The sequence below is a fragment of the Rheinheimera oceanensis genome (genome assembly GCF_018831085.1).
In the GTDB taxonomy this organism is placed as follows: Bacteria; Pseudomonadota; Gammaproteobacteria; order Enterobacterales; family Alteromonadaceae; genus Alishewanella; species Alishewanella oceanensis.
The window spans coordinates 1-57,671 of record NZ_JAGPNM010000001.1; the positions used below are offsets into that span (position 1 = coordinate 1).

47 protein-coding genes and 3 tRNA genes (1 of these 50 running past the window's edge) are annotated in these 57,671 nt (G+C 48.6%); 17 read left to right on the forward strand and 33 right to left on the reverse strand.

The features are described 5' to 3' along the window. The first annotated feature begins 452 nt into the window (after positions 1 to 452). On the forward strand, positions 453 to 1,157 hold the full coding sequence (locus J3B89_RS00005) for an alpha/beta fold hydrolase (RefSeq protein ID WP_215395483.1): 705 nt from the start codon (positions 453 to 455) through the stop codon (positions 1,155 to 1,157). A gap of 72 nt (positions 1,158 to 1,229) precedes the next feature. Here J3B89_RS00005 and yjjG read toward each other — a convergent pair whose 3' ends face one another. The 3 genes from yjjG to J3B89_RS00020 form a co-directional block, all read right to left on the reverse strand. After that, positions 1,230 to 1,904, reverse strand: a complete 675-nt coding sequence (gene yjjG / locus J3B89_RS00010) for a pyrimidine 5'-nucleotidase (protein WP_215395484.1) — start codon at positions 1,902 to 1,904, stop codon at positions 1,230 to 1,232. 268 nt (positions 1,905 to 2,172) lie between these two features. Next, the gene (locus tag J3B89_RS00015) at positions 2,173 to 3,096 is read right to left on the reverse strand and encodes a Gfo/Idh/MocA family protein (protein WP_215395485.1); all 924 of its coding nucleotides are present in this window, start codon (positions 3,094 to 3,096) and stop codon (positions 2,173 to 2,175) included. A 92-nt stretch (positions 3,097 to 3,188) separates the two neighbouring features. After that, the gene (locus J3B89_RS00020) at positions 3,189 to 4,058 is read right to left on the reverse strand and encodes an MBL fold metallo-hydrolase (RefSeq protein WP_251372128.1); all 870 of its coding nucleotides are present in this window, start codon (positions 4,056 to 4,058) and stop codon (positions 3,189 to 3,191) included. A gap of 114 nt (positions 4,059 to 4,172) precedes the next feature. Here J3B89_RS00020 and J3B89_RS00025 point away from each other — a divergent pair, with 114 nt between their 5' ends. The 7 genes from J3B89_RS00025 (at position 4,173) to J3B89_RS00055 (ending at position 11,819) form a co-directional block, all read left to right on the forward strand. Next, positions 4,173 to 4,922: a sulfite exporter TauE/SafE family protein gene (locus J3B89_RS00025; protein ID WP_215395486.1), complete on the forward strand. Its 750-nt coding sequence runs from the start codon at positions 4,173 to 4,175 to the stop codon at positions 4,920 to 4,922. A gap of 22 nt (positions 4,923 to 4,944) precedes the next feature. Continuing rightward, on the forward strand, positions 4,945 to 5,346 hold the full coding sequence (locus J3B89_RS00030; RefSeq protein WP_215395487.1) for a rhodanese-like domain-containing protein: 402 nt from the start codon (positions 4,945 to 4,947) through the stop codon (positions 5,344 to 5,346). 12 nt (positions 5,347 to 5,358) lie between these two features. After that, positions 5,359 to 5,763: a YeeE/YedE family protein gene (locus tag J3B89_RS00035; RefSeq protein WP_215395488.1), complete on the forward strand. Its 405-nt coding sequence runs from the start codon at positions 5,359 to 5,361 to the stop codon at positions 5,761 to 5,763. A 10-nt stretch (positions 5,764 to 5,773) separates the two neighbouring features. Beyond that, the gene (locus J3B89_RS00040; RefSeq protein WP_215395489.1) at positions 5,774 to 6,181 is read left to right on the forward strand and encodes a DUF6691 family protein; all 408 of its coding nucleotides are present in this window, start codon (positions 5,774 to 5,776) and stop codon (positions 6,179 to 6,181) included. A 108-nt stretch (positions 6,182 to 6,289) separates the two neighbouring features. After that, complete coding sequence (locus tag J3B89_RS00045; protein WP_215395490.1) at positions 6,290 to 7,507, forward strand: methyl-accepting chemotaxis protein; 1,218 nt, start codon at positions 6,290 to 6,292, stop codon at positions 7,505 to 7,507. Positions 7,508 to 7,626: 119 nt separating this feature from the next. Next, positions 7,627 to 8,703, forward strand: coding sequence for an efflux RND transporter periplasmic adaptor subunit (locus J3B89_RS00050; RefSeq protein WP_215395491.1), 1,077 nt, complete (start codon positions 7,627 to 7,629; stop codon positions 8,701 to 8,703). Then, on the forward strand, positions 8,700 to 11,819 hold the full coding sequence (locus tag J3B89_RS00055) for an efflux RND transporter permease subunit (RefSeq protein WP_215395492.1): 3,120 nt from the start codon (positions 8,700 to 8,702) through the stop codon (positions 11,817 to 11,819). The genes J3B89_RS00050 and J3B89_RS00055 overlap by 4 nt, the downstream gene beginning before the upstream one ends. 47 nt (positions 11,820 to 11,866) lie before the next feature. Here J3B89_RS00055 and J3B89_RS00060 read toward each other — a convergent pair whose 3' ends face one another. The 3 genes from J3B89_RS00060 to tyrS form a co-directional block, all read right to left on the reverse strand. After that, entirely contained in the window at positions 11,867 to 14,299 is a 2,433-nt protein-coding gene (locus J3B89_RS00060) for a sensor domain-containing protein (protein WP_215395493.1), read from the reverse strand. A gap of 248 nt (positions 14,300 to 14,547) precedes the next feature. Then, the gene (locus J3B89_RS00065) at positions 14,548 to 16,707 is read right to left on the reverse strand and encodes a TonB-dependent siderophore receptor (RefSeq protein ID WP_215395494.1); all 2,160 of its coding nucleotides are present in this window, start codon (positions 16,705 to 16,707) and stop codon (positions 14,548 to 14,550) included. 148 nt (positions 16,708 to 16,855) lie between these two features. Then, entirely contained in the window at positions 16,856 to 18,058 is a 1,203-nt protein-coding gene (gene tyrS, locus J3B89_RS00070) for a tyrosine--tRNA ligase (RefSeq protein WP_215395495.1), read from the reverse strand. Between the two features lie 148 nt (positions 18,059 to 18,206). On the opposite strand from tyrS, the gene J3B89_RS00075 reads away from it, so the two are divergent. After that, a complete protein-coding gene (locus tag J3B89_RS00075; RefSeq protein WP_215395496.1) occupies positions 18,207 to 19,553 on the forward strand; it encodes a peptidoglycan DD-metalloendopeptidase family protein in 1,347 nt (448 codons plus the stop codon). A gap of 62 nt (positions 19,554 to 19,615) precedes the next feature. Here the strand turns inward: J3B89_RS00075 and J3B89_RS00080 are convergent, their stop codons facing one another. From J3B89_RS00080 to J3B89_RS00145, 14 genes are all read right to left on the reverse strand, one after another. Next, positions 19,616 to 20,746 (reverse strand): sodium ion-translocating decarboxylase subunit beta, encoded by a 1,131-nt coding sequence (locus tag J3B89_RS00080; RefSeq protein ID WP_215395497.1) that lies wholly within the window; start codon positions 20,744 to 20,746, stop codon positions 19,616 to 19,618. 19 nt (positions 20,747 to 20,765) lie between these two features. Beyond that, the gene (gene oadA, locus J3B89_RS00085) at positions 20,766 to 22,547 is read right to left on the reverse strand and encodes a sodium-extruding oxaloacetate decarboxylase subunit alpha (RefSeq protein ID WP_215395498.1); all 1,782 of its coding nucleotides are present in this window, start codon (positions 22,545 to 22,547) and stop codon (positions 20,766 to 20,768) included. Positions 22,548 to 22,559: 12 nt separating this feature from the next. Then, positions 22,560 to 22,799 carry an oxaloacetate decarboxylase subunit gamma gene (locus tag J3B89_RS00090; RefSeq protein WP_215395499.1) on the reverse strand — a complete coding sequence of 80 codons (240 nt, stop codon included), beginning with the start codon at positions 22,797 to 22,799 and terminating at the stop codon, positions 22,560 to 22,562. 273 nt (positions 22,800 to 23,072) lie between these two features. Then, positions 23,073 to 23,618, reverse strand: a complete 546-nt coding sequence (locus J3B89_RS00095) for a PqiC family protein (RefSeq protein ID WP_215395500.1) — start codon at positions 23,616 to 23,618, stop codon at positions 23,073 to 23,075. Then, the gene (pqiB, locus tag J3B89_RS00100; protein ID WP_215395501.1) at positions 23,615 to 25,282 is read right to left on the reverse strand and encodes an intermembrane transport protein PqiB; all 1,668 of its coding nucleotides are present in this window, start codon (positions 25,280 to 25,282) and stop codon (positions 23,615 to 23,617) included. The genes J3B89_RS00095 and pqiB overlap by 4 nt, the downstream gene beginning before the upstream one ends. Continuing rightward, positions 25,266 to 26,570, reverse strand: a complete 1,305-nt coding sequence (locus J3B89_RS00105) for a PqiA/YebS family transporter subunit (protein ID WP_215396306.1) — start codon at positions 26,568 to 26,570, stop codon at positions 25,266 to 25,268. Before J3B89_RS00105 ends, pqiB begins: the two co-directional genes overlap by 17 nt. Positions 26,571 to 27,160: 590 nt before the next feature. After that, a tRNA-Arg gene (locus tag J3B89_RS00110) sits at positions 27,161 to 27,237 on the reverse strand. Positions 27,238 to 27,299: 62 nt separating this feature from the next. After that, positions 27,300 to 27,376 (reverse strand) — tRNA-Arg (locus J3B89_RS00115). 11 nt (positions 27,377 to 27,387) lie between these two features. Beyond that, a tRNA-Ser gene (locus tag J3B89_RS00120) sits at positions 27,388 to 27,477 on the reverse strand. A 165-nt stretch (positions 27,478 to 27,642) separates the two neighbouring features. Then, entirely contained in the window at positions 27,643 to 27,843 is a 201-nt protein-coding gene (csrA, locus tag J3B89_RS00125; protein WP_068229500.1) for a carbon storage regulator CsrA, read from the reverse strand. A gap of 302 nt (positions 27,844 to 28,145) precedes the next feature. Then, the gene (gene alaS, locus J3B89_RS00130; protein WP_433915362.1) at positions 28,146 to 30,764 is read right to left on the reverse strand and encodes an alanine--tRNA ligase; all 2,619 of its coding nucleotides are present in this window, start codon (positions 30,762 to 30,764) and stop codon (positions 28,146 to 28,148) included. Between the two features lie 30 nt (positions 30,765 to 30,794). Further along, the gene (locus J3B89_RS00135; RefSeq protein WP_251372130.1) at positions 30,795 to 31,241 is read right to left on the reverse strand and encodes a regulatory protein RecX; all 447 of its coding nucleotides are present in this window, start codon (positions 31,239 to 31,241) and stop codon (positions 30,795 to 30,797) included. Positions 31,242 to 31,243: 2 nt separating this feature from the next. Beyond that, entirely contained in the window at positions 31,244 to 31,966 is a 723-nt protein-coding gene (locus J3B89_RS00140; RefSeq protein ID WP_285895580.1) for a DUF2189 domain-containing protein, read from the reverse strand. A 126-nt stretch (positions 31,967 to 32,092) separates the two neighbouring features. Beyond that, complete coding sequence (locus tag J3B89_RS00145) at positions 32,093 to 34,153, reverse strand: S46 family peptidase (protein ID WP_215395503.1); 2,061 nt, start codon at positions 34,151 to 34,153, stop codon at positions 32,093 to 32,095. Positions 34,154 to 34,342: 189 nt separating this feature from the next. Here J3B89_RS00145 and J3B89_RS00150 point away from each other — a divergent pair, with 189 nt between their 5' ends. After that, complete coding sequence (locus J3B89_RS00150) at positions 34,343 to 34,831, forward strand: TIGR00645 family protein (protein WP_215395504.1); 489 nt, start codon at positions 34,343 to 34,345, stop codon at positions 34,829 to 34,831. Between the two features lie 85 nt (positions 34,832 to 34,916). Next, positions 34,917 to 38,471 carry a hybrid sensor histidine kinase/response regulator gene (locus J3B89_RS00155; RefSeq protein ID WP_349814170.1) on the forward strand — a complete coding sequence of 1,185 codons (3,555 nt, stop codon included), beginning with the start codon at positions 34,917 to 34,919 and terminating at the stop codon, positions 38,469 to 38,471. An 11-nt stretch (positions 38,472 to 38,482) separates the two neighbouring features. Here J3B89_RS00155 and J3B89_RS00160 read toward each other — a convergent pair whose 3' ends face one another. The 4 genes from J3B89_RS00160 to J3B89_RS00170 form a co-directional block, all read right to left on the reverse strand. After that, positions 38,483 to 39,256, reverse strand: coding sequence for a substrate-binding periplasmic protein (locus J3B89_RS00160; RefSeq protein ID WP_215395505.1), 774 nt, complete (start codon positions 39,254 to 39,256; stop codon positions 38,483 to 38,485). Between the two features lie 140 nt (positions 39,257 to 39,396). Next, entirely contained in the window at positions 39,397 to 42,018 is a 2,622-nt protein-coding gene (metH, locus tag J3B89_RS00165; protein ID WP_349814171.1) for a methionine synthase, read from the reverse strand. Further along, the gene (locus tag J3B89_RS21460) at positions 42,018 to 43,082 is read right to left on the reverse strand and encodes a homocysteine S-methyltransferase family protein (RefSeq protein ID WP_349814172.1); all 1,065 of its coding nucleotides are present in this window, start codon (positions 43,080 to 43,082) and stop codon (positions 42,018 to 42,020) included. Before J3B89_RS21460 ends, metH begins: the two co-directional genes overlap by 1 nt. A gap of 27 nt (positions 43,083 to 43,109) precedes the next feature. Beyond that, entirely contained in the window at positions 43,110 to 44,036 is a 927-nt protein-coding gene (locus J3B89_RS00170) for a homoserine O-succinyltransferase (RefSeq protein ID WP_215395506.1), read from the reverse strand. 213 nt (positions 44,037 to 44,249) lie between these two features. Here J3B89_RS00170 and J3B89_RS00175 point away from each other — a divergent pair, with 213 nt between their 5' ends. Then, complete coding sequence (locus tag J3B89_RS00175; RefSeq protein WP_215395507.1) at positions 44,250 to 44,582, forward strand: hypothetical protein; 333 nt, start codon at positions 44,250 to 44,252, stop codon at positions 44,580 to 44,582. Between the two features lie 32 nt (positions 44,583 to 44,614). Here the strand turns inward: J3B89_RS00175 and J3B89_RS00180 are convergent, their stop codons facing one another. The 6 genes from J3B89_RS00180 to J3B89_RS00205 all read right to left on the reverse strand — a co-directional run bounded on the left by J3B89_RS00180 (position 44,615) and on the right by J3B89_RS00205 (position 48,527). Next, entirely contained in the window at positions 44,615 to 45,367 is a 753-nt protein-coding gene (locus J3B89_RS00180) for an acyl-CoA desaturase (RefSeq protein ID WP_215395508.1), read from the reverse strand. A gap of 275 nt (positions 45,368 to 45,642) precedes the next feature. Further along, positions 45,643 to 46,056, reverse strand: coding sequence for a hypothetical protein (locus tag J3B89_RS00185; RefSeq protein WP_215395509.1), 414 nt, complete (start codon positions 46,054 to 46,056; stop codon positions 45,643 to 45,645). Positions 46,057 to 46,135: 79 nt separating this feature from the next. Then, positions 46,136 to 46,561, reverse strand: a complete 426-nt coding sequence (locus tag J3B89_RS00190) for a hypothetical protein (protein ID WP_215395510.1) — start codon at positions 46,559 to 46,561, stop codon at positions 46,136 to 46,138. Between the two features lie 96 nt (positions 46,562 to 46,657). Beyond that, on the reverse strand, positions 46,658 to 47,752 hold the full coding sequence (locus J3B89_RS00195) for a serine hydrolase domain-containing protein (RefSeq protein ID WP_215395511.1): 1,095 nt from the start codon (positions 47,750 to 47,752) through the stop codon (positions 46,658 to 46,660). 158 nt (positions 47,753 to 47,910) lie between these two features. After that, positions 47,911 to 48,096 (reverse strand): hypothetical protein, encoded by a 186-nt coding sequence (locus tag J3B89_RS00200; RefSeq protein ID WP_215395512.1) that lies wholly within the window; start codon positions 48,094 to 48,096, stop codon positions 47,911 to 47,913. A 2-nt stretch (positions 48,097 to 48,098) separates the two neighbouring features. Beyond that, entirely contained in the window at positions 48,099 to 48,527 is a 429-nt protein-coding gene (locus J3B89_RS00205) for a Tse2 family ADP-ribosyltransferase toxin (RefSeq protein ID WP_215395513.1), read from the reverse strand. A 483-nt stretch (positions 48,528 to 49,010) separates the two neighbouring features. On the opposite strand from J3B89_RS00205, the gene J3B89_RS00210 reads away from it, so the two are divergent. Together J3B89_RS00210 and J3B89_RS00215 are read left to right on the forward strand one after the other, a co-directional pair. Beyond that, on the forward strand, positions 49,011 to 49,448 hold the full coding sequence (locus tag J3B89_RS00210) for an OsmC family protein (protein ID WP_215395514.1): 438 nt from the start codon (positions 49,011 to 49,013) through the stop codon (positions 49,446 to 49,448). An 86-nt stretch (positions 49,449 to 49,534) separates the two neighbouring features. Next, the gene (locus J3B89_RS00215) at positions 49,535 to 49,756 is read left to right on the forward strand and encodes a hypothetical protein (protein ID WP_215395515.1); all 222 of its coding nucleotides are present in this window, start codon (positions 49,535 to 49,537) and stop codon (positions 49,754 to 49,756) included. 86 nt (positions 49,757 to 49,842) lie between these two features. On the opposite strand, the gene J3B89_RS00220 is transcribed toward J3B89_RS00215, so the two are convergent. Next, positions 49,843 to 50,274: a MarR family winged helix-turn-helix transcriptional regulator gene (locus J3B89_RS00220; RefSeq protein WP_215395516.1), complete on the reverse strand. Its 432-nt coding sequence runs from the start codon at positions 50,272 to 50,274 to the stop codon at positions 49,843 to 49,845. A gap of 105 nt (positions 50,275 to 50,379) precedes the next feature. Here J3B89_RS00220 and J3B89_RS00225 point away from each other — a divergent pair, with 105 nt between their 5' ends. Beyond that, positions 50,380 to 50,574 (forward strand): hypothetical protein, encoded by a 195-nt coding sequence (locus tag J3B89_RS00225; RefSeq protein ID WP_215395517.1) that lies wholly within the window; start codon positions 50,380 to 50,382, stop codon positions 50,572 to 50,574. Positions 50,575 to 50,634: 60 nt separating this feature from the next. Here J3B89_RS00225 and J3B89_RS00230 read toward each other — a convergent pair whose 3' ends face one another. Further along, complete coding sequence (locus J3B89_RS00230) at positions 50,635 to 50,907, reverse strand: hypothetical protein (protein ID WP_215395518.1); 273 nt, start codon at positions 50,905 to 50,907, stop codon at positions 50,635 to 50,637. A gap of 228 nt (positions 50,908 to 51,135) precedes the next feature. Between J3B89_RS00230 and J3B89_RS00235 the strand changes: the two genes are divergently transcribed. Next, the gene (locus tag J3B89_RS00235) at positions 51,136 to 52,188 is read left to right on the forward strand and encodes an RDD family protein (protein WP_215395519.1); all 1,053 of its coding nucleotides are present in this window, start codon (positions 51,136 to 51,138) and stop codon (positions 52,186 to 52,188) included. 218 nt (positions 52,189 to 52,406) lie between these two features. Next, on the forward strand, positions 52,407 to 56,225 hold the full coding sequence (gene putA / locus J3B89_RS00240) for a bifunctional proline dehydrogenase/L-glutamate gamma-semialdehyde dehydrogenase PutA (protein WP_251372132.1): 3,819 nt from the start codon (positions 52,407 to 52,409) through the stop codon (positions 56,223 to 56,225). Between the two features lie 61 nt (positions 56,226 to 56,286). Here putA and J3B89_RS00245 read toward each other — a convergent pair whose 3' ends face one another. Continuing rightward, on the reverse strand, positions 56,287 to 57,671 hold the 3' portion of the coding sequence (locus tag J3B89_RS00245) for a spermidine synthase (RefSeq protein ID WP_349814173.1). It continues 640 nt past the right edge of the window; only the last 1,385 of its 2,025 coding nucleotides appear in the window; its start codon lies off the right edge, out of view; the stop codon is at positions 56,287 to 56,289.

A 57,671-nucleotide genomic window follows, 5' to 3' on the forward strand; every position in this document is an offset into this window, starting at 1 on the left:
TTGGGAACATTCCCGGAGTAAGTGTGGCTCAATAACAGGTAGTGGCTGAGAGCTCCGCGCAGCGGCTTAGTTCAACATTTTATTTTTGAGCATGCTCGTTTTCTAAATTCCTATAGAGGAAACACACCATAATAGCCAATTGAAAAATAACTATAAATACTTGACCTTGGTTATCGCGTTCCCAGAAAAACGAGCATGCGTTATATTTCGGAGGCTGTGCGTTATATTTCTATGCCTCACTTTCATAAGTACCTAATTTATAGCATGTAAATAAAAACAGCAATTAGCTTATGCGCAATGTTAACAGGATATTTAACCGCCAATCGCTGGGAAAGCCAATAACACTGTATGCATTGACAAGTTTTGTACTCCTATCCTGCTGCACTAAAGTGCTATGGTGCATTTTTCACCAACTGCTTAGCTTAGGTTGCAACCCAACAGGAGCTAATACCATGTATAACTATAAAAAATATCTGCTTACCAGCCTTTTTACCGTTTTTACCAGTTGCAGCCTGATGCTGCAGGCGGCTTGTGTTGATGCCGTGGTGCTGGTGCACGGCAATACTGCCACACCGGCAAGCTGGGATAACACCTATAACTACTTACTGACTAAAGGCTACAGCAGCAGCGATATTTACCGGCCGGACTGGGGTTCAAAAAGTTGCGCCGCCTGCAATGACCACAGCGGCAGTGAAGAAACACCGGTACGTAATGCATTGCAACAAGCTTTAGCCAACTCCTGCACCGGCAAGATAGATGTTATCGGCCATTCGATGGGCGCTACACTGGCTGCACAGCAAATAGACAAACTGGCGATAGCGTCACAGGTAAACAGTTTTGTTGGTATTGCCGGTGCGTTTCGCGGCTTATTAAGTTGTGGTGTTTATCCGTACAATGTGTGGAACTCAACCTGCGGCAGTGCGGGTTTGTCGGTGTCGAGCCCGTTTCTGGATGGCTTGTACGGCACACGCTTTGGCCAGAAAGTGTATTCGATCAAAAGCTACAGCGATCAGGTGGTATGTGCCACCGGCAGTTGCCTGATATACGGTATTCACAGCAGCAGTATCTGGGGTGAAAATGCCAGCTATAACTACCTGCTGGGCCATTTTGCTCTGCAAACCGACACCGCTGCACAGCAATATCAGCTGATTAAATAAGCCAAACCGCTAAGGCTGCACCGTTGCAGCCTTAGCGGATAAACAACGGTTTTGTGTTTGCCGTTACCGGCTTTAGCCCAGCAGCCATTGCTGCAACTGCGCCAACGAGCTTACTTCTTTATGCGGCGTTACTCCTTCGGGCCGCTCGGCGCTATGGCGGTTTAACCAGCAGGTGTCGATACCGGCATTAATACCGCCTTGTATATCTGCATGCGGGTTATCACCTACCATTAAAATATGCTGCTTTGGTGGGTGGCCCATTAAAGCAAAAGCATGGTTAAAAATATCAATATGGGGTTTGGCTACACCAACCTGCTCGGAAATAACCAGCGGTGAAAACACATCAGCAAAACTGGTGCGCTCAAGCCTTACCTGCTGTAACTCAGTAAAGCCATTGGTAATAATACCCATGTTTACCCGGCCTTTAAGCGAAGTAATAAGCTCTGCCGCACCTGGCAGCGGCGTGCAAATATCTGCCATCGCCTGCATAAAGGCCGTGTTTAATGCAGCGGCAGTTTGACCGAGCTTTTCAGCCCAGGGCGTAAAACGGTTTACCTGCAGTTCACGCGCGCTAATTTCGCCCTGCTGGTATTGCTGCCACAGCGGCAGGTTAATGGATTGGTAATACTGGTATTCGTCTGCGTTAAACTGATACTGCTGGCGGGAAAACATTAACTGCAACCCTTTGAAGGCATCAAAATGAAACAAGGTTTCATCGGCATCAAATAAAATCCACTGGTAACGCACTGGTGCCCCCTTAGCAAAAAAATAACGCCATAGTTTACCAGCTTTAGCGCTGGCTATACATGCTTTGGCTAATGGCGCGGCAGTTGTTACACCGGTTATAAACACTTACATTTTGTCGCTGGGCAGGCCGTGCTAACAAGGTTATTCTTGCGCTGTATCAAAGTACGCAACGCAGCAGTCAGATAGTATGCCGGTTGCATGGTACCTTTAGTTGTATTCGACCGGCCGGAACTCCCAACCTTCCGGCTGGTCTTTTTTGCTTTTATACTTAGCCAGCCAGTTGCTGCACAACGTATTCACAAAGCTGGTGGCTGCTAAATACCCGCCGGTTTTCTGTACTGTTAGTGCCGCCTTTTTGCAGTTGCTGCATAAATGCCTCCAACATACTGACAAAGCCACGCTTATATAAAGTACTGTGCCAGTCGTGCTGCACCAGTTGCTGTAACTGATTTGCGCCAGCACTGTGCCCCTGCGCCAGGTTGTCAATTTGCCAGTGCTGGTTGTGGCTGTAGTATTCCAGCCGTTCCATATTAATACCGGCCAGCCGGTTCATCGACACCGCTACGGTAGTTTTACCCAGTTGCCAGTTTACCTGTACGGCACCAAGCAGTTTGCTGTCAGCCTGTTGGCTATCAAACTGTCCGTACACTACAGGGGTAAAGTTACCTTTGTTATGTAACACCGTGGCATAGTGGGCAAAATCGAGCAGATGAATAAAATCATCATAAACAAAAGTACGTACATCTGCCGGTAAATTGTAGCGGTGTTTCTGGTAATGCAGCTGTACAGGTACGGCAGCCAAAGGTGCCTGATACAAGGGCACATAACGGCGGTTAAAACCGACAAACAATAACAGCTTACGCCGCTCGGCCAGCGCCAGCAATTGCTCACATTCGGCCAGGTTGTAACTGAGCGGTTTATCAATAAATACCGCAATACCGGCGTTAAGCAGGGTTGTTGCAATGTTAAAATGGCTGTCGGTGCTGCTGTGGATCATAACAGCGTCAGGTTTGGCAGCAATTAACTGCGTAAGCTCTGTGTAGCCTTCTTTAATACGGTACTGCTGCATAAGCTGTTGCAACACTGCCGCCTGCCGGGTGCACAGCAGTGGTGTAATGCCCGGCATAGCCGCTATTAAGGGTAAATAGGCTTTTTGCGCGATATCGCCAAGCCCCAGCAACGCTATTCTCATACCGTAACCTTGTGTGTTTTGTCTGGCGCAAGGTTACGCTAAAGCAGTAAGCCGGAGCAAGTAAAGTACAAGCCCCGGCCACTATTGTGTTATCACTGCTTTAGTGGAATTTTTATATAGCTCACACCGTTGTGTTCCGCTTTAGGCAACTGGCCACCACGGATATTTACCTGTACAGCAGGATAAATCAGCCTTGGCACAGCAAGCGTTTTATCGCGAGCTTCGCGCTTTTGCACAAACTCGTGCTCTGGCGTACCGGCTTTAATATGAATATTCTGCGCTTTTTGCTCAGCCACACTGGTTTGGTATTGTAGCTCGCGGCCATTGGGCTGATAGTCGTGGCACATAAAAATATTGGTATCGTCAGGCAGCTGATAAATGCGCTGGATAGAACGATATAAAATATGCGCGTCCCCTCCCGGGAAATCACAACGGGCAGTACCCGAATCCGGCATAAACAACGAATCACCCACAAATAAATTACCGGCAATCAAATAACTAACGCTGTCGTTGGTATGGCCAGGGGTATTAATAACCTGTGCGGTTACACTGCCAATGTTAAAGCACTCATTATCAGCAAATAATTTGTCAAAATAGTCTCCTTTAGCCAGCAATTCGTCATCATTAAGGTTAAATACCAGTTTAAAGGTTTGCTGTACTTTACGAATACCCTCGCCTATTGCTACCGGTGCACCGGTTTTAACCTGCAGATAATGCGCTGCCGACAGATGATCGGCATGGGCGTGCGTTTCTAAAATCCACTCCACCTTCAGGTTCTTGGCAGTAATATAGGCCAGCATATTGTCAGCATCTGTCGTGCTGACAGCGCCGGCTGCGGCATCGTAGTTCAGCACCGGGTCAATAATGGCAGCAGCCTTAGTGCTGTTATCTGTAACTACATAGCTAAAGGTTGAACTGTCTTTATCAAAAAACATTTCAATATGCACGTTATTAGCAGCCATACACACCTCGTAAATTAGAAAACTCTAAATTTAATTGCAGCGTAGCGAAAACCGTTCTAGAATGCAATTCATGTTATAAGCATATTCCAATATGTTATATAGGACAAACACATTATGCTGGCCCTACTTGGTGCAATAGTGATTGGTTTAAGTCTGGGACTATTTGGTTCCGGCGGCTCTATACTGACTGTGCCGGTATTGCTTTACCTGCTGCATATGCCGCCTCAGCTGGCTATAGCTTCGTCGCTGCTGATTGTAGCGGGGATCAGCTTATTTGGCTCAGTGCGTAATGGTTTGCAACAGCTTATTAGCTGGCGCCATGTTATGTGGTTTGGTATTCCGGGTATGGCTGGTACTTATGGCGGTGCCTGGTTGGGTACTTTAGTTGATGCCCGCTGGCAGTTGCTGGTATTCGCTCTTTTAATGCTACTGGCTGCAGTAATGATGTGGCGTAACAACACCGGCAGTTCTGGTAATGGCAAAGCGTTTAAACCGGTAAAAATTGTTATCGATGGCTTAATTGTGGGGGCCATAACCGGTTTTGTTGGTGTAGGCGGCGGCTTTTTAATCGTACCGGCGCTAGTGCTGTTGGGCGGTTTAGCCATGCCGGTTGGTGTTGCTACCAGCCTGGTTATTATTGCCATGAAATCCTTTGTCGGTTTTGCTAAATACTATTGGGTGATGGCTGCAGACGGTGCCGTATTTGACTGGAATATTATCGGCCTGATGATTATTGCCGGAATTGCCGGTAGCTATGCCGGCTCTGCTGTGGGCAAACGCTTGCCAAAACAACAGCTACAACGCGCCTTTGCAGTGTTTTTAGTAATTATGGCGCTAATAGTAATCTATCAATCAGTCATTTAATTTCAGCGAACAGGAGCATCAGATGAAAACGTCACAGCAGTTAATTGCCGAAGCTAAAGCGGGCATTAACGAAGTCAGCATTACTGATCTTAGCAGCGCACTTAAAGCCGATAACGAAACCGTACTGATAGATGTACGCGAACCGGCCGAATTCGCGCAGCAACACATTACTGGTGCGGTGAATTACCCGCGCGGTGTGCTGGAAATGAACATTCATAACCACCCCAAAGTAGCCGCCACCGGTTGCGAACCCCACATTGCGCTGCAACAGCTGGCGCAATATCCGGTGTATTTGATCTGCCGCTCCGGTGGCCGTTCAGCACTGGCAGCCGAAGCACTGCAGCGAATGGGGTTTAGCCAAATTTATTCTGTTGCCGGTGGTATGCAAGCCTGGCTTGATGCCGGTCTGGCAGTTAAGCAATAACAGGAGAGCCTGATGGAAAACTTTACTCCGGTTGAGGCATTGATTGGCGGTGCCCTGATAGGCCTTGGCGCGTTGATCTTATTTGTATTTTATGGCCGTATCGCCGGTATTTCCGGCATTGCCGGTTCAGCTTTATTTGTCCGCGAAGGGCGCAGTTGGCGGCTGGCATTTGTAGCCGGTATTGTTGCCGGCCCAATATTAGTTGACGCAATATTAACTGATTTTAGCTATGCCACCCCACAGCTGAGCTGGCAGGTTATTGCTGCCGGTTTATTAGTAGGTGTTGGCACCGGCTGGGGCAGCGGCTGCACTTCTGGCCATGGTATTTGTGGCATCAGCCGCTTATCGCCACGCTCTGTTACTGCCACCGTGCTGTTTATGTTAAGCGGCATGCTGGTTGCCACCCTGTTGCATTAAGGAAACTATCATGCCCGTTATTATCGCTTTTATTGCCGGGTTGCTGATGTCAGCCGGTATTGCTTATTCACAGATGATAGACCCAAACAAAGTACTGGGCTTTTTAACACTGAATACCAACTGGGATCCGAGTTTGCTATTGGTAATGGCCGCTGCACTGGTTGTGTACAGCAGCGGTTACTGGCTGTTTATCAGCAAAGGCAAACCCGTGTTTGCTGAAAACTTTAGCTTGCCTGGTAAAAAAGCGCTGGACAAACCGCTGCTCATTGGAGCTTTACTGTTTGGTGCAGGCTGGGGCTTGGTGGGGTATTGCCCCGGCCCGGCTTTAGCGGCTGTCAGCTCTGGCAGCCATGGCACTCTGGCTTTTATTGCAGCTATGGTTGCAGGTTGGTTTGTTAGCCGCAAACTGGCTATATAACAGGAGTTTGTGCCAGATCAACAGCAAATGCACAGCAATAGTCGCAGCCGGTAAAAGGCTATGTTATGCTAATTTCTATTAATATATTCTGGCAGGACTTGCGACCTTATGGCTGGTTTTACCTCTGTTTACCTGTTTATTGAACGCACTTTCTTTGGCACATTAAGCCGTAAAATTGTTGGTAATATCAGCTTTTTAGCGCTGTTCTTCCTGCTGGCTCTGTATCTGGCATACCCGGCTTCCGGCGCTGACAGCCGCTGGTGGCTGCTACTGGTGCTTGGCGTATCCGCTTTTGTGTTTACTATCGGCTATATGCACTATCTGATTGTACGGCCGGTTAAAGCCCTGGTGTCGGCGCTGCACGACACCAACCGTAAAGGTACCGATCTTAATCACCGCCTGCCCGCTTTTACTTACGATGAATTTCGTACCCTGTCGGAAGAATATAACCAGTTTGTCAGCCAGTTAGGTGTACTGCTGGGTGACATTCATCAGCAGGCCGGCGAAACCCATTTAGTTAACGAGCAGGTATCCGGTGCGGTAAGAAGCACCCGCAGCCATCTGCAGGATACCGAAAAGCGTAGTGGCCAAATTCGCCGTGAAAGTGATCAGGTACTGCAATACTTATCCGATATCGTGCAACATGGCGATCAGGTAGGCCAGGTGTCTGGTGTTGCCGTAGATAAAGCCAGAGTAGCCAGCAACCAGATGCAACAACTTACCGGCCAGCTATCAGGCATTGTTAAACTGCTTAATAGCTTTGGCAGTACCATCAACGGCCTGCACAAAAACTCAGAAAATGTGCGGCAAATTCTGGTGATGGTAGAAAATTTTTCCGATCAAACCAACCTGCTGGCACTTAATGCCGCAATTGAAGCCGCCCGTGCCGGTGATGCCGGCCGCGGTTTTGCTGTGGTAGCAGATGAAGTGCGTACGCTGGCTGCTAAAGTAAATGACGCCACCAAGCAAATTTCCGGCTTTTTAAATGAAATGGAACAACTGGTTGGCGAAACCCGCACTGAATCGCAAAGCCTTAACCAGCAGGCACAGCAAGCGCAGCAGCAAATTGACAGCACCAGTGCTGAATTCAGCCAGTTACAACAAGAACTGCAACACGCTAAAAGCGGTATTCAAAACATTAATAACACTGTACTGGAGCTGGAGCAACGCTACCAGCAAACCCATCAGCATCTGTCCGCGATTGAACAAGTAACCAGTGATGCCTACAACCAGATGGCCTCTATTGATCAGGCTGCAAAAGATCTGTTGTCCGGCACCGCCCGTACTCAGCAGCAACTGGGGCGTTTTGCCCGCAACCAGCAGTAAAAACGTTAATCCGGCTATATTTGCTTACAGTTACTTACTTGCTGGTGTTTATAGCTGCCAGTATATTGCCCTGTAACGCTATACTGCACTGAGTTTATTGCTGCCGCCAAGGATTTTTCATGTTTAAAAAGCTTTCTTTCTCCCCTGTTGTTATTGCTGTGTTATTAAGCCTGGCGCTTATTTTCTGGCTGTTTAGCGGCGACAATTACAGCGCTAAAGCAGATGCACCTGCAGCACAGCAACTGCCGGTTGTTGAGTTGGCACAGGTAGAAACACGCTGGTCAGATGCACAACCCTATCAGGCAAAACAAATTGCCCAGGGGCAGGTATTGCCCTGGCGCGCGGTAAGCATTAAATCGCAACAGGCCGGCACAGTTGAAGCCTTACTAAAACAGCAAGGCGATACGGTTAAACAAGGTGACAAATTACTGCGCCTGTCAGACGAAGGCCGCACCGCCTTACTGGCACAGGCACAGGCTAATCTGAAGCTGCGCAAAAGCGAGCTGGAAAGTGCCCGCACACTGGGAAAATCAAAGTTTTTGTCAGCAACTGAGCTAACCAGGCTGGAAAGCGAAATGGCTAAAGCAGAAGCTGAGTTGCAAACCGCCCGGCTTGCAGTAACACAAACAGAGCCGGTAGCGCCGTTTAATGGTGTGGTAGACCGCCGCCATATTGAAGTAGGTGATTTAATTCAAACCGGCACCGAGCTAATGCAACTGGTACAAATTGACCAGCTTAAAGTCACTGCGCAAATTCCGCAGCAACATATTTCGGCACTGAAGCTGGGCCAGAATGTTACTTTACACTTACTTGAAGGCCGTGAGCTAAACGGCGAGCTTAGTTTTATCAGCTACGCTGCCGATACAGCCACCCGCAGTTTTTATATCGAAGTGACGGTAGCCAACCCCGACCAGCTGCGCATTGCCGGAGGCAGTGCCACAGTTGAAGTACAACTTGAACCCGTACAGGCGCACAGGCTCTCCCCTGCGCTGCTGAGCTTAGATACCAGTGGCCACCTTGGTGTGTCAGTGGTAGACGAACAGCAACAGGTAGTGTTTTATCCGGTAGCAATATTAAGTGCCGATAACGACGGAGCCTGGGTGAGTGGCTTGCCGCAGCGGGCACAAATTATTACCCAGGGCGCTGGCTTTGTTCGCGCTGGCGATAAAGTTCTGGTTGCCGGAGCCAAGCCATGAACAGCATTATTCAGGCGGCAATTCAGCGCAGCCGCGCCAGTTTAATGTTACTGCTATTTTTGTTTATTGCCGGTATTACCGCTTATCAGTCCATTCCCAAAGAAGCCAACCCGGATGTGGCTATCCCGATGATGTACGTGTCGATGTCGCTTGACGGCATCAGCCCGGAAGATGGTGAGCGCCTGCTGGTACGGCCAATGGAGCATGAACTGCGCTCATTAGAAGGCATTAAAAAAATGACGTCTACTTCCAGTGAAGGCCATGCCTCAGTGATGCTGGAATTTGACGCCGGTTTTAATGCTGACAAAGCACTGGCCGATGTACGGGTTAAAGTAGATGCTGCCCGGGCTAAACTGCCAAGCGAAGCTGACGAGCCTACGGTAAATGAAATTAACGTTGGCTTGTTTCCGGTATTGTCAGTAGGTTTATCTGGCCCTGTATCAGAGAACCAGCTGGTATTTATTGCCCGCCAGTTACAGGAAAATATTGAAGCTATTCCCGAGGTGCTGGAAGTCGATATCGGCGGCGACCGCGAAGATTTACTGGAAATAGTGGTAGACCCACAGGTATTGGAAGGCTACGGCCTGGATTATCAGCAGCTGTTTACACTGGTTTCAAACAATAACCGCCTGGTTGCTGCCGGTAGCCTGGACACCGGTGCCGGCCGTATGGCGATGAAAGTGCCGGGCGTTATTGAAAATTTAGACGATGTATTGTCGATGCCAATTAAGGTAGACGGCGATACCGTGATCACTTTTGGCGATGTGGCAACCATTAGCCGCAGCTTTAAAGATCCACTCGGTTTTGCCCGTATTAATGGCCAGCCGGCAGTAGTGCTGGAAGTGAAAAAACGTAGCGGCGCCAATATTATTTCCACCATAGAGCAAACCAAGCTACTGATTGAACAAGCCAGTGCAGCCTTTCCTGATGGTATGCAGATTAACTATATTATGGATCAGTCTACCGAAGTGAAAAACATGCTGTCAGATTTGCTGAACAACGTGTTAACCGCTGTGGTGCTGGTGCTGATCCTGATTGTGGCCACTATGGGTGTACGTTCGGCAGTATTAGTGGGTATTACCATTCCGGGAGCATTTTTTGCCGGTATTCTGCTGATTTACGCGCTGGGCTATACCATGAACATTATCGTATTGTTCGCGCTGATTTTAGTAGCCGGTATGTTAGTAGACGGCGCTATTGTGGTCAGCGAGCTGGCCGATCGTAACCTGAGCGAAGGACAAAAGCCGAAACAAGCCTGGGCCAATGCTGCCGGGCGCATGGCCTGGCCTATTATCGCCTCCACCGCTACTACAGTAGTGGTATTTATGCCGCTGCTATTCTGGCCAGGTGTGGTAGGCCAGTTTATGAAGTACCTGCCTGCCACTGTTATTTTGTGTTTGCTGGCATCGCTGTTTATGGCGCTGATATTCTTACCGGTAATGGGCGGGCTGAGTAAAGCCCAGCCGCCGGCACACGACGTAGAACAAAGCCGCGCAGGTAAGGCCTATCGCGGCTTGCTGGCCCGCTTGTTACGCCGCCCGGGCTTGACCTTTGCCGGTATGCTCGGTGCTATGGTGCTGATCTTTTTTGCTTACGGCAAATATAACCATGGCCTGGAGTTTTTCCCGTCAGTAGAGCCTGAATCAGCCCAGGTGTGGGTACGCGCCCGCGGTGATATGTCTATTTATGAAAAAGATATTTTGTTACAAAAGGTAGAGCAACGCCTGCTGGGGTTATCAGAAGTAAAAGCACTTTATGCCCGCTCGCTGGCAGCCAGCAGCGGTGAGCTGGCACCCGACGTAGTAGGTACCCTGCAGTTTCAGTTTATTGACTGGTACGAGCGACGCCGGGCGGCATATATACTTAATGAAATGCGTGAGCTTACCAAAGATATTCCCGGTATTATTCTGGAGTTTCGTCAGCAACAGGAAGGCCCGGCCGCAGGTAAGCCAATAGAGCTGCAGATAAGTGCAATGGAAGCAGAAGCGACTGAACAGGCGGTAACGCAAATTATTAGTCAGATGCAGCAAATGGGTGGTTTTGTTGATATTGAAGATGACAGAAGCTTACCCGGTATAGAGTGGCGCATAGAAGTAGATCGTGCTGCCGCAGCCCGTTTTGGTGCCGATGTGCTAACAGTTGGTAATGCCGTGCAGATGATCAGTAATGGCTTGCTACTGGCAAAGTTTCGTCCGGAGTATGCCAGCGACGAAGTTGATATTCGGGTGCGCTTTCCACAAAACTGGCGTTCTTTAGATCAATTGGGCCGGTTAACCATTCAAACGCAACGTGGTCAGGTACCACTGAGCAATTTTGTTAAACTGGTACCGGCGCCTAAAACCAGTATTATCAAGCGCATTGACGGCAACCGGGCTATAACGATAAAAAGTGATTTAGCACCGGGCTATCAGGTAAGCGAGCGCTTACAGGCGTTGCTGAAAAGCGATATTCAGCTCCCCGACAACGTGCATATTAAAACAGCCGGTGAAAGTGCCGATCAGCAAGAAGCCATGACCTTTTTAATGGGGGCTTTTGCTACCGCTATCTTCCTGATGCTAATGATTTTACTGGTGCAATTTAACAGCTGGTACCAAAGCCTGCTGATTTTATCTGCCATTATCTTTTCCACCGCTGGTGTCTTGCTTGGTTTGCTGGTTAACGGCCAGAGCTTTGGCATAGTTATGGTGGGAATGGGCATTATTGGCCTGGCAGGTATAGTGGTAAACAACAATATCGTGTTAATTGATACGTACAATCAGCTGCGTGACAGCGGCTTATCGGCATTTGAAGCCGCACTGGAAACAGGTTGCCTGCGCTTAAGGCCGGTGTTACTGACGTCAATTACAACAGTACTGGGACTAATGCCAATGGTTCTGGCGGTGAATGTTAACCTGCTGGAGCCCAGCCTTGGGTTTGGCGCGCCGTCAACCCAGTGGTGGACACAATTGTCCAGTGCTATTGCCGGCGGTTTAACCTTTGCCACCCTGCTAACCTTGTTTTTAACTCCATGTATGCTGGTGTTGGGTGAAAAACTGCGGCCACGCCAAACCGAACAACATGCAGAACCAATAAGTAGCAGTGACGATATTGCGCTGTTGCTGAAAAAACGTGCCTGACACCCGCTATGCCACCGCAGCTATAATTAAATGCTGCGGCGGCTTTGCTATACCGCACAGAGTTGTTGTTCAATATCACTAAAGCTGGTTGGCCTGGCATAAAGGTAGCCCTGGCCAAACTCGCAGCCCAGCTCTGCCAGTAAGTCCTGCTGTTCTGCAGTTTCAATGCCCTCGGCTATTACAGCAACATCTATTGCCTGCGCCATCGCCAACATTGCTTTAACCAGACTCAGGTTATTGCCATTGTCCAGCGCCTGCACAAAGGTTTTATCGATCTTAATAAAATCAATCGGTAAAGATGTAAGATACGATAATGAAGAATAGCCGGTACCAAAATCATCAATCGCCACTTTAATACCTGCACTGCGAAATGCCGTCAGGTTTTCCAAAATAGCCGGAGAGTTGTCCATCGCTACCCCTTCGGTAATTTCAAGTTGCAGACACTCAGCCGGTAACTCCATCAGCTGCAGCTTATTAATTACATACTGGTTTAGCGCCGGATCAGAAAAATGTTTAGCCGTAATATTTACCGCAACAGGCGGTGGCTGCAAACCAGCCTGGCGCCATAGTTTTATTTGCTGCAATGCTCTTTTAATTACCCAGCAATCAAGCTTTTTACCCAGATTTACCGCTTCTGCCACTGCCACAAAAATGTCCGGCGCCACAAAACCCAACTCAGCATCGTGCCAGCGTACTAAGGCTTCATAGCCCACCAGCTGTTTGCTTACCAAATGGTACTTGGGCTGCAGCACTACACTGAGTAAATCCTGCTCCAGCGCCAAACGTAAGCCTTGCTCTATTTCCAGTTGCCGGGTCAGTGCGTTATGAATATCTTCATGGTACAAACGTAACGGCTGAGCCTGCTGTTTAGCTGCAAACATTGCAGACTCAGCCTGGCGGATCAGCACGTTTAAATCAGTGTCATCATCCGGGTAGTTGCTAATACCAATACAAACCGAAGGAGAAATTTTCTGATTAGCCAGCCAATATGGCTCTGTACATTGTTCAACCAAATATTGAGCAAAAGACAATAAACTGCTGCGATCTTCAACCGGCATCAACAAAATATAATCGTCGGCGCCGGGGCGGCAGGCAAAAGCCCCTTCCGGCAGCACATTCTGTAACCGGTGTGCGGCTTCTATCAACATTAAATCGCCAAAATCATGACCATATTTCTCGTTGATAAGACGAAAACGGTGACAGTCAATAAACAAAACCGCATAAGCCTGGGTTTTGTCCTGCCGCCGGTTGAACTGCTCCAGCAAACCATCCCGGTTTAATAACCCCGTTAACGCATCAAAGTTGGTAAGAAACTTCGCATGATTTTTTGCTTTTATCTGCTCGGTAATATCAATGCCCACGCCCTGGATCTCATCAACCGAATCGGCTTTACCGCTTAATGTACTAAATGTCCAGTCTACCCAGTGCACACTGTTGTCAGGCCCCAGCATACGCACCAATAACGAAATGGTTTGCGCCTGCTCAGCCTGGCGCAGCTGGTCCAGTAGTGACTCAACATTATAACGTTCGTCTGCATGGATAAATTCAAAGATAGAAATGCCCAACACCTGAAACAGTGGTTGATTAAGTTGACGGCAGAATGCGTTGTTGACAAAGGTAAGCCGCGAATTTTTGCTTAAACGGCAAATAAACTCCTTTTGGTTTTCGACTATGTCACGATAACGCTGCTCAGCAGAGATCAAGCGCTGCAGTACAGCCTTAAACTCAGATAAATCATGGCATACGCCAACAAACAGGCGGCCATGCTCAGTATGTGACTCGCCCACCGATAAATGCATAGGAAACACTGAACCATCTTTACGCTGCGCCTGCACATCACGGCCAATACCAATAATTTTGGCCTTACCACCGCCTTTATAATTTTGCAGATAACTATCATGCTGACGACTGTGCGCCGATGTCATCAGCATGCTGACATTCTGGCCAATCACCTCATGTTTCTTATAGCCAAATAGCAGCTCAGCGCCACGGTTAAAACTTTGCACTATGCCCCATTCATCAATAGAAATAATGCCATCTACGGCTGCTTCAAGCAGCGCATCCTGCATAGAGCGTAAACTAAGATGCGCTTTAACACTGGCCTCGTATGCTGTTAAATCATGGCAAATACCAACAAAATAGCGTTTAACCCCGGCTTTGGCTTCACCAACAGAAAGGTGCATAGGAAAAATGCTATTGTCTTTACGTTTACCCCGGACATTGCGGCCAGAGCCAATAATTTTGGCTCTCATACCCCGCGTAACGTAATTTGCCAGATAGCCGTCATGCTCACTATGAAATGGCTCTGGCATTAACATACGGACATTCTGACCAACACATTCGGCAGAAGTATAACCGAACAATTTTTCTGCCGATGGCGAGAAAAAACAAATTAAACCTTTTTGATCAATAACAATAATGGCATCAACGGCACAGTGCACTATGGCATCCTGCAGCTGACTAAGCTCAAAAGTATCCATACCCGGCGTAACCTTGTTGTTAAAAGCTAATCATACAAACTACTAATCTACATTGTGGTTTGTTGACAAGTATTACAACTTTAGAAGTGAAGTGAGCGTTTTTCCACTATAGAAAATAATAAGATTGCAACAGCAGGACGAGGCAAGGTTAATACCGGCAAGATTTACCAGCAGATGTAGCAGTAACAGCAAGTCACTATTAAATAAGCGTTACGGATTGCCCATACGGGCAATCCGTATGCTGTCTTTTAAAACGAGTAATTAAAGCTTACTGCAACGTTACGCGGGGTACCATAGCGATACTGTGTATAAGCATCGCCCCAGGCCGTCATATAGTTGTAGTACTTTTTATCAAACAGGTTGGCAACGTTAAGCTGCAGGTTCATATTGTCGGCAATATCATAGCGCGCCATCAGGTTTGTTAACGAGTAAGCCGGCTGCGTTAGCTGCACACCACCGCCTGCGGCAGAGGTTTCACTTTGCCAGTTAATACCACCACCAATGGTCAGCTCTGGCAGTAAATCAACAAACTGATAAGTGGTAAACAACTTAAACTGCTTACGCGGGCTATCGGTACTGACTTTCGCACCGTAAGCATCTTCAGCTTTAAACTGTGAGTAACCGGCGCTGATATTCCAGCCTTCCAACGGCTTGCCTACCACTTCAAGTTCAAAGCCTTTGCTTTCTGTACCATCAGCACCATAGTAAGCCGTTTGTTGCTCTGCATTTGGCACAAAATCCGGGTCTACTACTGCCAGATTGTCCTGATTAATCTGAAATACCGCTACTGTGGTATGCAACAAATCGTTTAAGAAGGTGCTTTTCAGGCCGATCTCGTAGCTTTTGCCTTCAACCGGATCAAGTAAACTGTTGTTGGCATCCCTTCTGTCCTGCGCTTTAAAAATTTCGGTATAGCTGGCATATAAACGATGTTGCTCAGTCAGGTCATATAAAGCACCAATGTAAGGTACAAATACACTATTGTTACCATAATCTTCCACCGCACCATACCAGAGCCCTTCACGGTCCCAACTGGAGATACGGCCACCGACAATAAACTTCAACTCATCAGTAACAGACAAACGGGTAGCCGCATAAACACCTTCCTGTTTAATACTAACGTCTTCAGCTCTTACCGGGTTAGCTTCCCATTCTGGCTCAGCCAGGCCAGTCCACTGATAAAAATTACCTACATCAACCCGATCATAACCACCGCTCATATCACCGCCGATAGGAGTATACGAGTCAGTTGCAATATCCTGTTTGCTGGAAATAGCACCGATAACAAACTCATGCTGCTGGTTAAATAGCTGATAGTCACCTTTAAGCTGGATATCAAAGCTGTCCTGCTGTGTTTCACCATAGGCACGATAACGCTGGGCATTAAGCCCTTCACCGGTTTCTTTATCTATTGCGCCATAGAAATACAACAATTTAGAGTCTTTCTCGTATTCCATACGGTTATAGTTGGCAACTAACTGCCAGCCATTGCTAAAAGCATGGTTCAGGTTAACAAAGTAGTTGGTATTGGTTGTTTCCCAGCGGGTCCAGTCGGTACCGGTCGTTTTCGACACATCCCAGTCGGTAAAAGTGCCGTCTGTAAATACTGCCGGTAACGCGCCCCAGGTTGCGGCTTTAGGATCACGGTTCTGATAGCTTGCACCAACCCTGAACAACGTTGCTGCAGACAAATCCGCTTCCAATACACCATACAAAACATCACTGCGCTCTTCATACTGATCCCAGTACGAATCGGTATTCAGATATTTACCTACTATGCGTCCGCGTATAGTGCCACTGCTATTCAGCCCACCGGCAACATCAGCAGTAACCTGTTTTTTATTCCAACTGCCAGCAGAGACATTAACATAACCGGTCAGATCTGTGCTGTTAGCATGTTTTCTTACCAGATTAATAGAAGCTGACGGATCGCCGGCACCTGTCAACAAACCTGTGGCGCCACGCACAAATTCTACCCGCTCGTAAATAGCAACATCTGCTACTGTTTCACCGGAATCTCCGGCTAAACTCCAGGCAATAGGTACGCCGTCAATCTGGTAATTACTGACTTCAAAACCGCGTGACTTAAAAGAGCTGCGCACATTGTCCAGCTCGGTAGATGAGACACCAACAGCATTTTTTACTGTTTCCAGTACTGTATTAATGTTCTGATCACGCATTCGCTGTTCAGTAATAATACTGACCGATTGCGGTGTTTCACGCAGTGTCAGGCCAAGCCCGGTTGCCGTGTCCACAACTTCATTTACGGTGTAAGAACCTTTAACTTCAAGCCTTTCTACTGCTTTACTGCTTTGTTCTTCAGCAACAACATCAGCAGATGACATAGTCACGATTGCCAGCGATACCGCGGTGGCAACCGGCAACAAACGGAATTGAATAGTAGACATGGAAACAAACCTTTGACTGCATGAGGAAGTTGCATTTTATTTTAAATAACAACGATTATCAATAAGGTTTGCATTATTGATTCAATAGCAGGCTAAGGCATAATATTAAGCTCCGCTGACATTTGGGCCATCGGAGCTTATTTTCTAGCTACATCAATGTAATACGGGCGAACTTGCGTTTTCCTACCTGATAAATCTCTGTGCTGCCTTTTGCCACTTCCAGTTTGGCATCTTCAATCCGGGTTTCACCGTTTAGTTTTACCGCACCTTGCTTAATCATACGGATGGCCTCTGAAGTGCTGTCAACCAAACCGGCTTCTTTAAGCAGGTTGGCAACCGGCATAGAACCGGCATCACAGCTTACCGTAACGTCAGGAATATCTTCCGGCAAAGCGTTTTTACTGAAGCGTTGGGTAAAGTCCTGATGTGCCGCTTCTGCGGCTGCTTCATCGTGAAAGCGGGCAATAATTTCTTTTGCCAGCATAATTTTTATGTCGCGCGGGTTAGCACCATCGGCAACCTGCTGCTTTAACGCTTTAATTTGTTCAACAGGCTTAAAGCTGAGTAAATCGTAGTAGCGCCACATCAGCTCATCTGAAACAGACATAATTTTGCCGAACATATCATTCGGGGCATCGGTAATACCAACATAGTTGCCCAAAGACTTTGACATTTTCTGCACGCCGTCCAGGCCTTCCAGTAGCGGCACCATCATCACGGTTTGCGGGCGCTGACCTTCATCTTTTTGCAGTTCACGGCCCATCAACAGGTTAAAGCGCTGATCAGTGCCACCCATTTCAACATCGGCTTGTAACGCTACAGAATCCCAGCCTTGTACCAACGGGTATAAAAACTCGTGAATAGCGATTGACTGATTATTAGCAAAGCGTTTTTTAAAATCGTCACGTTCCAGCATACGCGCTACCGTTTGGCGCGATGCCAGTTTAATCATACCGGCAGCACCCAGCTCGCCCATCCATTCTGAGTTAAATGCCACCCGGGTTTTTGCCGGATCGAGTATTTTAAACACCTGTTCTTTATAGGTTTCGGCATTGGCCAGCACGTCTTCACGGCTTAGTGGCTTGCGGGTAACGTTTTTACCGCTCGGATCGCCAATCATGCCGGTGAAATCACCGATCAGAAAAATCACCTCGTGGCCTAATTGCTGAAAAGCCCGCAATTTGTTGATCAAAACGGTATGACCAAGGTGTAAATCTGGTGCAGTTGGATCAAAGCCCGCCTTTATTTTTAACGGCTTGCCTTCTTTTAACTTGGCAATTAGCTCTTCTTCCAGCAGAATTTCTTCGCAGCCGCGTTTTAATTCAGCTAAAGCCAGCTCCCAGTCCGCCATTTTAGTCTCCTGATTTTTAACCTGATTGCGCAAAGAAACCGCATTCTATAGCATGTTCAGGCTCGGGGAAACGCACAAAAGTCTGGTGTCAGGCAAAAAAACGGTATATGCTCGGTTTTTGTGCATTTCCTGAGCCAAGACTAGCATTATGCGCCAATTAGTAACCAAAATACCCAAACAACACCGCGTCTTAATTGTCGCCACTTCGGTGTTCTTATCTATTGTTTTATTATTACCATCAGAACAGGCCTCTGCCTCTAAAGGCAGTAAAAGCGACAGCCTGGAAATAGGCAAACGCTATAGCCTGGATATTCCACAAAGCGCAGAAGATTTAGCCCTTGAGCAAGCTATTTCTGAATTACCTGCTCTGCCGGAAGAAGACTTGTCGTTAAACTGGTCTGTGTTGCAGGTGCAAAAAGGCGATGCGCTATCGGCCCTGTTTAAAAAAGCCAATGTTAGCCAGCAGGTTATGCTGGAGGTACTGGCATTAGGTAATAGTGTTAAAACACTAACCAGACTGTTTCCGGGCGAACAACTTGAATTTGGTTTAAACGAAACGGGTGAGTTACAGGAACTACGCTATGCACTGAACCACTTAACCACGTTACGTGTAAGCCGCAATACTGAAGGCAACTTTGTTGCCGAAGAGCTGAAAAAAGAAGTTGAGCTGCGTAGCCAGTTTGCCAGTGCAGAAATTCGCAGTAATTTCTGGAGCGCCGGCATAGAAGCCGGTTTAAGTGAAGCGCAAATTATGAGCCTGGCCGGTATTTTCGGCTGGGATATCGACTTTGGTTTAGATATCCGCAGTGGCGACAGCTTCAGCGTATTATACGAAACCCAATATGTTGATGGTGAGTTTATCAGCAACGGTAATATTGTTGCTGCTCAGTTCCAGAACCAGGGGCATGTGTATCAGGCCGTGCGTCATACCGACGGCAATTACTACAAACCCGATGGTGCCAGTATGCGCCAGGCATTTTTGCGCGCACCGGTTAGCTTTCAGTATGTCAGCTCAAACTTTAACCCGCGCCGGTTACACCCGGTACTGGGCACAGTGCGCGCCCACAATGGTGTAGATTATGTTGCTCCGGTAGGCACGCCGATTATGGCGGCAGGTGACGGCCGTGTTATTGCGTCTACCTACAACAACGTTAATGGCCACTATGTATTTATTCAGCATGCCAATAATATTGTGACAAAGTACCTGCATCTGTCGCGCCGCGATGTTAAACAAGGCGACAGAGTACGTCAGGGCCAGGCTATTGGCCGTTTAGGCGCAACAGGCCGGGTTACCGGCGCCCACTTACACTATGAGTTTGTGATTGATGGCGTGCACCGTAATCCAAGAACCGTTAAGTTACCGCAAGCGACACCGTTGCAAGGCAAAGAAAAACAGTTATTCAGCCAACATGCACAGCAGATCATTGCCCAACTGGCGACTAAAGAGCGGGTACTGCTGGCAAAAACCGCTACAGATGCAACCGCAGCTCCTTAACATACTTACAGCCATTAAAAAAGCCCGGTCAAATGACCGGGCTTTTTGTATCTGTCTAACTTTTAACCCACCAGAGCCAGCAAAATACCGGCAGCAACGGCAGAGCCTATTACACCAGCTACATTAGGCCCCATGGCATGCATCAGCAAGAAGTTATGCGGGTTTGCTTCCAGCCCTACCTTGTTTACCACCCGCGCAGCCATTGGCACGGCAGATACCCCGGCTGCACCAATTAACGGGTTAATTGGCTGTTTGGAGAACTTAGCCATAATCTTCGCCATAATAACCCCGGAAGCGGTACCTATAGCAAAAGCAACCGCGCCCAGCACCAAAATGCCCAGTGTTTGCAGTGTTAAAAACTTATCCGCACTAAGCCTGGAGCCTACAGCAAGGCCCAGGAAAATGGTAACAATATTAATCAGCTCGTTTTGGGCAGTTTTGCTTAAGCGGTCTACCACTCCTGATTCACGCATCAGGTTACCCAGACAAAACATGCCAATCAGTGGCGCTGCACTTGGCAGTAATAAAATAGTAAGCAGTAATACCGCCAACGGAAAAATAATTTTTTCTTTCTTACTGACAGTACGCAGTTGCACCATTTGAATATTACGCTCGGCTTTAGTGGTTAAAGCACGCATAATCGGCGGCTGGATAATCGGCACCAGTGCCATATAAGAATATGCAGCTACGGCAATGGCTCCGAGTAAATCAGGTGCCAGCCGGGAGGCAAGGAAAATTGCGGTAGGGCCGTCTGCCCCACCAATAATGGCAATGGCTGAGGCTTCTTTAAGCGTAAAACTTAAACCCGGAACTGCATTTAATGCAATAGCGCCTAGCAGGGTAGCAAAAATACCAAACTGCGCAGCTGCACCTAATAACAGCATTCTGGGGTTGGCAATTAAGGCACCAAAATCAGTTAATGCCCCAACCCCCATAAAAATCAGCAACGGGAAAATACCGGTGCTGATGCCAACATCGTAAATCATATACAACAAGCCACCCGGATCGCCCATACCCGCCAGCGGAATGTTGGTTAATATAGCGCCAAAACCAATAGGCAGTAATAACAGCGGCTCAAAACCACGGGCAATGGCCAGATAAAGCAGGATAAATCCAACCAGCATCATCACTACCTGGCCAGCGGTAAAATGCACCAAACCGGTTGAAGCAATTAAGGTTGCAACAGCGTCCATGAAAATTCCTCAGTTCAGTCTAGTCAAAGCTGATCAGCACATCGCCGGTACTAACTGCATCACCGGCTGCAACATGAATATTGACCACAGTGCCGTCAGACACTGCCCGTACTTCGGTTTCCATTTTCATCGCTTCCATAATAATCACCACATCGCCGCGCTTAACGTTAGCGCCAACTTTAGTGGCAATTTTCCAGATATTACCCGCCAACGGCGCATTTAACGTCGCACTGCCGGTCACTGAAGCGCTGCCGGGAATATTTTCTGATACCACAGGCTTAACTGAACTGAGCTCGCCTGTTGGTGCAACCTCTACCTCATACACTTTGCCATCAACCCGCACGCTGTAGCTGGCAGGACCACTCTGAACGGTGTTGGCTTTGGCTGTCACTTTCTTGTTATCTGTACTTTCCGGCTCTGGTGCCAGCTCAAACGCCGCCGGGTTGTCACGATTTTTCAGGAACTTTAAACCCACCTGCGGAAATAAGGCATAGGTCAGTACATCATCAATCTGCTGCTCCGCCAGACGGATATTCTCGCTTTTAGCCAGGCTGCTAAGTTCTTCCTGCAATTTGTCCAGCTCTGGCTGCAATAAATCGGCAGGGCGGCAGGTAATTGCTGTTGCCCCCGCCAATACCCTCGCCTGCAGCGCGGCATTCATCGGTGCCGGGGTAGCGCCGTATTCGCCTTTTAATACACCGGCGGTTTCTTTGGTAATACTTTTATAGCGCTCACCGGTAAGCACATTTAACACCGCCTGAGTGCCCACTATTTGTGATGTTGGCGTAACCAGTGGTAAAAAGCCGAGATCTTCGCGTACCTGAGGGATTTCTTTAAGCACAGCGTCCAGTTTGTCCAGTGCGCCCTGCTCTTTTAGCTGGCTTTCCATATTGGTTAGCATGCCACCTGGTACCTGTGCCAGCAAAATACGGGCGTCCACACCTTTTAATGAACCTTCAAACTGAGCATATTTCTTCCGCACGTCGCGAAAATAAGCGGCAATCTCAGCCAGCAGTTCTAAATTCAGTCCGGTGTCGCGCTCGGTGCCTTCAACAATCGCGACCATAGTTTCAGTGGCGCTGTGGCCATAGGTCATACTCATTGATGATATAGCGGTGTCCAGCATATCAATACCGGCGTCGATAGCTTTTTGATATGTGGCCGTACTTAAGCCCGTAGTGGCATGACACTGCATCGCCAGCGGAATTTTGGTGGCTTCTTTAATACGGGTAACCAGCTCTTCACACTCATAGGGTTTGAGCAAACCGGCCATATCTTTAATACAGACCGAATGGCAACCCATATCTTCCAACTGACGTGCCATATCTACCCACATATCAATGGTATGCACCGGGCTAACTGTGTAAGAAATAGTACCCTGTGCATGGGCGCCAACTTTAATGGCAGCCTGAACTGCAGTTTGCAGGTTGCGGATGTCGTTCATGGCGTCGAAAATACGAAACACATCAACGCCGTTCTCATGCGCACGTTCAACAAAGGCAGTTACCACGTCATCGGCATAGTGACGGTAACCTAATAAATTTTGTCCGCGCAGCAGCATTTGCTGTTTGGTGTTCGGCATGGCTTTTTTCAGTTCGCGGATGCGGTGCCAGGGATCTTCGCCAAGATAACGGATACAGGCATCAAAGGTAGCACCACCCCAGGACTCCATCGACCAATAGCCCACTTTATCCAGCTTGGCTGCAATAGGCAGCATATCCTCCAGCCGTAGCCGGGTTGCCAGCAATGACTGATGCGCATCGCGCAGCACAAGTTCAGTAAGTAATAATGGCTTGCTCATGCCTGAGTCCTCTTATTGTTGTTGGCGATACTGATGTATAGCGCCTGAAATAGCGGCAATGACTGCCGGGCTGGGGCCGCTGCTGCCGCTTTCTACTCTGGTAGTTTTATCTGTGGTTTTCACCGGGAAATAACGCTGCATAACGGTACTTAATAGCTGCACAACAAACACCAGCAGTAATAAGAATGCAAACACCGCAACCATGCCAATTAACATCAGGTTTGCGGCTTCCCATAATAATTCTGCGACCATAGCCGTTTTCTCCTTCAGTTGGCGGCACCTTGCTGACACACACAGGTATAGTCAGAATAGCTGAACACTACCGGCCCGGCCTGATTTTATCCGGCCGACCCTGCATTATGCGCAGTTAACGTTAGTACGCTAAATAAAACTCCGTGATAGCTGCTATTTATGCTAACAATTTGCATAACATGCTTACACTACACGTAAAGACATTCAAATGTCTAGCCATCTGAATAAATGATGGCAGCTGCTTATCGCATTAAAGTAATAAGCAGCTGCGAATTATGCCGCGTCAGTCAGTTGCCGGGCGATTTGCTGGCTAAGCTGTTGCACTGCCTGCCCCAGCGCCTGTACCAGTGCCGGGTAGCCATCGTTCGTTAAGGCAATACGAATATTAAATGGCTGCGAGCCTGGCTGTGTGCTGACGGCAAAGCGGCCACTGACAATAGCGTGTCCATCCGCCAGGCCGTGAAACTGATCCAACTGCACAGAAACGCGCACCGTGTCGGGCCGGGCTTGCAACACTGCTGCATAGCCTGACGTTTGTGCCACCACTCTGTCGCGTAACTGCCGTTGTAATTGCTGATCCAGTGCCTCTGCCCACAGGTGCTGGCGCGCAGTTACCAGTTCAACATCAGATAACTGCAATACCAGCCCGCGGCCATTGAGATAGCTGGCTACCTGCACCGGCTCAATATAAAGAGATCCCGCCTCAGCCACTGAGCTAGCCTGCGTTACCGGTGCCGCTGGTAACTGGTAATAGTTACTGGCAGGCTGGCTGGCACAACCCGTTAGCAGCAAAAGCAGCGCCGCTGTAATATGTCTCATTGCTTTGCCCTCTTCGGTTCAGGATCTTTAGGAATGTCAGCTTCAAACACCAGCGCATTACTTTGCTGATTTAGCGTCTGGAGTACCGGTTGCAGCTCCCGTAACACCTGATCCAGCGTTTGCAGGTTACCATTAAGTCTGTCGTAAGCCACCGACCCCGGACTTAAACCGGCCAGCATCTGTTGTAAATCCTGCAGGCTTTGCTGCAGCTGTGCCGGTAACTGTTGCACCTGAGGGCTGGATACCAAAGCATCCAGCTGAGCGACCATTTTGCTGGCGTTTTGCAGCAAAACCTCGGTACTTTGCATAGTTTGTTCACTTTGCACCAGCAACTGCTCAACCGGCAGATTATTAATTTTATCCAGTGCCATCAGCACTTTTTGTTCAATATTGCTCAGGCCGCTACGGGCAGTAGGTAACATCGGATAACCGGCACTCTGGCTTAGCGCCAGCTGTTGTGCCTGCATGGCCTGTTGTTCCACATCTGGCGTCGTATCCTGGCTGATATCCAAATCAATATAAAGTGCGCCGGTTAACAGATTGCCGGTTTTCAATGCCGCATGCATACCTAGTTGTGCGGCCCTCTCCAGCTCCTGGCGCAGTTGCGCTAAGCTCAGGTTTTCATACAAACGCCCGGCTTCAATACGGATAAGCACCGGTATACCCTGTTGTAATGAAACCTCAAACGGTTTATCGATAGAAAAAAAGAACGGCACGCTGGTAACAGTACCCACCCGTACACCACGGTATTCTACCGGTGCACCGGCTTTTAAACCGCGTACTGACTCTTCAAAAAACAACAGGTACTCAACAAATTCGCTGTATAAACCATCCTGAATACTTTGTTTATTCGGAAATAACTGAAATTCAGCGCCGTTTTTTACCGCGTCACCTGCCGGCCAGCCCTGCATTAAATCAAAGCTGACACCGCCGCTGAGTATGGTAGTGGCAGAGCCTACGTCTAGTTGTAACCCTTCTGCCGACAAATCTACTGAGAACCCACTGCTAAGCCAGAAACGAACATTCTCTGATACCAGCACATCAAACGGCGCACGGATATACAACTGATATTGGGTACGGCGCAGCGTCAAATCAAATTCACTGTGTTCTACCGTACCTACCTCATAACCGCGATACAATACCGGATCGCCAACCGCCAGCCCGCCGCTGTCTGCAGTACTTAATAATACCCTTACACCCGGCGCGTCGGCGGGGGCAATCGGAGGCGCATCCAGCAGCGGGTATTCCAGTTGCTGTTTTTCGGCATCGCCCGGTTGCAGTTCTATATAAACCCCCGACAACAGGGTATTAAGCCCGGTAATACCGCCGCGGCCAACCTGCGGCTTGACCACCCAAAACTGCGAGCCGGTATTTAGCAGAGGGGTAATATTCGGCTTCATCCGCGCTTTAATGATCACTTGCTTTAAATCATCGCTAAGTTCAACCGACACTACCTGGCCTACATCCACACTACGGCTTTTGATCTGGGTTTTTCCGGCAACAATACCTCCGGCGTCAGCCGTTAGTAAGGTGAGTAAAGCACCTTGCTGCTGGTAGTGGTTGTACAGCATCCAGATACCTATCAAAACAGCTGCTATCGGCACTACCCAGATTGGCGACCACTGTTTTATCCGGCTTACCTGTGCACTATGTTGTTGCGTCAAAACTGGCGTCCTCTTGTTCGGCCAATGGGTCCCAGAGTAATCTTGGATCAAAACTTAGAGCTGCCAGCATGGTCAGGATCACCACTGCTGCAAACACCAAGGCCCCTACACCGGGATATACACTCATAAACAAATCAAACCGTACCAACGCCGCCATAATAGCAACCACCAGTACATCCACCATAGACCAGCGGCCAACCCAGTCAACCAAGCGATATATTTTGCTGGAATGGCGCTGGCGGCGGGAAAAGGGCAAGCGGGTTAAATAACATAACCAGAACATAATCAATATTTTAGCCACCGGCACGATCACACTGGCAATCAGTATAATAATGGCTACCGGGTAGGCGCCATCCTGCCACATTAATATAAGGCCACTGATGATGGTCGAGTCGGTTGTCTCACCGAAAGATACCGTACGCATAATAGGCAGCAAATTGGCCGGTATGTACAGCAGTGTGGCCGCAATTAACAACGCCATGGTGTTTTGCACACTGGCCCGCTGACGTATCCGTACCTTAGTATTACAGCGGCTGCAGTGGCTTTGCGCCAGCGGGACTAAAGCGGTACACACCTGGCACAATTTTAAATTTTGCTGTAAGCCGGTTTTACCGGCATGTGCCTCAACCAGTGGTATCGGATAGGGTGCAATTTTTGACCACAGTTCCCGCCGGTCAATCACCTGAAAAGTACGCAGATGCAGCAGGCAAAACAGGCAGAACGCCCAAAAGCTTGGGCCCAGCGAAATATCAGCATCGGCCACTAACTTAACAAAGCTGATAATCAGCCCCATCAGAAAAATGTCTACCATGCTCCAGGGTTTTAGCATGTACAGTACCCGTGCTACCCAGGTACAAGCTGGCAAGGGATAAAGCATACCCAGCTTTAAATATAATACCGCCAGCATGCAGGCTGCCGGCACGGCCTGAATAAACAGCCAGATCAAAATCGCCAGCCATTGATGGTGCTCTGAGAACAACACTGAGGACGTGTCAAAAAAATTCATCGCGTTGCTGTTACCAGCAGCAAACATACTGACAAAGGGAAATAAATTGGCCAGTAATAACATAAATAATGCGCTACCGGCATACAACACAGGGCGCAATACCGGCTGTGGATGACGTGCATCCAGGTGCAGACCGCAGCGGGAGCAACTTGCCTCCTCGCCCGGCGCCAGTTCTGGCATTAACTGAACCAAATCACAATGCCGGCATAATGCCAACTCGCCTGACAGCGCTTGCGGCTTTAATGGTTGTGATAAAGGTACAGCTGAAGTATCAGATATCATCACGTGTCAGGCTTACCTGTTATTACGCGGTGACACGGTTCTAGCAAACCAAGGCTGAACTCTGCCTGAGCAAAACCATGCAAATTCGGATACAATTTATAGCATAATCACAAGCACTTAGCGATGCAGGCAGCAGATAAACGTCTTAAAAAGTTATATCCAGCCCCAAAGAAAAAACCCGCTAAGGTGTTAACCGTAGCGGGTTCTTCGTATATGGCGGACGCAGGAGGATTGCAGGCGGCTATCCTGCCGCCTGCCCTGCGGGCCAGCTTAAAGCTGTGCCAATTTGCTCCCGGCAAATTGGTCGAACCTTGCGGAGCTTCTCATCCGCCTGCGTCAGATTACATAAAGCCAAAATTAAAAAACCCGCTAAGGCGTTAACCGTAGCGGGTTCTTCGTATATGGCGGACGCAGGAGGATTGCAGGCGGCTATCCTGCCGCCTGCCCTGCGGGCCAGCTTAAAGCTGTGCCAATTTGCTCCCGGCAAATTGGTCGAACCTTGCGGAGCTTCTCATCCGCCTGCGTCAGATTACATAAAGCCAAAATTAAAAAACCCGCTAAGGCGTTAACCGTAGCGGGTTCTTCGTATATGGCGGACGCAGGAGGATTCGAACCTCCGACCGCTCGGTTCGTAGCCGAGTACTCTATCCAGCTGAGCTATGCGTCCGGTGTGTCACTAATACAGCACAATTATTTTAAAGCATAGTGCATGATGCTTCCCAAATCAGATGGCGGACGCAGGAGGATTCGAACCTCCGACCGCTCGGTTCGTAGCCGAGTACTCTATCCAGCTGAGCTATGCGTCCATCTGATAAAATGGCGGAGAAAGAGGGATTCGAACCCTCGATAGAGTTTCCCCTATACACCCTTAGCAGGGGTGCGCCTTCAGCCACTCGGCCATTTCTCCGCTCTGTGTTGCGGCGTGTATATTAATGTCTCAGGAAAATAAGTCAAACAATTTTTAGAACTGAAAAGTGCGTTTGCCGACCTTTTAAGCAATTCACCGGAAATGAGTCATAAAACGTACAAAATCGGCAGAATTCGTCGGCAATCAGCAGGTATAGCTGGGTTGTTAGTCGTCGTCACCATAATTTGTATCAGGTGAACCTTTCTCGGCCTGTATACGCATATAAATCTCTTCACGGTGTACAGATACTTCTTTTGGTGCATTAACACCAATACGCACCTGATTACCTTTCACACCCAGCACCGTTACTGTTACTTCATCACCGATCATCAGTGTCTCACCAACACGACGAGTAAGAATTAGCATTCGTTTGCTCCTTGTTCCTTTAACCCAGCGTGACTCACACCGGTGTATACGCTAAAACGCAGTATCATAACTCAGCTGGCTGACTGATTAAAAGGCAGCGGGTTAAATTAATGATATATGCCATCAGCAATTTTGCTGCAAAACAGCAGTATTGTAGCAATTTGCCGTGCGGCTACTGCAGATATTCGATATTCCGAAGTCGATTCACGGCAGATAACCATTTTGTCTTGTTACGGCAACACAGCGCTGCAAGATCAGTAAAGAAAGGCGCCAGCGCCCTTCTTTATACTAATTCAAGCAGTTTAGCTTAGTTTTACCGCGATGTTCGCTTTTGCCTCATTCAGCACCTGCGGCAATGCTGCTACATCTGCACCGCCAGCCTGTGCCATATCTGGCCTGCCGCCACCTTTGCCGCCTAACTGTTCAGCAGCCCAGCCAACCAGCTGGCCAGCATGTACTTTAGTTGTTAAATCAGCCGTAACACCAGCAATTAAGCTGATTTTGTCATCATTTACCGTGGCCAGTAAAATCACGCCTGAGCTGAGTTTATTTTTCAGCTCGTCAAGCATAGTACGCAGTGCTTTGGGTTCCGTAGCGGGGAGTTGCGCGACCAGCACCGTAGCACCGGCTACCTGTTGCGCCTGATCCAGCAACGAGGCTCCGGCATGGCTGGCCAGTTTGGCTTTTAGCTGCTCTATTTCTTTTTCCAGCCCTTTGCTGCGCTCCAGCGTTTGCTGTACCCGCTCGCTAATGCTGAATATATCGCCTTTAAGCGCACTGGCTACGCTTTGTGCCTGCTGTTCCAGTTGCTGCACAAAAGCCACAGCTGGGGCACCGCTAACGGCTTCAATCCGGCGTACACCGGAGGCAATACCGCTTTCAGACACTATTTTACACAGGCCAATATCACCGGTGCGTGTAACGTGAGTACCACCGCACAGCTCAATCGAAAATTCGCCCATGCTCAGTACGCGTACTTCATCATCATATTTTTCGCCAAACAGCGCCATAGCACCGGCAGCCTTTGCCTGGTCAATTGGCATTAATCTGGTTTGTAACAGATGATTCTGCTGAATTTGCTCATTAACCAGCTGTTCAATGGTACGCAGCTCTTCTGCTTTTACCGCTTCAAAATGGCTAAAGTCAAACCGTAGCCGATCGGGACCTACCAGTGAGCCTTTTTGCGTTACATGCTCACCCAGCACTTTACGCAGCGCTGCATGTAATAAGTGCGTAGCAGAATGGTTTTGCTTAATAGCGCTACGGCGCGCGCTGTCTATTTGCGCATCTACATTGTCGCCCACGGTTAAAGCACCGCTGATATAGCCTTTATGTGCGAAAGCTTTGGCCAGCTTAATGGTGTCCTGTACAGTGAACACCGCACCGTTGGCCAGTGTTAAACTGCCGGTATCACCCATCTGGCCGCCGGATTCGGCATAAAACGGCGTTTTATCCAGTATAACCAGCGCCTGCTCACCATCGCTAAGGCTGTTTACAACCTGGCCATCGCGTAAAATTTCCACGACTACTGCATTGCCAAATTCCTGCTCATAGCCGGTAAAGGCCGTTTGCTGGCTTGAAGTTAATGTGGCGTTGTAATCTGCACCAAAGTTAGATGCCTGCTGGGCGCGTTTGCGCTGCTGTGCCATGGCAGCATCAAAACCGGCCTGATCAATCGTCAGGTTACGTTCGCGGGCTACATCGTTGGTTAAATCAACCGGGAAACCGTAAGTGTCATACAGCTTAAATACCAGCTCGCCGGGTAATTCGGTACCGGTTAAGCCGGCTAAGGCATCTTCGAGAATAACCAGACCACGTTCCAGTGTTTTACCAAACTGCTCTTCTTCCAGTTTTAGTATTTTTTCTACCACCGCCTGCTTTTCAGCCAGTTCAGGATAAGCCTCCCCCATCTGCGCTACCAAAGCCGCCACCAGTTGATAGAAAAATGCACCTTTAGCGCCCAGCTTATTACCGTGACGCACAGCACGGCGCACTATACGGCGCAACACATAACCACGTCCCTCGTTCGACGGCTGCACACCGTCGACAATTAAAAAGGCACAACTGCGGATATGATCTGCTACCACACGTAATGATTTATCGGTTAAATCAGTGGCGCCGGTGGCATCAGCGGCCGCTTTAATCAGCGCAACAAAGGTGTCAATTTCATAGTTGCTGTGTACGTGCTGCAAAATAGCGGCGATACGTTCCAGCCCCATGCCGGTATCAACACTGGGTTTAGGCAGTTTTTCCATCCGGCCATCGCTGTGGCGGTTAAACTGCATAAACACGATATTCCAGATCTCAATATAGCGATCGCCATCTTCTTCCGGCGATCCCGGTGGGCCGCCCCAGATATGTTCGCCATGATCATAAAAAATCTCGGTACATGGGCCGCACGGGCCGGTGTCTCCCATGGCCCAGAAGTTATCCGACGCATAAGGTGCGCCTTTATTATCGCCAATACGGATAATCCGCTCAGCCGGTACCCCCACTTGTGTTAACCAGATATCGTAGGCTTCATCGTCGGTTTCATACACGGTAACCCAGAGTTTTTCTTTGGGTAGTTTCACCACCTCTGTCAAAAACTCCCAGGCATAGGCAATAGCTTCCTGTTTAAAGTAATCGCCAAAACTGAAGTTACCCAGCATTTCAAAAAACGTATGGTGGCGGGCGGTATAACCGACATTTTCCAGATCGTTATGTTTACCACCGGCGCGCACGCAGCGCTGGGCAGATACCGCCCGGTTATAACTGCGCGGGTCCTGGCCGAGAAATACGTCTTTAAACTGCACCATACCGGCATTGGTAAACAGCAAGGTGGCATCGTTGCCCGGGATCAGCGAACTGCTGGCCACTACCTGGTGCTGTTTGCTGGCAAAATAATCTAAAAAGGCGCGCCTGATACTGGCCGATGTCATTGTCATGGAAAAATCCTGTCCGCTTGGGTTTTACTCTGTTTGATTAATGGCAAATTGAATTTGTTCGTTACTAAAGCCACGGCGCTGCATATACGCCATGCGTTTAAACTTGTCTTTATATTCTGTTACTGTGCTTTGGCCATATTTCTTTTGATACAGTTGCTGCGCCAGAGCAAACCAATCTATTTCCAGCTCTGCGGCGCACTGCAATACCTGTTCACGGCTGATGTTTTGCTGGCGGCATTCCTGCACTATATAGCCCAGGCCATAGCCCTTATTTACCCGGCTACGCACTAACATACTGATAAAACGCTGCTGATCAAGGTAGTTTTCGGCTTTGCACCAGGCAATGACCTTCGCAATATCGCCCGCTTCACCACCCTGGCGGCTTAAGCGCTGGCTTAACTGGGCTTCGCTGTAATCGCGCCGGCTCAGCCAATTCAGCGCCATGTGTTTTAATTCAGCAAGATCTGCCAAGGTTACACTTCCAGCACGGCGTCATCTGTGGGTTTAACCTGCAGCGCAAAAAACTCATTAAATGATAAAAAGAATGCGATATTCAGCAGCGGTATCACCAGCAATAAACCGATAAACAGCGTTGGCATGGTAAGCATTATTAACCCCATACTCAAGAGGCCAAATACTACCAGCGCGGTAATATTACGCCAGCAGGCAATAAAGCTGGCCTGCATAATGGCCAGCAGCCGGCGCTCCTGCAAAAAGTATGCAATGGCCACGGCATAGGCAAATACCATCCAGGTAAGTAAAAAGCCCACAACAAACAGCAATACTAAAGCACCACTAACCGCTTGTTGTTGCTGCTGCTCCAGTAATTCAGCCGCCAACACACTAAGCGGGATTGACGCCAGCATATTTAATGCCGCAATACGGATAAACACAGCCCGGCATGCAGTTTCCTGCAGTGGCTGAAACAAGTTAACAAACTGAATGCTCTGTTTTTGCTGCACCGCAACCACGCTTTTATACACCCCGGCGGTTAAAAACGGGTTAAGTAAAATACCAAGGATAGCGGTTAGCGGGTGTAGCTGGCTAACCAACGCAATAAACCCCAGCGTGATAAACATTAACACCCACACCAGCGGCGCTTGCATAAAAATAGCCCAGCTTTGTTTAAACCAGCTTAAACACGCCAGTGCATTAACCCGGCGTACAATAAGTTTTACCTTAAACTGCTTATCCACGATAACTCCACAAAACAGATAGCAGCCCGGCTGCTATAAAACTGGCGGTTATGATACTGCAAAATGCAGCAAATTAAGAGAGGATAACGGATAACCGCCCGGATGGGCGGTTATATACAGATATATTCAGAAACTAACAGCCATTTCGTCCAGTAAATGCCGGCTGGCACTGCTCTGGCGCAATTGCCATAACAGATAACGGATATCCAGATGCACAGCCCGGCTGCGCCTGGCATCATAGTGCCAGTTTGCCAGCTGGTTTTCTGCCACCCCGGAAAACATCAGGCCGACCAACTGGCCTTGGGTATTAAAAGTGGGCGCACTGCTACCCCGCCCACAGGTATCTATGGTGCTGAGAAAATTAACCTGCAGTGATGTATCCGTTGTGGCTAACGCACTTGCTTGTGGCTGCACGGCCATGCCCTGCACTGTACTGAACGGCTGATACCATACCGCATCAACCGGCTGATAGCCTTTAACGGTGCCAAAGCTCAGCCGCAAAGTACCATTGGCATCAGCATAGGCTAACTCGCCGTTTGCTTCAGCATAAGCCATATGTATTTCCATTACCAAAGGCCGTATTTGTGCCAACTGGCTGGCCAGTTCAAACCGCTGCTGTTCCAGTTCTGTGCCTACACTATGCATGGCAACAGCGAAACCAAGCAGGGTATCGCGGCTTTTTTCAAACTGTTTTGCACTGCGCTCCAGCCATAAGCTGCGTTGTTCAGCATCGCGCAGACTGGTGCCCCGGTACATAGTTTCAAGTTTGTGCCGCACAATTTCCTGGTTAAAACCATCACCCAGGGCAAAATAATGATCTAAAGCACCGATACGGGCCGCCGGGGGTAAACTGGCATACTGACGCAAAAAATGTAGCGCCAGCTCCAAATCTACACGCACATCGAACTGCTCCGGCATTTCGCTGATCAATTGCTGCAACTGCGCCACTTCGCTGGCAACCTGCTGTTGTTCAGTGCTGTCCTTAGCCTGTTGTTTTGCCAGGGCCACTCTGTATAAACGCCTGGCCAGAGTAGGTAACTGAGCCCGGCTAAGATAGGTTAGTACCAGATCACGCTGCGCCATAATTTGTTGCTGTGCGCTAAGTTGCTTCAGGCGCTCAAGCCGCGGCTGATATAGCTGCTGGCGTACCGGGCTACCGGCAATCCAGGCATTAAGCTGCTGGCTTGCCATATCTTTTTTCTGTTGCAAACTACTTTGCTGGTAGCGTGCAATCATATTTTGCTCTTCAATCAGGCTTTGCTGTAAAGAGCGGACCAGATCCTGATACTGCCTGGCACGGGCAGAACCTGATGGCGCCAGTTGTGTAATAAGCGCTAACGCCTGCTGACGATACTGCACCGACTGCGGATAATATTGTTCAAATAAAAAGCGAACTTCATCAGCACTGGCATAACGTGAACTTTGCTGCGGAAACGCGGCTGCCATTACTGTATCACCCTCGGTAATACCTTTTGCCGACAAGGTTAAATGTGCTGCGGGTTTAAAGGCAGTGTTGCCTGCGGTATAAGCACGTAAAAAAACGTAATCGGCCTGATATCGTGGCCAGCCCCAGTTTGGTGCCTGTTCAGGTGATACTGCCGCTAACGGTAAATGTACCAGCCGCAGTTCCGCGATGGGCTCTGATTTAACCAGATAATATTCCAGGCCATCGTGCTGGCTGGTCACTTCACATATATAGTCGCTGCGCTGCTGACACTCAACGATAATTTTCTGGCTCAGCTGCTGCAACGCTATAGCCCGCTCTGCGGGACTGGCATTAGTATCAAGCTGGCGGTTTAACTGTACCGTTACATTTTGTATCTGCCGGATCAGCAAAGCCCGGATACCCGGCAACGGTATTTCGTCTGCTGCGTTGGCAGCTGAAAATTCTTGCTGAGGAGTGCTAAACCCAACTTGCTGCAGGCTATCGGCCACACAGGCGTAATTTGTCAGCAACAAACCCGACTTCGACACAAAAGCAGCACTACAGTTATTTAACCGTACCAGAGCATTTAATGGCAAAGCACTGAAAGCATCAGCCTGCTGCTGCGCTGTTAACAAGCCTTGAGCGACCAGCCGCTGTTTTAATTCAGGTAGCTGCTGTGGTTGCCACAAGCCTTCGTCAGCTGCAGCAGCGCTACAGCACAGTGTTAGCAACACAGCGATATAGCGATAAATTTTTCTCATATAGGAACATCTGTAAGCTTCAACGGCGCAACGCTAACATATTCTGCCCACCACTAAGCCGGGCTTGCGGTAAAGTGCACAAATATGCGGTAACCGCCAGGTGATAAAGCGCTGAAATTCAGTGCCGCTGTACTTGACCTGTAGCCCGATGGCAGCATAATACACGCTGCTAAATTGACTGGAAAAATTATGGAAAATTTTATTGAAAGACTGATGTATGCATCGCGCTGGATTATGGCACCTATTTATCTGGGTTTAAGCCTGGCATTGCTGGCTCTTGGTATTAAATTTTTTCAGGAAGTGTTTCATATTCTGCCAATCATTTTCAGTATGAAAGAGGTAGAACTGATTCTGGTGGTGTTGTCATTAATTGACATAGCCCTGGTCGGCGGTCTGATCGTTATGGTGATGTTTTCCGGTTATGAAAACTTTGTCTCACGGCTGGATCTGGAAGGCAATGATGACAAACTCAGTTGGTTGGGTAAGCTCGATTCCGGCTCGCTGAAAAACAAAGTAGCAGCATCTATTGTAGCGATCTCTTCTATTCATCTGTTAAAGGTATTTATGAATACTGAAACCATCGCAAACGATAAAATTCAGTGGTATTTGCTGATGCATATAACTTTTGTATTATCCGCCTTTGCCATGGGCTATCTGGACAAAGTACTGCGCAAATAAACCAATACGCATTCAGCCTGTCTGATAAACAGCCTGCTGACTATTACCAAGCGTATCGGGCTGTGCGAACAGGAGGTTGAGCATAGTGAAGAGCCAATTTAACTACTGCCGGATGCTGCTGTATATAGTGTTGCTGTTATGCAGCTGCCCTATGCTGGCATTGTCATCCGGCCAGTCCGGTACCCCGCTGCTAAGCAACTTTAAGCCGAAAGATTACAACGGCGGCACACAAAACTGGGCATTGGTACAGGATCAGCGTGGCCTTATTTATGTTGGCAACAACGTAGGCATACTGGAATATGACGGTGCCCACTGGCGTATGATCCCCACCCGCAATAAAGCTGTAGTACGCTCGCTGGCACTGGCCAAAGACGGCCGTATTTATGTTGGCTCTAAGGGTGAACTGGGCTATCTGGATACCAGCTCCGCCTCTGGCAGCCGTTATGTTTCATTGCTTGACCGCATTGCGCCAGAGCAGCGCAATTTTCAGGATATACGACAAACCTTCGCCACCGACGATGGCGTATACTTTGTCAGCCGCAATTATATTTTTCTGCTTACGCCGCAACATGTCAGAGTATGGAGCAGCAACAGTGTTTTTCTCAAGGCATTCTGGCTGAATAACCGCCTGATAGTACGTGAAGAAGGCACCGGCCTGCTGGAGCTGAGACAAGGCGATTTTACTCTGCTGCCAGGCTCTGAGCATTTTGCCACCACCAGTGTGTTTATGCTGGAAAGCTATAACGACAACACCCTACTGGCAGGTAGCCGCGAAGATGGCCTGTTTTTGCTGGATCACACCGGAGTCAGGCGCTGGCAAACTGAAATCGACAATGTATTACCACAAGCCCTGCTTTATAGCGGCATTAAATTAACCAATGGCGACTTTGCACTGGGCACCACACAAAACGGTTTATATATTCTTAGCGCAGATGGCCGGTTAAAAAGCCACATTACCAAACAGTTTGGCCTGGTAGATCAGAATATCAGAGCCCTATATCAGGACCACCAGCAAGGCTTGTGGCTGGCACTTGACCATGGCCTGAGCAGGATTGATTTATCATCTGCGCTGTCTTACTACAATAACGCCAGTGGCTTATACGGCAATGTGCTGTCGTTGTATCAGCATAACGGGGCCTTGTATGCCGGCACCAGCCTGGGTTTATACCGCCGTAACAGCCAGAATCAGTTTGAAGCCATCAGCCAGGTACAAAAGCAAACCTGGGACTTTATCAGTTTTGAGCAACAGCTACTTATTGCTAACAGTAATGGCGTTTATGCTTTGCGTCAGCACGACATTACTCTGGTTCGCCCGTCAGAGCTGGCCAGCAAAGTGCTCTATCAGTCGGTACAAAACCCACAACGGGTTTTTGTAGGCTTGCAGGATGGCCTGGCCAGTATGCGCTACGAGCAGGGCCAGTGGCATGATGAAGGCCGCGTGCCCGGCGTTAGCGGCAATCTGAACAGCATCTATGAAACCGCCGGTGGTGATTTGTGGCTGGGTACTCTGGCACATGGTATTTACCGTCTTAGCCTGCCACAAAACTGGCAGGGTGGCAGCTCGGTACCGCTGGTAGTAAAACGCTTTAATAAAACGGCTGGCCTGCCCAGTGAAAACCGCAACTCAGTACATTGGTACCAACAACAATTGCTGTTTGCCACAGTCAGTGGTTTCTACCGTTTTGACAGCACAAGCGAGCAATTTGTTGCCGACAAGGTGCTGGGTGCCGCCTTCCCTGACACCCAACCCTGGGTACGTTATCCACAAATAGATCAGCACAACAACCTCTGGCTGCTAACATGGGACAATATCACCGGCAGCCGTCAGGCCGGGGTATTATTTGCTGACGATAATGGCTTATATCGCTGGCAGGCTTCCTCTTTGCTGCCATTGCAGGATATTCCGCTTGATACGCTACTGATCGATCAACAAAATGTGGTGTGGTTTGGTGGCGCTGAGGGTATTTTCCGTTTTGCTATCACCGAACACCGTAACCTGCCGCCGCGGCTGCCGTTAATACGGCAACTAAGAACTCTGGACGGCAATGTGTTCTACAGCGGTGGCGCCCTGCCTGCGCAGCTAAAGCTGGATGCGGCCAGCACAGGGCTACGGTTTGAATATGCCAGCCCCAACTTTAGCCACCTATTTTTGCCGCAGTTTCAGGTGAAACTACAGGGCCACGACAAAAACTGGTCGGGCTGGAGTAACGAGTTATACCGCGATTACACCAACCTGCCCGCCGGTGATTACCAGTTTATGGTCCGCAGCCTGGATTATCAGGGTAATTTACAGCTCTCGGCACCACTGAACATTAATATTGCTCATCCGTGGTATGCCAGCCCATTAGCGTGGTTGCTGTACACCTTGCTGGCAGCGGCCCTGGTGTACCTGCTGCTAAAATGGCGGACTCACCAATTAACAGCAGAAAAACAGCAACTTACAACCTTAATCGAGCAACGCACGCTGCACCTGCAACACACTATGCAGCAATTACAGCAAGCCAAACACACGGCAGAGTCTGCTACTGCAGCCAAAAGCGAGTTTCTCGCCAATATGAGCCATGAACTGCGTACACCGCTAAATGCCGTACTCGGTTTTGCAGAACTGGCACAACACAGCCAGGATGCTAAAACCCAGCAGAGCTATCTTGCTAAAATTCGTGCCTCAGGAAAAATTCTGTTAAGCATTATTAATGACATTTTGGATTTTTCCAAAATAGAAGCCGGTAAACTGGAGCTGGAGCAAGCGCCGTTTCATTTGCAACAAACTGTCTTGCAGGTTACCGACATGTTTAGCGCTCAGTTACAGCAAAAGTGGCTGAGTTTTTCGCTGGAGCTGGACAACAGTATCCCGCCGGTACTAAACGGCGACGCACTGCGGCTAAGCCAGGTGTTAATTAACCTACTCAGTAACGCCATAAAATTTACCGAACGCGGCAGTGTCAGCCTGACAGTAAGCCCGATTGGTAGTGCCGATAACTGCCTGTTACAGTTTACTGTTACCGACACCGGCATTGGCATCAGTGAAGCACAGCAGGAACGTTTGTTTACCGCATTTAGCCAGGCCGATAGCTCTATCAGCCGTAAATACGGCGGCACCGGTCTGGGTTTGACCATTTGTCAGCGGCTGCTGGCATTGATGGGCAGTAAACTTAATGTTAAAAGCAGCGAAGGTCATGGCAGCAGCTTTAGCTTTGCGGTGCAGTTTAAAGCCGCCAGTACTGACAGCCTGGAAACTAACGTCCCGTCGCCACTGCAACTGGCTAACGACAAAACATTTACGCATACAGTACTACTGGTAGAAGACAATTATTTTAACCAGGCTCTGGCGCAAATTATTCTGCAAAAACTCGGGCACAAAGTAATTAGCGCCAACAACGGCGAACAGGCGTTACAGTATGCAACGCAACATCCTATCAGCTTAGTGTTAATGGATATAGAAATGCCGGGGCTTAACGGTTATGACACGGCACGCCGGTTACGCCAATACAGCAGCTTTGCAAACACCCCGATTATCGCCATGACAGCGCATCATTCTGAGCATGTACGTCAGCAATGCCTGCAAGCTGGTATGAACGACATGCTAACCAAACCGATAGACGCTACTACACTGGCAACACTGCTGGGGCAATGGCGTTAGCCAGCCGGTTACTATTTGTTGGCAGTTTGCATGTCGTTGCAATAAAACCGGTTTGGCAGTTCCTGGTTAAGCTGCAGCAGATATTTTAACTGTAGTTGCTCGTACCAGTTGTCCAGCAGTACGCTAAGTAACGCCTGATCAAAACGACGCTGTAATACCGGATCACGGAAAGCCGCCCGGTATAAGGTTGAGCCAAACAGTTCGTGAATTACTACCGGCAGCGCACGTTTCGATTCTTGCTGGTGGTAAGTAAAGATATTCCGATCCAACACTATCGCTTTAACGCGGCCACTAAACAGCATTTCAACCTGAGCTTGCTGATCCACTGTTTCCAGATAGCCGGGCTGCAACGCCATTGCATCGCGGTAGTCAGCGCCGAGCACCACCTTCGCTCCCTGAAACGCTACGGTTGTCAGCCCGGCCATATCCGCAGGATGCTGCAGGGTTAATTCGTCGCTTTGCCGCGCCACCACCACGTTCTGATAACGGATATAAGGCTGGGAGAAAAACAATCCGGGCTCATCCGGCTCATTAGGCTGCAAACTGGCAATATCACCAAAGCCACTTTCCAGTTGGCTGCGAATGCGGGAGTTGGGTAAAAAAGTGAACTCGGCTTCATAGCCCATGCGCCTGACTATTTCACGCAGCAGCTCGATTTCGTAACCGCTGACAGTCTCCAGCTTAATATAAGGTGGTTTGTGTTGTCCCACCAACACCGTAAGTGGCGCGGCCCACACTGACTGACATACCAACAGGCAAGCTACTATCCATCCTTTTCCAGCCATACTCCACTCCGTCATACTTTTAATTAAGCTTAGACGTTTTTACCTGACAGCACAGAGTAAACGCAAGTTATTCGCCATAACAGAAACAACAACGTTTCATTTTATAACAATCACTTAGCCACATTACTGCTGCTTAACGGCTAGCGCAGGTTAGGCGCCAACCAGCTTTGCGCCTGCTCAGGGCTCCAGCCCTTTTTTGCTGCGTACTCGTTAAGCTGATCAACGTCAATTTTGCTAACGGTAAAATATTTGCTGTCGGGGTGGCCAAAATACCAGCCGCTTACCGCGGCACCGGGCCACATGGCATAGCTTTCGGTAAGCTGAATACCGGTTTGCGCCTCTACATCCAGCAACTGCCACAGTGTGCCTTTTTCAGTGTGTTCCGGGCAGGCCGGGTAACCCGGCGCCGGGCGGATGCCCTGGTACAGCTCGCGAATAAGTTGCTCGTTATCCAGTTGCTCTGCGGCGGCATAGCCCCAATACTCGCGCCGCACTTTTAAATGCAGGTATTCAGCTAAAGCCTCTGCTAAGCGGTCGGCCAGCGCTTTTACCATAATGCTGTTGTAATCATCGTGTTCGGCAGCAAACTTAGCGGCAAATTCATCGGCGCCAAAACCGGTGCTAACAGCAAAGCCGCCAATATAATCTTTTACGCCGCTAGCCACCGGCGCAATAAAATCGGCCAGGCTGTAATTGGGCGCATTATTTCTAAGCTGCAGTTGCTGGCGCAGGTTATATAAACGGGCCTTTTCGATGCTACGGCTCTCATCGGTATAAACCACAATATCTTCACCGTCGCTATTGGCCGGGAATAAACCAAATACCGCTTTACCTTTAACATGGCCGCCGTTAATCATGGTATCCAGCATGGCATTGGCGTCTTTAAACAGCTTGCGCGCTTCTATACCAACTTCAGCATGGTTTAGTATTGCCGGGTACTTGCCGGATAACTGCCAGGTTAAAAAGAATGGCGTCCAGTCGATATAATCACGCAACAGGTTTAAATCGACATCCTGCCACAGGTGCACGCCGGGTTGGTTTGGTGCCGGGGCTACTTTGCTGAGATCAAGCCGGAATTTATTCGCTTTTGCCTCGTTAAAACTCAGCAGTTTTTCACCGGGGCGGCTACGGGCATGTTGCTCGCGCGCCACGGTATATTCGTGTTTAATCCGTGCTAAATAATCCGCTTTGCTCTGTGGTGTAATAAGTGATTGCACCACAGATACACTACGTGAGGCGTTAGGTACATACACCACGCCGTTCGCATAGTTTGGTTCAATTTTTACCGCGGTATGGGCCTTTGAAGTGGTGGCACCGCCAATTAACAGCGGCTGGGTAAAACCCAAACGTGTCATCTCTTTGGCGACATGCACCATTTCATCCAGCGACGGTGTAATCAGGCCGGATAAGCCGATAACATCCACATTGTGCTCTTTGGCTACGCGTAACAGCTCAGCACAAGGCACCATTACACCCAAATCAATCACTTCAAAGTTATTACATTGCAGCACTACACCGACAATATTTTTGCCGATATCATGCACATCGCCTTTTACCGTGGCCAGCAGCACCTTGCCCTGAGCCCTGCCGCCTTCCTTTTCCAGCTCGATAAAAGGCTGTAAATAAGCTACGGCTTTTTTCATTACCCGCGCCGATTTCACGACCTGTGGCAGAAACATTTTGCCTTCGCCGAACAAATCGCCCACTACGTTCATGCCGTCCATCAACGGCCCTTCAATTACATGCAGCGGTTTTTCCGCCTGTAAGCGTGCTTCTTCGGTGTCAATATCAATAAAGTCGGTAATGCCCTTAACCAGCGCATGTTCCAGCCTTTTGTTTACCGGCAGGCTGCGCCAGGCATCATCGGCCTTTTCGGCCACACTGCCATCGCCTTTAAACTGCGCAGCAATATCCAGCAAGCGCTCGGTGGCATCACTGCGGCGGTTAAGAATAACGTCTTCTACGCGCTCTTTCAGTAGCTCAGGAATATCGTCATATACGGTAAGCTGGCCAGCGTTAACTATACCCATATCCATACCGGCAGCTATAGCATGGTATAAAAACACCGAGTGAATAGCTTCGCGCACCGCATCGTTGCCACGAAATGAGAACGATACATTGGATACACCACCGGAGATTTTCGCATGCGGGCACAGGCGCTTGATCTCGCGGGTGGCTTCAATAAAATCTACCGCGTAGTTGTTGTGCTCTTCAATGCCGGTGGCAACGGCAAAAATATTCGGGTCAAAAATAATGTCCTGTGGCGGAAAACCAATTTGTTCAGTGAGGATGTTATAAGCACGTTGGCAAATTTCGACCTTACGCGCCTTGGTATCGGCCTGGCCTTGTTCGTCAAACGCCATTACTACCACTGCGGCACCATAGCGACGTAGCAAACGCGCCTGCTGTAAAAACGGCGCTTCGCCCTCTTTTAGCGAAATGGAGTTAACCACCGCCTTGCCCTGAATGCACTTAAGCGCCGCTTCAATAATGTCCCACTTCGACGAGTCGACCATAACCGGTACCCGTGAAATATCGGGCTCTGAGGCTAACAGCTGCAGGTAACGCACCATAGCAGCCTTGCTATCGAGCATGGCTTCATCCATGTTGATATCGATGATCTGAGCACCGTTTTCTACCTGCTGGCGTGCTACATCCAGCGCGGCTTCAAAATCGCCGTTTAAAATCAGCTTTTTAAACTTTGCCGAGCCGGTTACGTTAGTCCGCTCACCAACATTAATAAATCGGGCCTGTTGCTGCATTACCACTCCAGAGAAAAGGCTTCAAGGCCAGCTAAATGAAAACTATGGCTGGGCGCTTTGGGCTGGCGTGGCGGCGCATTTTTTACCGCATCCGCTATGGCTTTAATATGCTCTGGCGTAGTACCACAGCATCCGCCGACAATATTTAAAAAGCCTTGTTTGGCCCAATCGCTAATTTCTGCGGCCATTTCAGTGGCACCCAGATCATATTCGCCAAATTCGTTAGGCAAACCGGCATTAGGGTGTACTGATACATAAGCCTCAGACACACCAGATAAGGTTTCAACATAAGGCCGCAGTAAATCCGGGCCCAGGGCGCAGTTAAGGCCAAAACACACCGGTTCAACATGGGCCAGGCTGTAGTAAAAAGCCTCAGTGGTTTGCCCTGACAAAGTACGGCCGGAGGCATCGGTAATAGTACCGGAGATCATTACCGGCAGTTTAAAACCCACTTCATCAAATACTTTTAACACCGCAAAGGCCGCCGCTTTTGCATTTAGCGTATCGAAAATGGTTTCCAGCATAATAATGTCGGCGCCACCTTCAATTAAAGCATGGGTTGATTCGGTATAAGCATCCACTAATTCATCAAAGCTAACATTGCGAAAACCGGGGTCATTTACATCCGGTGATATCGACGCTGTGCGGTTAGTTGGCCCGAGCACGCCAGCGACAAAGCGCGGCTTATGTGGCTCAAGCTTGGTTACTTCATCGCATACTTTCCGTGCTAAGGCGGCAGATTCACGGTTAATCCGTGCCGATAAACTTTCCATCTGGTAATCGGCCATGGCAATACTGGTAGCATTAAAGCTGTTGGTTTCGACAATATCGGCGCCAGCCAGCAGATACTGACGGTGAATATCGGTAATCAGATCCGGCTGGCTTAATACCAGTAAATCATTGTTGCCTTTTACATCGCACGGCCAATTGGCAAATTCGCTGCCACGGTAATCGGCTTCTTGCAGGCGATGCTGCTGGATCATGGTACCCATAGCGCCATCAAGAATAAAAATACGCTCAGATAACAGCTTACGAAAATGTTCAGGCGTTAGTCTTGCAGTCATAAAGTGCTCGTTGTAATTCTAATTAGCTTAAGCGCTGCGGCCAATTTGGCTTAACTCAAACGGCGTGGCCTGATAAACATAATAGTTCAGCCAGTTACTGAACAGTAAAAAGGCGTGACTTTGCCACAGCTTTTGCGGCCCTTGCAAGGGGTCATTGTGGCGGTAGTAGTTTTCCGGCAGCTTGGCCGCCACACCGGCAGCTAAATCGCGCTGATATTCTTCATCCAGCGTGGTTAAATCGTATTCCGGGTGGCCGGTAACAAACACCCGGCTGCCACTGCTGTTTTGCAGTAAATAAGCACCGGTTACATCAGCTTCGGCCAGAATATGTAAGTCGTCATGCTGCTGGTATTTTTGCTTCGGCACCTGGGCATAGCGCGAATGCGGCACTAAAAACTCGTCATCAAAACCGCGCACCAACGGGCACAGCGGCTGGCTTACCTGCTGCCAGTACACACCGGATAATTTTTCACCGCGGATTTCACGCTGCAAACCATAGTATTGATACAGCGCCGCATGTGCCGCCCAGCACAAAAATAAGGTCGAGGTAACATTGTTATCGGCCCAGCGCAAAATATCGCCAAACTGCGCCCAGTAGGTGACATCTTCATAATCAACCAGCCCCAGCGGCGCACCGGTAATAATAAGGCCATCATACTTTTGCTGCTGCACTTCTGAGAAATAACGGTAAAAGCAGTTTAAATGGCTTGGCGGCGTGTTTTTACTGACATGGTCGTCAATGCGCAGCAAGTCAACATCCACCTGTAGCGGGCTGTTGGCCAGTAAACGCAATAGCTGAATTTCGGTAGCTATTTTATTAGGCATTAAATTTAAAATAGCAATTTTCAACGGCCGGATATCCTGCGACTGCGCCCGGCTTTCGGTCATTACAAACACATTTTCGGCCGACAGCGCTTCTACCGCCGGCAACTGATCGATCACTTTAATAGGCATAGCCATACCCGGTTAACTGACATAAGCGCTACTTTGCGCAAAAGCAGCCTCAAAGTCAACTTCTATACGTTTAGATGGCTAAATAATAAGAGCCTATTGTCAGCATTGCGCTACAGCCAACCATAGTGATGGCAGCTAAACGATTGCTGAAAAAGGCGTTAACGGCTATTTTGAGTACAATATTTTTGGCGTGGCAACTTATCAGGGTAACTTATGGCAGTACAAATTATTCCACTTATCAAGGCGCTTGCTCCTTATCTGACAACAATAGCCACCAGCGCTATTCCGGCGTTTACCTCAAAATCAGAAGCGGCCAAGTCAGACCCTGTGGTTGCACAGCAAATTACAGAGTTGCAGGATGCGGTAACAAAAAATGCCCAGTCGCTGCATATTATTGCCGAGCAATTACAAAAGGTTATTACCTCTGCCGAGGAGGCATCAGTAGAAGCACAGCGACAGGTTGCTACCTATAAAGCTTTAGTGTTGGGCAGCAGTATTGTTTCTGTTATTGCCATTGGGGTAGCGATTTATAGCCTGGTTACTTAAGCCTGTGCGCCTTCAAACGGCTGCATCTGGCTTTATTGCCTGCCTCTTCTGATAAACTTTGCGATCTTACAATCTTCCGGCACCCGCTCTACCCGCCTGTCCAGATTGATAGCTTCGGTAACTAACTCTGCCCGTGCAGGTAACTGTTGTGGCAAGCGAATATTCTTAACAATACCTAAGTTATGCAGTGCATTTAGCACCCACCAGCCCGGATCTGGTTCATCGGTATAGAGCCCCAGCATTGCTGAACCAGGATAGGCATGATGATTATTGTGCCAGGCCTCCCCCATGGAAAGCAGGCCTGCCAGGCGAATATTATGCCCCTGCACAGCAGCACCTTCTACCCGCCAGGTGCGTTCACCATCATTGTGTGCGAAATAGCCTATAAGCCAGTGGCCACCTACTGATACCACTATCCGTACTGACACGCCCCAAACCAGCCAGCTCAGGCCGCCAATCCAATATAATGGTATGGCAACTACCAGTTGTTGCAGCAGCCATGCTTTTTCAATAAACCGGTAAAACCGGTCAGAAAGAACCTTGTCTTCGATATTAAATTCAGGCCCGTTTGCTAACCGCAGGTCGCAGTTTAGTTGCCACCAGGCATCCTTTAACATTCCGGAGCCATGTAACAGGTAATTATGACAGCGGGTTTGGCGCTGCGCCCAATCCCGCAAGTCATGTTGTTTTATCATGCCAATTGGCCCGGCCATACCTACCAGAGTTCCAAGGTAAACAAACAGATACTCCATCCATTTAGGGCATTCGTATGATCTGTGGATCAAAAGTCTGTGCATACCAAGCGAGTGACCAAAGCACAAAGTGATTGCGGTCAGCACTATAAATATACCAACCGACGAAAGCGTTGCTACTACGGGGGCCACAAGTACAGCCACAAACAAATTAGCAAGAAACCAAACAGACTTAACGGGGCTCCACACTACCTTGCCAATATAAGCATCGGTATAGCTGTTTGCTTTAACTCTTTCGGTGTTTAGCATGGATCTCCGGAGGCAGTAATATGCATTTTTATCTGCTCTATTTATTGCTTTGTAGTGGTCTAATTTAACCCACAAAACTTTATAAAGTTGATAACTGACATAATTTGAGGTGCAGCGCCTAGCGCATCAACGTTAGCAAAAGCGGGATCGTCTAAGGAATCAGACTGAGGAAATACAACGGTTACCGTATCACCAGTGTTGTCATTATAAATCGCGGCCCACAAGGTTGATTTACGCTCAATTGCCAATTCTGTATAAACGCACATCATCCATCGGGAAGCTGGCGCAGAACGCTGCTGAAATCCAGGTATGTTTAACGTCGAATAACCGTTTTCTCTTGCTACTTCAGTGACCACATAATCAAAGGCCGTTATACCTCTTTCTTTTGACGACATGGTAAAGAGTTCACTGGCGTTTATGTTTGCAGTAAACACCGCTGAAGTTAGCAACAACGTTAGTAAAATAGTTTTCATAAGATGCTCCTTGCAGATATATAGATGCGCGAATTTTTGAGCGTTGCTGCAGCAACAAAAAACTAAAAATCGTATAATTTTAAGACGTTGTATTCTCCACCTTGTTAGGTTTGCTACGTAGTCGATGCAACGCGAACGTTCCACGGACAGACGAAATAAAAAATACAGTAATGAATCCAGCCATTACAGCGCCATCAAACTTTTCGGTAATATGGATTTGATAAAGCTTTTCAGCAATAAATACTAAAAGCCCAAATACTGCAGCGAAACGGCTTTCTTTATAAATACCAAATGCAATCAGTGTGAATAACACTGCATCAACATATGCCCAAGCATCGATAAAACTAACTACGGTGCTTTGAGATACTAAAGCCCACGTTGCAAAAGCAGCAGTCAACACAGCGACGAGCCCGGCAGCTCCCACGCCATAGCCCACAGCTTTCTTGGCAGATTCCAACGAACTAACATCTGGCCAGAAAAAATTATCGTTTTTGGTGTTGCTCACTTCTATCTCCTGACTAATTGCTTAAACTGCAACGCATCAATCAGTCGACGCATTAGTGGTCGGCTGCATTGGTTTGTTAGCTCATAAATTTGTAGGTTAAATCTCTTTCGAAGTTAAAATCTTAAGTTCGTTCAACAGTTTGTATAACGTCGATTTATTGCCATCACTAGACATTAAAATAATTACAGTCCCAGAGATGAAGTCATGGTGTTTAATCGTGTGATGGCTGGGATTTGAGCCATCATGCTCCCAGGAAACCAAAGCGCCATTGCCGTCGACGAAGAATTTGCCAAAATCAAAGTAAGCTCTGTTCGTTTGCCCCGACAAACTATCACCAGGCAATACCTGCTTCAATTGATCTGTACTTAGCAATGCGCCATTCCAAAGAGCATTTTCAAACTTAAACAAGTCTAGCGGCGTTACGTAGATAGTTAAACCTGCCATATTCGTCGGAAAGTCACCTGAAACAACAGTTTTGGATACCTGCTCACTTTCGGTTTGATGAAATGCATGTGTCATGCCCGCCACTTTGAAAATTGAAGAATCAACATAATCTGCATAGCTTTGCCCGGTGATGCTTTCGACTATCAGAGCGCGAACAACAACGTTCAAATTTGTATACTTGTAACCAGTTCCAGGTTCAAAAGCTGGCGTTCCCTGCTGGATCTGCTGAATCGCATCGGCCGTAGTAATGCCCTTTTTCCACTTTACATCCGGCAAGCCTGAAGTGTGAGTAAGTATATGCTCTATAGTTATTTTATTGGCCCACGCAGGCAATGCATCAACGTATCTTGCAATGCTGTCCTGATACTTCAGTTTGTTTTTTGCAGCAAGCTGCATGATAGAAACCGTCGTAAATTCTTTCCCCACAGAACCTGGACTGAATAAGTGATTAGCGGTAAGTGGAATTGTTTTTACTGCATCGGCATAGCCAACACTTTTCTGCAAAAGAATCTGGTCCCCACGTCCAACCACTATCGTGCCGTTGAAACCTGTTTCCTGTACAGTTTTTTCGATGCTACCCCAGTAGTCGATACTCAAGGCTTCTTTTGCACATACGGGTAAAATTAGAAGAAAAGCATTTAAGAATAGTAAGAGTAACTTCATATTAGGTCCATTTTCATGAGCAACACAGCCCGCAGTGGCGAGCGTAGCTAGTACAGCAGCATCAAAAAAAGCCAGTTCCGCCATAGGCGCAACACTTGATACGGGAGGTCAGTTACACCTTACCCGACGGGGACTTACACCCTGCAAGATGCATCAAGCTTTGCTTGACACACTAACGCCGCACGCATACACGCGAACTTGTGAACGTCGCCGGGGCCGCAGGCCCCGAATGCCGCACTTTGTTAGGCTTTTGCATTTAGCTCTTGCTCAGTCTTATATATCAGGATTTCCAAAACTGATGCGTCATTTGCGATGTCAGCGTAAGCTTCTTCATCAATTTCATCCGAGCGCAGCTGAGCTTCTAAATGCTCCATGTATTTGTGCAAGGCTGCTAAAGCAATTACTTTTTCTTTTTGAGAAAGCTCCATATTTACACCTTCCTTTGCGCTACGGGGAAATCAGGCATAGCGACAGCCGAGAAATCTTTAAGCTTCTGAATAAAAGATGAAAGTGGCATGTCATGTAGAGGGCGGATAGTGTAGTGAATTTGCCCAGTAACCGGATTCATACCTTTATCTCGACTTACTCGCATTCCTGAAGGAATTTGCGCACCTTTAGGTAATTTCCACCAACGATTACCGAAACGCAGATTGGGCTTGTTGAACAGCGAGATCCCTCCCGACTCATGGTCCACCCAATCTATACCGCCTTTCTTGTATATTTTAAGATCATGAACCTGAGCAAGTTCACGTGGTGGCATTGTACGGGGCTTGTGCATTTGAGGGGTTGTCGTAGTTCCGTGCCTGAATAAATCTACTGGCAATTTTTCAAAATATAGCTCTTCTATAATTTGGCTCATTTCAACTCTCCTATGTTTGAGCTTTATTTCTGATCTCGAATCTGATTAGCCTAAATAATATTATTCAAAGGATCTAAACCCGCGAGTTGTGTTGCTAAGATCCCGCAAGTTGCAATATTGGCTCCAGTCTATGGCGCTGGCTGAATGTAAATCAAGCATTTTTATGTTGTAGCAATTTTTGCTGCTGCAACTTGCGGCTTTTGCACCCGCGAGTTGCTGATAAAAAACTCAAAGACCAAACTGTGTTTTTGAACAGGTATTTCAGTTGGCTTGATGCCAAGTTCGTTAAAGCCTGCAATTTTTACAATTCTTATCCCCTATCGTGAATACCTTACCGGGCCAGGCTCAGGGCACTTTCGTTAAAACGCCCTGCTGGCGGGCTTTTGCCGGTGTGGAACAGCTCTTGCTGCTGTTATAGGTAACTTAACCGCGCTAATAACACTTGCGTTGTCAACAACACCGTTTAACAACTAAGGAGCACACATGGCTATTATCAAATGGGCTACTGCAAAATATGAAGGTCTTGGCAAAGACGGTAAAGGGCATGTTTCTACTGGATCGGGCGCTTTAAAAGATCAGCCTTATGGCTTTAATACCCGGTTTGAAGGCAAGGCAGGCACCAACCCGGAAGAGCAAATCGCTGCTGCGCATGCATCGTGTTTTACTATGGCGCTGTCTTTTGGCCTGGCAAAGCTGGGCTTTAATAAAGGCAGTTTAGCGTCTAAGGTAGCCATTACGCTGGTTAAAGAAGGTGATGGTTTTACCATCACAAAGTCCGAGATAAAGTTAGACGCCAAAGTACCGGGCATCAGCGGTGAAGACTTTGAAAAAGCGGCGGTAGAAGCCAAATTAACCTGCCCGATATCCAGGTTATTAACCTGTGACATTACTTTGGATATTACCTCGTTTGAAGGTAGTTAAGCTGAACGACTTAGCTATTGGCGTAACTGACAAGGCCCGTTTTAGTAGTTAAAACGGGCCGCTTTAAACACAATGGAGCCTGATTAATGACATCTGAGCAAACAGAACCTGAAGAAGGATCACGCAGTTTTATACACTATGCGGCACTGAAGACCGCCATTATTAATAATGAAGAACAGCGGGTAAAGGAACTGCTGGCAAACCAAAGTATGCAACTGCTGGAAAAAAGCTACCTGCTTGATTTAGCCAGGTTAAACAATAACCGTACTATTATGACACTGCTGGAAGCAGTACCCGTCACTTTATAAACTCTACAACAAGTGCTTCTGTTTTCGGGCTGCCGTTACTGGTATTACGCACAATAGCACTAACGTAGTTAATTAAGCGCGGTAAATTAAGTATTTACTAAATTCTGGTACATCTGCGCCAGTGCCTGCGCTACCTGCTCTTGCTGCTGCGCAGTTAAGTTCACCAGCATTTTGCTGGCTATCTGGCGTTTTTTTGCTTTTAACTGCGCGGCCAATTGCTGGCCTTGCTCTGACAATACCAGTAGCTGGCGCCGGCCATCTGCAGGATCGCTTTGGCGCTGTAATAAAGCAGCTTGCTGTAAGTCATTTAACAACCGGGTAATTTGCGCCTTATCCCGCCTTAATAATTCTGTGAGCTGCTGAGCTGTACTGCCTGGTTTTAGCGCCAGCATCAGCAACAGTCGGCCATGCATTGCTGTTAGCCCTGGCAACTCGGGGGCAAGTTGCTGAAAAAACTGGCCGCGCAATTCAGCGGTAAGCTGCTGTAGTTGGTCGAGTAAATCCCGCTTTTCATCCATAACCCTACCTTAAACACCACAAACAAGTTGACATCATCAACTAAAAACCCAACAATTAAGTTGATTATATCAACCAATACAGCAAAAACCAGTCAGGAGTTTATTATGTCTGATATTCATCAATGCCCAACCTGCAATGCCAGAGCAAAAAAAATCATCGACCCGCAAAACGGCGAACCACGGCTTAAAGCATTACAAGACGACGAAGCCGCTGCCAAAATATTGCAATTAAAAAAGATGCTGGAAAAAGAGAAAAAGCGTAACGAGCAGTTAAAAGCCCGGCTGGCTGAGCTGGAGTAACACCACTTAGCCAAATAATGGCGGCAACTGCACGCAAATGTCGGCCAGGCTAAATGTGGTTTAATTTCGCCTGAACAAAGTTACTAATAATGCCACCATTGCTATTACACAAAAGACCGGAATTAACAGCACTACACCAGCAATAGCCACGCCGGTAATAATATCAGGGTAATTAAAACTGCTTACACAACCTCTGTTATTACCGCCGCCAAAACTGAGGCACAGATCGGCAAAAATCAGTGCGCAGCCTCCCCACGCAGCACCGGTAAACAGTGTTAGTAACCAGTAAAAGCCTGCGGTTTTCCTCTTTTTGCCTGTATTAAGCTGTTCCATAATGCCCGATGTTCTGTTTAATAATGTTGTTAACTAAGTAGTTGTTAAGTAAGTACGCCCAACAGCTAGCCGGGCAAACACTGCCAAATACTGCAGGTATGCGGCCTTGTTAAAGGCTGTGGCTGCAGGTTTTATAAAACCATGGCCAAAGTTATGTTTTGTGCATTGCATTAGCAGCGTGCTGTGTTTAGAGTAATTTTAATTTAGCCAGTCAGAGCCCGTTAAACCATGAGTACACGCCCCCCTGCCACACTGCCATCTGCAGATAATGCCGCAATTTCTGAAGTAGCACCAGACACCTTTGTTGACAGCAGCGGTAAACAACTCACCGAAAGCCAGGTACGGCGGGTGGTAACCCCACATATATTTGCTGTAGCACCAGAGTTAATTGGTAAACAATTAGCCAGGCCTGCACGCCGTGGTATAGCAATACTGATTGACGGTTTTTTCATCGCTGCCCTTACCTCCGGCAGCCTGATTTTTGTAATACCCATGCTGACTTACCTGGCGTGGTCGCGCTGGCAGGCAGGTAAAACCGGCCAGGTGGCCATTCTGGCCTGCACGGCACTGCTGTTGTTTACCAGCCATAACTGGACATCTTCCCTGCCCTCCGACACCACTATTAAACGTATTACTGACAGCACTGCTGTATCGGCAAATGCTTTGCGCTTAAGCCAGGCCGACTGCGATGCAGCCTGTGCCCAAGTGCAATTACAGGCAGTGATACAACAACTACAAAACACCCAGCTAAGCATTGCCGAGCGGGAAGAAATGCTTAGCGACCTGTTGGACATCAGCCAGTTATCTGCCGGCGAAAAAGCCGCAGTGATGACAGAAGCCCTTACCAGCCTCAAAGTTGGCGCAACGGTAGAACAAATAAGCGAGGCAGTGCAAGGTACAACAACCGGGCCGGAACCCGCAGCAGTAATAACCAGAGCATCGCTGTGGCAACGGTTACAAAAATCTGATCATAGCGTACTGAAATGGGTGCAAGGTATTTTGGCTGATTTAGGGATCGGTTTTGGTTGGGCTATCGGCTATTTTACGCTGTTTATTGCCTGGAATAACGGCCAGACTATTGGCAAAAAATTATGCGGCATTCGCGTAGTGCAACTGGACAACAAGCCCATCTCACTGTGGGGGGCTTTTGGCCGCCAGGGTGGGTATAGCGCTGGCTTAGCCACCGGCTTGCTGGGCTTTTTACAAGTATACTGGGACCCAAACCGCCAGGCCATTCAGGACAAACTGGCAGACACTCTGGTACTGCGGGTAAAAAGCTAAGCCGGGTAGCATTTGGCATGCCCTCAAACAGAATAAAATACAACAAAAGTCGGCATAATATAAAAAACACCGAACTTTACACTGCAAAAATACACATAAACCATGTGAATTATGGTTTTTAAGCCAAAATACACTAGCCTATTTTGTCATATTTTCTTTAGTATGCGCGAAGTAACCTCCATGTTAACCCGGCGTAGCGCTTAGGCGTTTACGCCCCTATGACAGGCCGACTTATGTTATTTGATGCTGATTTAACCACCTCTTGCCCGTTACGGCAGAAAATCCGTAACCATTACCGTATTGATGAAAACAGCGTGATTGATTTGCTGTTACCGCTGGCTGAAGTCGGCGTGAAGGCCCGCAGCCGGGCGTGGGAACGGGCACGGCAGATGGTTAAAACGATCCGTAAGGAGCAAGACGGCCAGGGTGGTATTGACGCATTATTAAATGAGTTCTCCCTGTCGAGCGAAGAAGGCGTGGTACTGATGTGCCTGGCTGAAGCGTTGCTGCGGGTACCGGATAAAAGTACCCAGGAAGCGCTGATCCGCGACAAACTTGCCAAAGGCGACTGGAGCGCGCATCTGGGCAGCAGCGACTCGTTATTTGTTAATGCGTCGTCATGGGGCTTGTTGGTTACCGGTAAAATGGTGAGCTACTCTGATCAAAACAAAGCTCACCAGTTTGGTATTCTGAAAAAAACCCTTGGCCGCCTGGGCGAGCCGGTGATCCGCAAGTCGGTTAACTTTGCCATGAAAATTATGGGCAGACAGTTTGTTATGGGGCGCGACATTGATGAAGCCATAGAGCGCGCAGCAGACACAGAGAAAAAAGGTTATGTGTATTCTTACGATATGCTGGGCGAAGGCGCCCGCACTATGGCCGATGCCGAGCGTTACTACCAAAGCTATTTAACCGCCATTCATGCTATTGGTAAAGCCGCTAATGGCCGCGGCCCGGTTAAAAGCCCCGGCATTTCCGTTAAGCTTTCCGCTATTCATCCTCGCTATGAGTTTAGCCAGCGCGAACGGGTAATGGCTGAATTACTGCCTAAACTCAAAACTCTGGTGCTGCTGGCTAAACACTACGATATTGGCTTTACCATAGATGCCGAAGAAGCCGATCGCTTAGATATTTCACTGGATATAATTGAAGCCGTGTTCAGTGATGACGACCTGGGCGACTGGACCGGCTTTGGCCTGGCAGTACAGGCGTATCAGAAGCGGGCTATTTTTGTGATTGAATGGCTGGCCAATTTAGCCCGTAAAGTTAACCGTAAACTAATGGTACGGCTGGTAAAAGGTGCCTACTGGGATACTGAAATTAAAACCACCCAGCAAGGTGGCCTGGAACACTTTCCGGTGTTTACCCGCAAAGCCTCTACCGATGTGTCTTACAAAGCCTGCGCCATTAAATTGCTTGAAGCGCGCGATGTGCTGTATCCGCAGTTTGCTACCCATAATGCTTACACCGCCGCCACTATTTTAGAAGTAGCCAAAGGCAACAACACCGGCTTTGAGTTTCAGCGCTTGCACGGCATGGGCGAATCATTATTTGACCAGATTGTCAGTAGCGAAAAAATTCAGTGCCGGGTATATGCTCCGGTTGGCGAGCATGAAAACCTGCTGGCTTACTTAGTGCGGCGTTTGCTGGAAAACGGCGCCAACTCGTCTTTTGTTAATGCTATTGTTGATACCACCCAGCCGGTAGAGGCATTGCTGCCCGATCCGGTAGAAACCCTGCAAGGCCTGCGCAACAAGTACAATAGCCAGATAAAAATGCCGGTAGATTTATACGGCGCGGAACGGGCTAACTCGCGCGGCCTGGATTTAACTGATGTAAATGCCCTGATGCCGTTTAAAGCAAATTTAGACAAATGGTTTAACGAGCACAGGATCACGGCCGACACTCTGCCAACAGGTGTAGCAGCGGTAATAAACCCGGCTAACCACCGGGAAATAATAGGCCATATCAGCCTGCACAGCACTGAACAAATGCAGCAATTGCTAACAAATGCTGACGCCGCATTTAGCAGTTGGTCGCAAGTACCCATTAAGCAACGGGCAAACCTGCTGCGCCGGATAGCCGATATTTTAGAGCGCCACAACGACGAACTGGTAGCCATTTGTATTAAAGAAGCCGGTAAAGTGGCGCAGGATGGCATTGACGAAGTGCGTGAAGCGGTCGATTTTTGCCGCTATTACGCCGCCCGCTCAGAAGAGCTGGCCAAAGACGAGCGCTTTGAACCCCGCGGCGTCATTTTATGTATCAGCCCGTGGAACTTTCCGCTGGCAATTTTCCTGGGCCAGGTGGCCGCCGCTATTGTTACCGGTAATACCGTTATCGCCAAACCTGCCGAACAAACCAGCCTGATTGCACTGCGTACCATTGAACTAATGCACACCGTAGGCTTGCCCGAGCATGTAGTACAGGCAGTGCTTGCCCGCGGCAGTGATGTGGGTAAAACCATAGTGCCGGACCCGCGCATACAAGCAGTGATGTTTACCGGCTCTACCGATACCGGCAACCTTATTGCACAAACGCTGGCCGCACGCAGTGATATTCAGGTGCCGCTGATTGCCGAAACCGGTGGCCAGAACTGTATGATTGTTGACTCGACAGCACTGCCCGAACAGGTGGTTGACGATGTGATCAGTTCAGGTTTTCAAAGTGCCGGCCAGCGCTGTTCGGCACTGCGGGTGCTGTTTATTCAGGAAGACGTGGCCGACAACCTCATTACCATGCTAAAAGGTGCTTTAAAAGAGCTGCATGTGGGCGATCCGGCGCTGCTTAGCACCGATATCGGCCCGGTTATTGATGCCAAAGCACTAAACAACCTGCAGCAGCACGTTGAGTACCTGCAGGATAAAGCCACGCTGCACTACCAGTGCAATATTCCGGATAACAGCACCCACGGCGCTTACTTCTTTGCACCGCGTTTATATGAAATTAAAGATTTATCTGTGCTAAAACGCGAGGTATTTGGCCCTTGTGTGCATATTATCCGCTTTAAAGCGAAAGAGCTGGATAAGGTTATCGATCAGATCAACGGCACCGGTTTTGGCCTGACCATGGGTATTCATTCACGTATTGAAGAGCGCTGCGACTACCTGGCCAAGATGTCACGCGCGGGCAATGTGTATGTTAACCGTAATATGATAGGTGCCATTGTCGGGGCGCAACCCTTTGGTGGCAGGGGTTTGTCAGGTACCGGCCCCAAAGCCGGTGGCCCGAACTACTTAGTGCGGCTGTTAAAAGAAAAAGCCTCGCCGGACAATGTACAAATGACTAACCTGTCACCCGATGAGCTGGACTTACACCACGCCCCCGACGCCGGAATGCAGGTACAGCAGCTGATGGCAAACTCGCTGCGCGACGAAAAAATCTGGCGTGCAACAGCATTAAATGATCGTATTTCTGCGGTACGGCAATTGTTGGCCAAAATAGCCACCGTTGACATTATCGACGAGCTGGCTGACGACTTAGGCTCTACCCTGGCCGATGCCAGGGCGCAGCTAAACCGGCTGGAAAAACATATGCGCAAAGCCATCGAATTACCGGGGCCTACCGGCGAGTCGAATACGCTGCGCTACGAGCCGCGTGGCTGTGTAGTGTGCTACGCCGATAAAAGCACCTCGTTTAACTTCTGGACTCTGTCTATCATTACCGCCCTGGCGGCAGGTAATACGGTGATTACGGTAGCATCAGAGCTGTTTTATGAAGAAGCCCAAACGTTCAGAGAAAAATTTATTGCTACAGGTGTGGCTAACGGTGTGTTCCAGGTGGCAAAATCAAACCAGTTACAGGCTATTCTGGCTCATCCGCATTTAGCCGGGGCTGTGGTTGCTGCCCGCTCGTCGCGCTTGGGGTACTTCAGCCAGCAACTGGCCAGGCGCGAGGGTGCCATTTTGCCGGTGATCAGCGCCGAGTATTACGATACGTTAATTAAACGGCTCGTCACCGAGAAAACCATCAGTATTGATACCACGGCATCGGGGGGGAATACCTCGCTAATGACCATGGTAGAAGACGATGAGTAACACACTGTGTTGACATTAAGCCACCCTTGCCGGGTGGCTTTTTGCCCTTTGCTGCCTGGCGTTACTTTAGTACCTGCAGCAAATTACTGTGCTGATCTGTCCAGCTGACAGCAGGTTGCGCCGGCGTAAGCCAGTGGCTTAAGGCCTGTTGCAATTGCGGCTGCTGCATAAAACGCTGATTATTCGTCAGCAACACCCAGTGTGCCGCAGGATCAGTGCCCTGTGCCGGGCTGGCAATAAAATACGCCTGCAGGCCAAGGCTGACAGCCTGATTGCGCAATAAGCCGGTTAAATCCAGATAGTTATTCGACACATGCACTGCCAGCACACCATCACTGTGTAAATGCTGCCAATACAACTGCATGGCCTCCAGTGTAAGTAAATGCTGCGGAATGCTGTCGCTGCTGAAGGCATCCAGCACCAGTACATCAAACTGCTGGCTGCCGGCTGCCAGCTGCGTCTGCAGCATTAATCTGGCATCACCCGGTACAATTTCAACCGTTGCCGCGCTGTCGCCAAGGTAACTGAAATACTCCGTTGCCACTTTAATAACCGCCGGGTTCAGCTCGTAAAACAGCATGGTATCGTCCTGCCTGCCATAAACTGCCAACGCCCCGGCGCCTAACCCTACCAAGCCGAATTTACGTTGTTGCAACTGCTGAACATTGCGCGATGGCGCCGCCGGTAAAAAGTACTCTAACGCTAACGCAGCCCCGGTACCGGCGCGATAATAACTTTGCGCTGCATGCGATAAGGGGGCTGCCAAATATTGCGCACCATGGCTGGTGGTGCCGTCAATTAAGCGTCGCTGCATATTGCCGTTGACGCTGATATCGCGCACGGTAAGACTGCCGTAGAAATTACGTTCGGCATAAACGTTATGGCGGCCAAGTTGCCACTCCAGCGCCAGCACACTTAGCGTAAATAACGCGGCGCCACTTAACCACAATACCTGCTGCCAGGGTGGCGTACCCGGTGTGCGTGGCCACAACAGCAAATAAATAGCCAACAGTACCAGTAAAAACTCCCAATGCTGCGTAAACAACAATGGTGCCAACAGATTAACTGCCAGGCTACCCAGGGCTCCGCCGGCAGCCAGTAATAAATAATAACCGGTTAGACCACGTGGCTGTGGTTTTAACCGCGCCAGCTCGCCGTGGCACAACATACAGCCACTGAACAGCACTAACAGATACAGCAGCAACTGCGAGATCAGGTCAAACTGGCGTCCAAGGTAAAACAGTAACAGGCCAAACACCATACTCAGACAAAACAGATAGCGCCAAATCCCCGGCTGGTACCAATGCGGTTTATTAAACACCAGGATATAACTGAGCAAATACAAACACAGCGGCACCACCCATAAAAACGGAATGGGCGGCACGTTCTGGGTAAGTTGCTGCGTTACCGCAAGTAATAACACCACGCCGCTGGCCGACAACGCCA

Bases quoted from the DNA above. Each gene is read 5' to 3' on its own strand.
- J3B89_RS00150 (WP_215395504.1), top strand. From the start codon at position 34,343: ATGGAAAATTTTATTGAAAGACTGATGTATGCATCGCGCTGGATTATG.
- J3B89_RS00235 (WP_215395519.1), top strand. From the start codon at position 51,136: ATGAGTACACGCCCCCCTGCCACACTGCCATCTGCAGATAATGCCGCA.
- J3B89_RS00145 (WP_215395503.1), bottom strand. From the start codon at position 34,153: ATGAGAAAAATTTATCGCTATATCGCTGTGTTGCTAACACTGTGCTGT.
- J3B89_RS00090 (WP_215395499.1), bottom strand. From the start codon at position 22,799: ATGGTCGCAGAATTATTATGGGAAGCCGCAAACCTGATGTTAATTGGC.
- J3B89_RS00095 (WP_215395500.1), bottom strand. From the start codon at position 23,618: ATGAGACATATTACAGCGGCGCTGCTTTTGCTGCTAACGGGTTGTGCC.
- J3B89_RS00075 (WP_215395496.1), top strand. From the start codon at position 18,207: ATGCGCCAATTAGTAACCAAAATACCCAAACAACACCGCGTCTTAATT.
- oadA (WP_215395498.1), bottom strand. From the start codon at position 22,547: ATGAGCAAGCCATTATTACTTACTGAACTTGTGCTGCGCGATGCGCAT.
- J3B89_RS00200 (WP_215395512.1), bottom strand. From the start codon at position 48,096: ATGGAGCTTTCTCAAAAAGAAAAAGTAATTGCTTTAGCAGCCTTGCAC.
- J3B89_RS00015 (WP_215395485.1), bottom strand. From the start codon at position 3,096: ATGAGAATAGCGTTGCTGGGGCTTGGCGATATCGCGCAAAAAGCCTAT.
- metH (WP_349814171.1), bottom strand. From the start codon at position 42,018: ATGCAGCAACAGGCCCGATTTATTAATGTTGGTGAGCGGACTAACGTA.
- J3B89_RS21460 (WP_349814172.1), bottom strand. From the start codon at position 43,082: ATGACTGCAAGACTAACGCCTGAACATTTTCGTAAGCTGTTATCTGAG.
- J3B89_RS00020 (WP_251372128.1), bottom strand. From the start codon at position 4,058: ATGGCTGCTAATAACGTGCATATTGAAATGTTTTTTGATAAAGACAGT.
- J3B89_RS00205 (WP_215395513.1), bottom strand. From the start codon at position 48,527: ATGAGCCAAATTATAGAAGAGCTATATTTTGAAAAATTGCCAGTAGAT.
- J3B89_RS00050 (WP_215395491.1), top strand. From the start codon at position 7,627: ATGTTTAAAAAGCTTTCTTTCTCCCCTGTTGTTATTGCTGTGTTATTA.
- J3B89_RS00030 (WP_215395487.1), top strand. From the start codon at position 4,945: ATGAAAACGTCACAGCAGTTAATTGCCGAAGCTAAAGCGGGCATTAAC.
- J3B89_RS00055 (WP_215395492.1), top strand. From the start codon at position 8,700: ATGAACAGCATTATTCAGGCGGCAATTCAGCGCAGCCGCGCCAGTTTA.
- J3B89_RS00210 (WP_215395514.1), top strand. From the start codon at position 49,011: ATGGCTATTATCAAATGGGCTACTGCAAAATATGAAGGTCTTGGCAAA.
- J3B89_RS00065 (WP_215395494.1), bottom strand. From the start codon at position 16,707: ATGTCTACTATTCAATTCCGTTTGTTGCCGGTTGCCACCGCGGTATCG.
- J3B89_RS00225 (WP_215395517.1), top strand. From the start codon at position 50,380: ATGTCTGATATTCATCAATGCCCAACCTGCAATGCCAGAGCAAAAAAA.
- J3B89_RS00080 (WP_215395497.1), bottom strand. From the start codon at position 20,746: ATGGACGCTGTTGCAACCTTAATTGCTTCAACCGGTTTGGTGCATTTT.
- putA (WP_251372132.1), top strand. From the start codon at position 52,407: ATGACAGGCCGACTTATGTTATTTGATGCTGATTTAACCACCTCTTGC.
- J3B89_RS00230 (WP_215395518.1), bottom strand. From the start codon at position 50,907: ATGGAACAGCTTAATACAGGCAAAAAGAGGAAAACCGCAGGCTTTTAC.
- J3B89_RS00025 (WP_215395486.1), top strand. From the start codon at position 4,173: ATGCTGGCCCTACTTGGTGCAATAGTGATTGGTTTAAGTCTGGGACTA.
- J3B89_RS00175 (WP_215395507.1), top strand. From the start codon at position 44,250: ATGGCAGTACAAATTATTCCACTTATCAAGGCGCTTGCTCCTTATCTG.
- J3B89_RS00060 (WP_215395493.1), bottom strand. From the start codon at position 14,299: ATGGATACTTTTGAGCTTAGTCAGCTGCAGGATGCCATAGTGCACTGT.
- tyrS (WP_215395495.1), bottom strand. From the start codon at position 18,058: ATGGCGGACTGGGAGCTGGCTTTAGCTGAATTAAAACGCGGCTGCGAA.
- J3B89_RS00005 (WP_215395483.1), top strand. From the start codon at position 453: ATGTATAACTATAAAAAATATCTGCTTACCAGCCTTTTTACCGTTTTT.
- J3B89_RS00105 (WP_215396306.1), bottom strand. From the start codon at position 26,570: ATGATATCTGATACTTCAGCTGTACCTTTATCACAACCATTAAAGCCG.
- J3B89_RS00160 (WP_215395505.1), bottom strand. From the start codon at position 39,256: ATGGCTGGAAAAGGATGGATAGTAGCTTGCCTGTTGGTATGTCAGTCA.
- J3B89_RS00040 (WP_215395489.1), top strand. From the start codon at position 5,774: ATGCCCGTTATTATCGCTTTTATTGCCGGGTTGCTGATGTCAGCCGGT.
- alaS (WP_433915362.1), bottom strand. From the start codon at position 30,764: ATGACATCGGCCAGTATCAGGCGCGCCTTTTTAGATTATTTTGCCAGC.
- J3B89_RS00185 (WP_215395509.1), bottom strand. From the start codon at position 46,056: ATGAAAACTATTTTACTAACGTTGTTGCTAACTTCAGCGGTGTTTACT.
- J3B89_RS00045 (WP_215395490.1), top strand. From the start codon at position 6,290: ATGGCTGGTTTTACCTCTGTTTACCTGTTTATTGAACGCACTTTCTTT.
- J3B89_RS00035 (WP_215395488.1), top strand. From the start codon at position 5,359: ATGGAAAACTTTACTCCGGTTGAGGCATTGATTGGCGGTGCCCTGATA.
- J3B89_RS00170 (WP_215395506.1), bottom strand. From the start codon at position 44,036: ATGCCTATTAAAGTGATCGATCAGTTGCCGGCGGTAGAAGCGCTGTCG.
- J3B89_RS00220 (WP_215395516.1), bottom strand. From the start codon at position 50,274: ATGGATGAAAAGCGGGATTTACTCGACCAACTACAGCAGCTTACCGCT.
- csrA (WP_068229500.1), bottom strand. From the start codon at position 27,843: ATGCTAATTCTTACTCGTCGTGTTGGTGAGACACTGATGATCGGTGAT.
- J3B89_RS00215 (WP_215395515.1), top strand. From the start codon at position 49,535: ATGACATCTGAGCAAACAGAACCTGAAGAAGGATCACGCAGTTTTATA.
- J3B89_RS00195 (WP_215395511.1), bottom strand. From the start codon at position 47,752: ATGGCGGAACTGGCTTTTTTTGATGCTGCTGTACTAGCTACGCTCGCC.